We start from the raw sequence: 55,331 nt of genomic DNA on the forward strand, positions 1-55,331 counted from the left end.
CGAGTGCGAGGCGGACGGGGGCTGGTGGTTCCACCTCCGCCGCTGCGCCCGGTGCGGGCACATCGGCTGCTGCGACTCCTCGCCCGGCTCGAAGCTGCACACGACCGGGTGGCCGGTGGCGGCCGCGTGCGCGCGGGCGTGCCGGCTCGGCGAGGAGTCGCAGCAGCCGATGTGCCCGCACCGGGCGCAGCGGCGGAGGTGGAACCACCAGCCCCCGTCCGCCTCGCACTCGACGCAGCCGGTGCCGCTGGGCGGGACCTCGGGGTCGATGGCAGGTGCTGTCATGGCCGGCCTCCGCGACGGACGGGCTGATCCCGGGACGCCGGCAACGCTACGGACGCCGCCCCGGCGCGCCAAGAGACGCGACGGGGCTGTGCCGTGGGGCCCCGGCGGGCCAGCGTCCTGACCGCAGTGCGGGAGCAGGACGACGGGCCGCCCCCGGGCGTGCGCGGGCCGGCGCCCGGCGCGGTCGCGGGCGGTCGCCGACGGGAGTCGCCATGGGCAAGCCGGTCCTCCTCAGCGTCGACGACGACCCCGGGGTCTCCCGGGCCGTCGCGCGCGATCTCCGGCGGCAGTACGGCGAGCAGTTCCGCGTGCTGCGCGCGTCGTCGGGGCAGGAGGCGGTGGAGGCGCTGCGCGAGCTCAAGCTGCGCGGCGACGCCGTCGCGGTGCTCCTGGCCGACTACCGGATGCCGGGGATGAACGGCATCGAGTTCCTCGAGCAGGCCATGGACCTGTTCCCGCGGGCCCGCCGCGCGCTGCTGACCGCCTACGCCGACACCGACGCCGCCATCCAGGCGATCAACCTGGTCGACGTGGACGCCTACCTGCTCAAGCCGTGGGACCCGCCCGAGGAGAAGCTCTACCCGGTCGTCGACCAGATGGTCCAGGCCTGGCGGGCCGGCCCGGACGTGGTCGCCGACGGCGTGCGGCTGGTGGGCCACCGGTGGTCGGCACCGTCGTTCCGCGCGCGGGACCTGCTCGCCCGCAACGCCGTCCCCTACCGCTGGTACAGCGCCGAGGAGCCCGAGGGGCAGCGCCTGCTCGAGGCCGCCGGCGCCGGTCCGGACGACGTCCCCGTGATCGTGACGCCCGACGGCGTCGTGCTGAAGGCGCCGACCGAGACCGAGCTCGCCGCCGTCGTCGGGCTGAGCACCGCACCCGAGGCCGACTTCTACGACCTGGTCGTCGTGGGCGGCGGGCCGGCCGGGCTCGGCGCCGCCGTCTACGGGGCCTCCGAGGGGCTGCGGACGGTGCTCGTCGAGCGGGAGGCGACCGGGGGCCAGGCCGGGCAGAGCAGCCGGATCGAGAACTACCTCGGCTTCCCGAACGGCGTCTCGGGCAGCCAGCTGGCCGACCGGGCCCGGCGCCAGGCGCGCAAGTTCGGCGCGGAGCTGCTGCTCACCCGCGACTGCGTGGCGCTGGAGGCGCACGGGCCCAAGCGCGTCGTGCGGTTCGACGACGGCAGCTCCGTCGCCGCCCACGCCGTCGTCCTGGCCACCGGCGTCTCCTACCGGAGCCTGGGGGTCCCGGGCGTCGACGCCCTCACCGGCCGGGGCGTCTACTACGGCTCCGCCATGACCGAGGCGGCGGCCTGCGCCGGGACCGAGGTGTTCATCGTCGGGGGCGCGAACTCGGCGGGCCAGGCGGCCGTCTTCTTCGCGCGGTACGCGAGCTCGGTGCACCTGCTGGTCCGGGGGCCGGCGCTGGAGGCGTCGATGTCGCACTACCTGGTCGAGCAGCTCGCCGCGATCGGCAACGTGCGCGTGCACACCTGCACGACGGTCGCCGAGGTGCACGGCGACGGCCACCTCGAGCAGGTCACGTTGCAGGACGCGCGGACCGGGGAGCGGACCACCCACGACGCCGGCCACCTGTTCGTCTTCATCGGCGGGGAACCGCGCACCCACTGGCTGGACGGGATCGTCGTCCGCGACGAGCGGGGCTTCATCCCCACCGGGCCGGGGCTGCTCGACGACGGGCGCCGCCCACACGGCTGGACCCTCGACCGGGACCCGTGGCTGCTCGAGTCCAGCCTGCCGGGGGTCTTCGTCGCGGGTGACGTGCGGGCGGAGTCGGTGAAGCGGGTGGCCTCCGCGGTCGGGGAGGGCGCGATGGCGGTCACCCTCGTGCACCGCTACCTGGGGGAGCGGTGACCGCGACCGGGCGCCGGCTGGCGCCCGGGGAGCTGCGCGAGCTGTTCCTCTTCGAGGACCTCGACGACGAGCAGCTGGCGTGGGTGGCCGCGAACGGCGACGTCGTGGAGCGCGCGGCCGGCACCGACGTCTCGGTCGAGGGGGAGCCGGCGGAGTGCTTCTTCGTCCTGCTCGAGGGGACGATGACGATGGTGCGCCTGGTCGGCGGCAGCGAGGTGGAGACGGTCCGGACCTCGCACCGCGGGGTCTACTCGGGCGCCGTCCAGTTCTACTTCGGCGACCGGCTGGAGCAGCGGTACCCCGCGACCGTCCGCGCGGTCACCGACACGCGGTTCCTGGCGCTGCCGGCCGGTCCGTTCGCCGAGGTGTTCCGCCGCTGGTACCCGATGGCGGTGCACCTGCTGGAGGGCATCTTCGTGGGGCAGCGGAACTCCGCCGAGCTGGTCGGGCAGCGCGAACGGCTGCTGGCGCTGGGCAAGCTGACCGCCGGGCTCACCCACGAGCTGAACAACCCGGCGGCGGCCGCGGCCCGGGCGAGCGACGCCCTGCGCGACCGGTTCGCCGGGATGCGGCAGAAGCTGGCGCTGCTCTCCGAGGGCAGGATCGACGGCGCGGTGCTGCGGGCGCTGACCGCGTTGCAGGAGGAGTTCGTGGTGCGGGTCGGCGGCGCGCGCGAGCTCTCGACGCTGGCGCGCGCCGACCTCGAGGAGCGCCTCGGCGAGTGGCTCGAGGAGCGCGAGGTGAGCCGGCCGTGGGAGCTGGCCGGCGTCTTCGTCGCGGAGGGGATGACGCCGGAGGACCTCGACCGCGTCGCGGAGGCCGTCGCGCCGTCCTTCCTGGAGCCGGCCCTGCGCTGGCTGGCGTACACGGTGGAGACCGAGGCGCTGCTCCTGGAGATCGCGGACAGCACCAGCCGCATCTCCGCGCTGGTCGACGCCGCCAAGCAGTACTCGCAGATGGACCGCACGCCCCACCGGCCGACCGACCTGCACGCCGGGCTGGACGCCACGCTGGTGATGCTCGGCGGCAAGATCCCGCCGGGTGTCACCGTGGTGAAGGACTACGACCGGGGTCTGCCCGAGGTGCCCGCCTACGCCGGCGAGCTCAACCAGGTCTGGACCAACCTGGTCGTCAACGCCCTCGACGCGATGGCCGGGGAGGGCACGCTGACCGTCCGGACGGCGCGCGAGGGCGAGCGCGCGCTGGTCGAGATCGCCGACACGGGCCCCGGCATCCCGCCCGAGCTGCGGTCGCGGGTGTTCGAGCCGTTCTTCACGACCAAGCCGGTCGGCCAGGGCACCGGGCTCGGCCTGGACGTGTCGTGGCGCGTCGTCGTCGAGCGGCACCGGGGCGACCTGCGGGTGACGTCGTCGCCCGGGGACACCCGGTTCCGGGTGCTGCTGCCGCTCACCGAGCCGGCGGGCTGACCCGGCGGGCGCCGCGCTGGGACAGTGGGGGCGTGTTCGACGTCGACTGGATGGGGCTGCTGACCCGGGAGGTGCTGCGCGAGCGCGGTGCCGCGCTGATCGCCGAGACCTGCGCGTGGGCCGTGGGGCTCTCGGACCGCCCGCACCACCGGCGGCGCGCCGGCCGGGTGGTGCCCAGCGGGCTGACCGTGGGGGAGCGGGCCGCCACCGGCCAGCGGCTGGCCAGCGAGGAGGACGGACGCGTCGACCTCGGTGATGCCGCGCCGGGCAGCTTCCAGGACGCGCTGGACATGATCGGCGCCGACGGCCGGCTGGTCGCCGAGCGGTTCGACGACGAGGTGCTGGTGCCGTTCGTCGTGGAGACCTGCCGGCTGGCGGGGGAGCGTGCCCGCGAGACGCGCCGGGGCGCGTGGGCGGAGCTCGCCGACGACCTGGGCGAGGACCCCGACGACGTGGAGGGCGTGGTGCGCGCCGCTGACTGGGCGGCCCCGCTGCGCATCGACGCCGAGCACCTGGTGCTGGCCGCGCTGCGCGACGTGCCGCTGATCGAGGTGGAGGCCGAGGGGCTGCCGCTCTCGCTGGTGCGCGCTGCCGAGGCGGCCACCCGCGCCGCCGTCGTCCCGGAGCCGGCGCCGGTGCCCGACGAGACGCTGGCCGGCGCGCTGTTCCTGGCCCGCGCCGCCCTGGACGGCTCCGGCTGCACGGTGCCGGTGCCACCGGAGGAGGCCGACCTGCTGCTGGCCGCCTTCGGCGACACCGGGCTGGAGCCCGAGGAGGTGCCGTCGGTGCTGGCGCACCTGCCGGTGGAAGAGGCGACGATCACCCGGATCGAGGCCGCGCTGGAGCGCTAGCGGCGGCCGCGGCCGGCCGGGCGATGCCCCCCGGCGGGGGACCAGGTCGCCGGATGCCCGGCAGCAGGGGCGATGCTCCGGTCTGCCAACCGCGCGTGCCGCCGCCGGACCCGGGGTACCGACGGCGGCATGGCGAAGAACAACGACCAGGACGCGCAGCGGTCAGCCGTGCGCGAGGCCAAGAAGCAGGGCGTCGCCCCGAGCGCCGCCGGCGTCACGACCGGGGCCTCCAAGCAGATCGAGACCCACACCCACGGCGACGACCGGCACGAGCACTCCAGCGCGCAGGGCAAGAGCAAGACCTGAGCCGGGGGTGGCTCAGACCTCCTCGATCGGGAAGGTCCGGGTCGGGGAGACGAACTCGTCCTGCGCGGCGACCAGCAGGATCTCGCGGGAGCCGGCGTCCTCGGTGCGCTGGAGCAGGCCGAACACCGACGCCGCGGCGCGACCGAGCGCCTCGGCCGCCGAGCGGGTCTCCAGCCAGTGCGCGAGGAAGAGCGCGGCGATCGCGTCGCCGGCCCCGTTGACCGACACGCCCAGCCGCGGGGTGCGCACCCGCCAGTGCCGCCCGCCCTCGGAGGCGAGCAGGTCCACGGCGTCGTCGGGGGTGTCCTCGGCGACCAGGGACGTGGTGAGGACGACCCGCGGACCCAGCGCCTGGACCGCCGCGACGGCGTCCTCGACCGAGCCGAGCGAGCGGGTGGTGGTGCCCGAGAGCAGGTCCAGCTCGTAGTGGTTGGGCGTCACCAGGTCGGCGGCCGGGACGGCGACCTCGCGCATGAACTCCTCGATGCCGGGGCGCACGAACACGCCCCGGCCGACGTCGCCGATGACCGGGTCGCAGCAGTAGACGGCGGCCGGGTTGGCCGCGCGCACCCGCGCCACCGTGCCGACGACGGCGTGCCCGATGTCGGCCGACCCGAGGTATCCCGACAGCACGGCATCGCAGCTGCCCAGCACACCGCGGTCGGCGACGCCCTGCACGATCTCCTCGATCGACTGGCCGTCGTACACCCGGCCGGTCCACCGGCCGTAGCCGGTGTGGTTGGAGAACTGGACGGTGTGCACCGGCCAGACCTCGATGCCGAGGCGCTGCAGCGGGAAGACGGCGGAGCTGTTCCCGACGTGGCCGTAGGTGACGTGGGACTGGACGGAGAGGACGGCGGTCACGACAGGCACCCTGGCACACGCCCTCCCCGTCGCGACCTCACCGGGTCGGCGGCTTCCTCCCCAGCGGGGAGCGTCCTCCCTCACCTCCCACGCCGCGGGAGGACGCGCCGTGATCAGGAAACCCGGGCTCAGGCGGTGGCGCCGGTGGTCCGCCCGGGGGCGAGCTCCACGTGCGGGCGGGACTGCCACAGCGCCCACTCCGCGCTGATGTCGCCGGCGGTGCGCAGCAGGTGGGGCAGGTGCTCGCCGACCAGCCGCTCGGTGGAGGTCTCCGCGGCGTGCACGGTGACGTTCATGGCGGCGCGGACGACGCCGTCGCCGTCCCGGACCGGCACCGCCACCGAGCGCACGCCCGGGGCCAGCTCCTCGTCGGCGAGCGCCCACCCGCGGGCGCGCACCTCGGTGAGCTCGGTCCGCAGCTGCTCGGGGGAGCGGCCGATCACCGGCGGCAGCCCGGCGCGGCTGGGCTGGGCGAGCACCCCGGCCAGCTCGTCCGGCGGGAGCGCGGCGAGGAGGACCTTCCCCTGCGAGGTCTGGGCCGCCGGGAAGCGGGTGCCGATGTCGACCCGGAGCGCGATCAGCTTGGGCACCGCGACCCGGGCGACGTACACGATGTCGGAGCCGTCGAGCTGGGCCATCGAGGACGACTCGCCGGTGCGCCCGACGAGCGCCTCCAGGTGCGGGCGGGCGATGTCCCAGAGCCCGAGGGCGCCCACGTAGGCCATGCCGAGGGTGAGCACCTTCGGGGTGAGCGCGAACGCGCCGGCCGACGACCGCACGAAGCCCAGCTCCTCGAGGGTGAGCAGCAGCCGCCGGGCGGTGGGGCGCGCCAGCCCCGCGGCGGCCGCCACCTCCGACAGCGTCATCACCGGGTGGTCGCGGTCGAAGCAGGCGAGGACGTCGAGGCCCCGTGCCAGCGCCTCGACGAAGTCGGGCCCGCTGCCGCGACCTGCCATGTCCGTCGTCCTCTCGTCGGTGCCGCGGTGCCGCGGTGGCGCGGCGGTCCCGCACACCCCCGCCGGAAGTGTGCGGGACCGCCCGGCGGGCCTACTGGTGCCGGGTCGACTGCTCGCCGGCCCGCTCGGTGGCCAGGTGCTCCTCGAACACCTGCTCCCGGGCGGCGTGCGTGCCGTGCGACTTGTAGTCGGTGTACTGGTAGGGGTTGTCCAGCACCTCGGTGTCGGGCAGGTCGGGGTACATGCCGCCGGCCCACGCCTCCTCGCCCATCGCGCCGCGGAGGTGCTCCACGGTCGCGTCCACCTCGCGGCGGACGGCGGCCAGGTCGACGTCGACCAGGCGGTGGGCGTGCTTCACGACCCGGCCGTCGACCAGCACCGTGTGCACGTCGCCGCGCTGCGCCTGGAAGGCGACGTGGCCGAAGGGGTTCAGCAGCGGGAAGGAGACCGGCGAGGCGTCGTTCTTGATCAGGACGACGTCGGCCTTCTTCCCCGGCTGCAGGGTGCCCAGGTCGTCGCGGCCGAGCGCCAGCGCCCCGCCGCGGGTGGCCCACTGGACGACGTCCTGGGCGCGCAGCTGGAGGTGGGTGACCGTCTCGCCCTTCAGGTGCGCCTCGAAGTGCTCGCGGGAGCGGTCGGCGCCCAGCGTGGTGCGCATCGCGGAGAACAGGTCGCCGCTCCACCACACGCTGGTGTCCATCGACAGCGAGACCGGGATGCCGTGCGAGCGCACCTGCCAGGTGGGCGGGTAGCCCTGCCCGGCGCTCTGCTCGGACTCCGTGGACACCGAGATCGACCCGCCGGTGGCGGCGATGCGGTGGTAGGAGTCGGGGGTGAGGGTGGCGGCGTGGACGTAGACCGTCTCGGGGGTCATGAAGCCGTGCTCGTGCATGAGGCGGATGCCGTCGTCGTTCGTGGCGCCCCACACGCCGGCGTGCGTGGTGACCGGCAGGCCCAGGTCGCGGGCCACCTCGAAGGCCGCCTTCTCCGGGAAGGAGGGGTCGCCCGTGACGTCGAAGGCCAGCTGCAGGCCGAGCTTGTCGTCGGCGGCGTCGCGGTGCCGCTCGAGGAAGGCGCGCACGCCCGCATCGGCGGTCCACTCCCACGGCGCGGCCTGGATGTTGCCGTAGGCCAGGACGAACCGGCCCGGCACCGAGCGCAGCGCCTCGACGGCGGCCTCGGCGTGGTCGACCGACTGGAGCCCGTGCGACCAGTCGACGGTCGTGGTGACGCCGGCCTCGAGCGCCTCCAGGGCCGAGAGCCGGTTGCCGGCCGCGACGTCCTCGGGGCGGAACTTCTTCCCGTGCTCGAGGTAGTACCAGACGAAGTACTGGGTCAGCGTCCAGTCGGCGCCGTATCCGCGCATCGCCGTCTGCCACATGTGGCGGTGGGTGTCGATCATCCCGGGCATCACGATGCCGCCCCGGGCGTCGATCTCCTGCGTGCCCTCGGGCACCTCCAGCGCCGGACCCACCGCGGCGATGCGGTCGTCCACGACCAGCACGTCCGCGTCGGGCAGGACGGTGCAGGTCTCGTCCATGGTCAGCACGGTCCCGCCGCGCAGGACCACCGGCCGGCCGGCCGCCGGAGCGGGCTCGGGGTGGGTCATCGTCTCCTCCTGGACGTCGTCGTCACATCGCCGGACCGGTGTCCGCTTGACGGACACCCACTGCGATCTGGGTCACGATGACGCCTGTGCGGGCGGCTGTCAACGGGGGGCGTCGCGCAAGTCCCGCGCCATCGGCCAGCGGTTGACAGCCTCGCGTGCGCGTCGGAGACTGCGGACGCCGATGAGCGGACGACTGTCCGCTCGTGTCGACGACGAGGAGTGTGCATCCCGGATGAGCGCTGACGCCGAGGACTCCGGGGGAGCGGTGGCCGGCCCGCTCTCCGGCCTGCTGGTGGCGGACTTCTCCCGCATCCTGGCCGGGCCCTACTCGACGATGCTGCTCGCCGACCTCGGCGCCGAGGTGGTCAAGGTGGAGGGCCCGAACGGGGACGACACCCGCACCTGGCAGCCGCCGGTGCGCGACGGCGTCTCGACGTACTACATGGGCGCCAACCGGAACAAGCGCTCGGTCGCCCTCGACCTGAAGGACCCCGCCGACCGGTCGGCCGCGCAGGAGCTGGCCCGCCGCGCGGACGTGCTGGTCGAGAACTTCAAGCCCGGCGGCCTGGCCCGCTTCGGCCTGGACTACGACGCCGTCGCGCGCACCAACCCCGGCGTCGTCTACGCCTCGATCAGCGGCTTCGGCAGCGCGCCCGAGGGGGCGTCGCTCCCGGGCTACGACCTCATCGTGCAGGCGATCTCGGGGTTCATGAGCCTCACCGGCGACCCCGACGGCTCGCCCTACCGCGGCGGGGTCGCGCTCTTCGACGTCATGGCCGGCCTGCACGCCACCATCGGCGTGCTCTCGGCGCTGAACCACCGGCACGCCACCGGGCGGGGGCAGCACATCGAGGTCAACCTGCTCTCCTCGGCGCTCTCGGGGCTGGTCAACCAGACCAGCGCCTACGTCGCCGGCGGCGTGGTGCCCTTCCGCATGGGCAACAGCCACCCCAGCCTCTTCCCCTACGAGCCGCTGCCCTGCGCCGACGGCGACCTGATCGTCACCGCCGGGAACAACGGCCAGTTCCGCAAGCTCGTCGAGGTGCTCGGCGTGCCCGAGCTCGCCGACGACCCGCGGTTCAGCCGCAACGAGGACCGCACCGCCAACCGCGACGAGCTGCGCCCGCTGCTGGTCGAGCGGCTGCGCACCCGCAGCAAGCAGGAGTGGTTCCGCGACATCATCGGCGCCGGCGTGCCGTGCGGGCCGATCAACACGATCGACCAGGGCGTCGCCTTCGCCCAGGAGGTCGGCCTGGACCCCGTCGTGGAGGTGGGGGAGGGCGCCGCCGCGGTGCCGACCGTGCGGAACCCGATCACCTTCTCCGAGACGCCGCCGGCCTACCGGCTGCCACCGCCGGGCCTGGACGAGCACGGCGCGGAGATCCGCCGCTGGCTCGGCGCACCCGAGGAGGGCACCCGGTGACCGCCGAGAACCCGCAGCCTCCCCGGTACCCGACGGCGCTCGGCGCCTCCAGCCTGGAGTCGATCACCCTGCTGGGCACGGACCTCGCCCGCGACGTGATGGGCACCGTGGGCTTCGGGGAGCTGGCCTTCTGGCTGGCCACCCAGCGGCGGCCCACGGCAGGGGAGACCCGCGTGTTCGAGGCGGTCCTGGCCGCGCTCGCCGACCACGGGTTCACCCCCACCGCGATCGTCACCCGGCTCACCTACCTCTCGGCGCCGGACTCGATCCAGGGCGCCCTGGCGGCCGGTCTGCTCGGCGGCGGGTCCCGCTTCCTCGGCGTCACGGAGGACTGCGGCCGCTTCCTGCACGACGTGCTCACCCGGGTGGAGGGCGGCCTCCCCACCGACGACGCCGGCTGGGACGCGCTCGCCCTGGAGACGGTGACGGCGCAGCGGGCGGCCGGTCGGTTCGTCCCGGGGCTCGGCCACCACGTGCACAAGCAGGGCGACCCGCGCACCCCGCGGCTGTTCGAGATCGCCGCCCAGGAAGGCCTGGTGGGCCCCCACCTGCAGCTGTTCGCCGCCATCGGCCGCACCCACGAGCAGGTGCTGGGCAAGCGGCTCCCGCTCAACGGCGCCGGTGTGTGCGGCGCGGCCCTGGCCGACCTCGGGCTGCCGATGGAGCTGCTGCGCGGCTTCGCCCTGCTGGCCCGCACCGCCGGGCTGATCGGCCAGCTGGCCGAGGAGCTGCGGCACCCGGTGGCCAACGACGTCTTCCTCTCGGTCGACCTCAACAACCAGCCGGTCGAGCCCGATCCGTTCGTCCCCGCGCCGCTGCCCGGCGCCGGGTCCCAGGGCTGAGGGGCCGGCCGTGCGCGCCGCCGTCCTGCACACGCCGGGGGAGACCCCGGAGCTGCGCGAGCACCCCGACCCCGGGCCCGCCAGCGACCGCACCGTCGTGCGGGTGACCGCGGCGCCCCTCGTGCCGCTCGACCTCCTGTGCGCCTCGGGCACCTCCTACTTCGGGCGCCCCGCGGTGCCCTACGTGCCCGGGGTGCAGGGCGTGGGCGTGGTCGAGAGCGGGCCCGGCCACGCGCCGGGCACGCGGGTCTGGTTCAGCACCACCGCCGGCATGGCCCCCGGCGACGGCAGTCTCGCGGAGCGGTGCGCGGTGCCGGCCGAGGACGCCGTCCCCGTGGCCGCCGACGTCGACGACGCCGCGCTGGCCGCGCTCGGGCTCTCCGCCGTCGCCGCGTGGATGTCGCTGACCTGGCGCGGTGGTCTGCAGCGCGGCGAGCACGTGCTCGTGCTCGGCGCCGGCGGCGCGGTCGGGCAGTCGGCGGTGGGCGCGGCGCGGCTGCTGGGCGCCGGCCGCGTCGTGGCAGCGGCCCGCTCGGCCGCGGCCCGGGAGCGGGCGCTGGCCGCGGGCGCCGACGCGGTCGTGGCCCTGGACGCCGACGTGGAGACGCTCGCGGAGCGGTTCGCCGAGGCGGCCGGCGGCCGGCTGGACCTCGTCGTCGACCCCGTCTTCGGCGCGGCCGCGACGGCCGCGGCGCGGGCGCTCTCCGCCGGCGGGCGGCTGGTCAACCTGGGCGGCGCCTCCGGGGACACCGCGGAGTTCTCCTCCGCGGTGCTGCGCGGCAAGGCGGCGGCGGTGCTCGGGTACACGAACAACGCGCTGACTCCCGCGCAGCGGGCCGAGGCCGTCGGCTCGATCGCCCGCGAGGCGGCGGCCGGCCGGCTGGCGGTCGCCCACGAGCGGGTGCCGCTGGCCGACGTCGCCGGCGCCTGGCGGCGGCAGGCCACCGGTGACCCCGGCGTCCGGCTGGTCCTGACGCCCTGAACGAGCAGGCCCCGCGCGGGAACCGCGAGGGGAGGAGGTGCGCGGCCGGCAGCGGCCGCGCCGGACGGCAGGAGGACCGTCGTGGACCTGGTGACCGAGGAGAACATCACCGACCTCGCGGTGGAGCGCTGGGCCACCGCCCGCGACCCGCGGCTGGCGGAGGTCATGACCGCGCTCGTGCGGCACCTGCACGACTTCGCCCGCGAGGTGCGGCTGACCGAGGACGAGTGGATGGCCGCCGTCCAGTGGCTGACCGCCACCGGGAAGATCAGCACCGAGAAGCGCGAGGAGTTCATCCTCGCCTCCGACGTGGTGGGCCTGTCGATGCTCGTCGTCCAGATGAACCACCGGCTCGACCCGAAGGCGACCCCGGCCACGGTGCTGGGCCCCTTCCACATCGAGGGCTCCCCGGAGCTCGGGTACGGCGACGACATGTCCGACGGGCTGCCCGGCACCCCGCTGTACCTGCACGGCCGGGTCACCGACCTCGACGGCGCCCCGGTGGCCGGCGCCGTGCTCGACGTCTGGCAGTCGGACTCCGAGGGCCTCTACGAGTCCCAGCTCGCCGAGGTGGACGAGGCGCGGCTGCGGGCCAAGTACACGACCGACGACGACGGCCGGTACTGCCTGCGCACGATCGCCCCGCTGGGCTACTCGATCCCGATGGACGGACCGGTCGGCGACCTGGTGGCGCGCACGGAGATCAGTCACTTCCGGCCGGCGCACATCCACTTCCTGATCAACGTGCCCGGCTTCGAGCCGCTGATCACCCACCTGTTCCAGGAGGGCGCGCAGTACCTGGACAGCGACGTCGTCTTCGGGACGAAGCAGGAGCTGGTGACCGCCTTCGAGGAGCGGGAGCCGGGGGCCACGCCCGACGGCGGTTCGATCGACGTGCCGTGGCTGGAGTCGCGCTACGACTTCGTGCTCCAGCGGCGCGCCTGAACGCCCGCGCGGCGGTGCGGTCGGCCGCGCCGCCGCGCGGTGCCCGCCCGGCGGGGACCTCGTCCGCCGTGCGTGCCCGACCGGGTCGTGGGTAGGAGCCGCCCCGACCGGTTGCGCACGACGGAGAGACGAGGAGGCCACCCGTGGCCCTGGACTACCCGACCCTGCCCGGCGACATCGACCACCTGATCGCCGACGACCACGCGATCGTCGAGCGGCAGTTCCAGCACCTGGAGGCCGGCCGCGGCAACCGCCGCGTGCTGGTGGACCAGGTCGCCTTCGAGCTGGCGCTGCACGCGTTCGCCGAGGAGACGGTGCTCTACCCGATCTGGACCGAGATCGGGATGACCGACGAGCACGACGACGCCGAGCACGAGCACCAGGAGATCAAAGAGCTGCTCGTCGTGCTCGGCCGCACCGAGCCGGGCGAGCAGGAGTTCGAGGAGGCGCTCGCCAAGCTCATCGGCGTCGTCCGGCACCACGTGGACGACGAGGAGACCGACGAGCTGCCGGAGTTCCGCCGCAAGGCCGGCCCCGACCGCATGGCGCAGCTGGGCAGGGAGTTCCTGGCCGCCAAGCGGCAGGCGCCGACCCGGCCGCACCCGCACGCCCCGGACGAGGGCATCGCGGAGCGGATCGCGGGCATGCTGGCCAAGCCGCTGGACCACGTCCGCGACCTGCTCTCCGGCAAGCAGAAGGAGATGGCCACCGACGCCTCCGGGCTGCTCGACCCGCAGGCGCAGGCGATCGTCGACGCCCACTCCTCGCTCGGCCCGCTGCCCGTCGAGATCCTCGAGCCCGACCAGGCACGCAAGCAGCCCGGCCCCGACGACGCGGTGAAGAAGGTCATGGCCGACAGGGGCATCGAGGGGCCGGAGCCGGTCGGCTCGGTCGAGGACATCGTGATCCCCGACGCCGCCGGCGGTCAGATGCGCATGCGCGTCTACCAGCCCGCCGACGCGGGCCCCGAACCGCTCCCGGTGGTCTTCTGGATCCACGGCGGCGGCTGGGTGCTGTTCGACATCGACACCTACGACGCCTCCTGCCGCGGGCTCACCGACAAGGCCCGCGCCATGGTCGTCAGCCCCGACTACCGCCGCGCCCCCGAGGCGGTCTTCCCGGCCGCGCACGACGACGTCCTGACCGCCTACCGCTGGGTCGTGCAGCACGCCGCCGAGCTGGGTGGTGACCCGGCGCGCATCGGCATCGGCGGCGAGTCGGTCGGGGGGACCATGGCCGCGGCGACGGTGCTCCAGCTCGCGCAGGCCGGCGAACCGGTGCCCGCGGCCGCCGTCTGCGTCTACCCGCTCACCACGGGCGAGCAGGTCGGCGAGTCGATGGCGGACGCCGCAGACGGCCGCCCCCTCAACCGTGCACTCCTCTCCTGGATGGCCATGCACGCCTTCGAGGGGAAGCCGGATGCAGCGGCGGATCCACGGGTCGACCTCCTGGGCTGGGGCCGCGAGCAGCTGGCGGTCATGCCGCCGACGCTGGTGGTCACCGGCGAGCGCGACGTGCTGCGCAGCCAGGGGCAGCGGTTCGCGGAGAACCTCCAGGCGGCCGGCGTGCCCACGACGCACCGCTACTACCCCGGCGTCATGCACGAGTTCTTCGGCGCCGCCGCGGTCCTCGACAAGGCCGAGCAGGCGCAGCAGGAGGCGGCGCAGCACTTCGTGCGGGCCTTCGGGGCCGCCCGGCCTCCCGTGGGCGTCGCGCCGTCCGGCCGCACGGTCCGGTGACGATGCCGGCGCGGCGGCCCGGCTGACGGTACGGGCGGGACCGGACCGGGGTAGGGGCCAGGCATGTGGTTCGACTCCTGGTCCGATCTCGGCCGTGTCCTGGCGGTGGGGGCGAGCGCGTACGTCGCGCTCGTCGTCGTCCTCCGCTTCTCCGGCAAGCGGACGCTCGCGAAGCTCAACGCCTTCGACCTGGTCGTCACGGTGGCGCTCGGTTCGACGCTGGCGACGATCCTGCTCAGCGCCGACGTGAGCTGGGTGGAGGGCGTCGTCGCGCTCGCCCTCCTCGCGGCGCTCCAGTTCGTCATCGCGTGGGTCACCGTCCGGTGGCCCGCGTTCCGCGGGGTGGTGACGGCCGAGCCGACGCTGCTGCTCCGCGACGGGGAGCCGGTCGCGGAGGCGCTGCGGGAGCAGCGGGTCAGCATGGAGGAGATCCGGCAGGCCGTGCGCGCGACCGGCTCGGGGGACGTCTCGTCGATCGGCGCGATCGTGCTGGAGTCCGACGGCTCGCTCAGCGTGATCTCGGCCGGGCAGATGGGCGACGGCTCGGGCCTCGACGGGGTCCGCCGCGCCGATCGCTGAGCTCGGGCCCTGCCCGCCGCGCCGCCGGGTACGCGGTCCCCGGCGGCGCGACGGGGCCGTCAGGGGGCGACGACCGCCTTGGTCCAGCCGCTCTCGCGCCGGTCGAAGGTCTCGTAGGCGTCGAGCACCGAGGGCATGTCCTCGACCTGGGTGAGCACGGTCGAGGGGTCGATCGCGCCGGTGCGGACCAGGTCGAGCAGGTGCGGGATGTACCGGCGGTGGTTGCAGTTGCCCATCTTCACCGTAAGGTTCTTGTTCATCGCCGCACCGATCGGATAGCTGGTCATCTCCGGCGGGTAGACGCCGATGATCCCGATCGTCCCGGCCTTGGCCACGGCCTGCACCGCCCACTGCGCCGCCTGGCTCGGGGCGTCCCCGGCGACCCAGTTCGCCCCCTGCGGGTTCTGCTCGGGCGCCACCTGCGCGCGCTCCTGGTCGAAGCTCCCCGCCTGCTGCTCGGCCGTCTCCGCTGCCGGGCCGGACTTCGGCCGCTGCGCGTCCACGCCGACGGCGTCGATGACGCGGTCGACGCCGATCCCGCCGGTGAGCTCCTGGACGACGGCGACCGGGTCCTCGGCGTTGAAGTCGATCGCCTCCGCGCCCCGTCCGCGCGCCTGGTCGAGCCGGCTGGCGATGCCGTCGACGACGAGCACCCGCCCGGCACCCTGCTGGAAGGCGCTCGTGACCGCGAACTGGCCGACCGGACCGGCGCCGAGCACCAGCACGGTGTCGCCGGACCCCACCTCGGCCAGCCGCGCGCCGAACCAGGCCGTCGGGTAGATGTCCGACAGCAGGATCGCCTGGTCGTCGGTCACCTCCGGCGGCAGCCAGACCGGGCCCACGTGGGCGAACGGGATGCGGGCGTACTGGGCCTGCAGCCCGTCGACCGGGCCGGTGGTCTGCGGTCCGCCGAAGAAGCAGGTGCCGGCCGACGGGCCGTTCGGGTTCGCGTTGTCGCACTGCGCGTAGTAGCCGGCGCGGCAGTAGGAGCAGACGCCGCAGCCGACGGTGGACGGGATGACGACCCGGTCCCCGGCGCGCAGGTTGCGCACGCCCGGGCCGGTCTCGCGCACCACGCCCACCGCCTCGTGGCCGAGGATGGTGCCCTCGACCATGCCCGACATGGTGCCGCGCACGAAGTGCAGGTCGGTGCCGCAGATGCCGCTCGCGGTGATCTCCACGATCGCGTCGGTCGGGTCCTGGACGGTCGGGTCGGGGACGTCGTCCAACCGGATGTCCCCGACGCCGTGCCACACGACAGCCTTCACGTCCGTTCTCCTCTCAGGCGTTCCGGCCGGGCCGCAGCAGGACCTTGGTCCAGCCGTCGTCCCGCTGGTCGAAGTGCTGGTAGCCCTCCACGGCCTGGTCCAGGCCGAGCTCGTGGGAGGTGATGAGGCCGGGCGTGGCCCGGCCGGCCACGATCAGATCGCGCAGCTGGCGGTTGTACCGCTTGACCGGCGCCTGCCCGGTGCCCATCGACTGCCCCTTGGTGAAGAAGGTCCCGAACTGCCACGGGATCCGCCCCTGCTGGGCCAGCTCGCCGTTCGCCCCCGGGTCGGCCGGCATGTAGACGCCGACGACGCCGATCCCGCCGGCCGAGCGCACCACCTGGGCCAGGTTGTCCAGCACCAGCTCGGGGTGCTCCTCGCCGGAGGGGTCGTGCGCCTGGTAGCCGACGGCCTCCACGCCCCGGTCGACGCCGCGCCCGCCGGTGGCGTCCATCAGCTGCTCGACCGGGTCGTGCGCGCTGAAGTCGACCGGCGTGGCACCGAACCTCTCGGCCAGCGCGAGCCGGTCGGTCTCCTTGTCGACGACGAAGACCTGCGAGGCGCCGCGGATCATGGCGCTGTGCGCGGCCATGAGGCCGACGGGCCCACCGCCGAAGACCGCGACCCGGTCGCCGGGCTGGAAGCCGGAGAGCTCCACGCCGTGCCAGCCGGTCGGGAAGATGTCCGAGAGCATCGTGAAGTCGTTCTCGTGCTCCTCGCCGGCGGGCAGGTGGAGCAGGTTGAAGTCGGCCCAGGGCACCCGCAGGTACTCGGCCTGGCCGCCGTCGTAGGGCCCCATGTTCGCGTAGCCGTAGGCGGCGCCGTCCACTCCTTCGGTCGGGTTCGCGCGCAGGCAGAACGACGTCCACCCCTGGGTGCAGGTCCGGCACGTGCCGCAGGCGATGTTGAAGGGCACCGACACGCGGTCGCCGACCTGGACGCGGTCGACCCCCTCGCCGACGGCCTCGACGACGCCCATGTTCTCGTGACCGAGGACCTTGCCCTCCTCGACGGGTGTGCGGCCCTCGTACATGTGCAGGTCGGACCCGCAGATGTTCGTGGTGGTGATGCGGATGATCGCGTCGGTCGGGGACTGGATCGTCGGGTCGGGGACCTCTTCGACGGTGACCTGCTTCGGGCCCCGGTAGACGACGGCCTTCATGGACTGGTCCTTCCGCTGGGGGACGGCGGCGGTGCCGCCGGGAACGGGCACCGACCCCGGCAGGGATTGGCTTCCCCGGGGGTCATGCGCCGCTCCGGCACTACCCGGTCCGGCTGCCGGTACTCGGTCGTCCTCGATCCGATCGCGGTCCGCACTTCCGGGCGGACCCGGCTCGGTTTGCCGCGACCGCGGCGCGGCGGGAGGCTGCGCCCAGGGAGCACCGACCGGAGGGGGCGGCGATGACGGCGCGGCAACCGAAGGAGATGGCCCAGGCGGCCACCGCGATGGGCGCCAAGAAGGTCGACCGCAGCTGGGACCGGGTGCTGGTCAGCGCCTTCCTGGCCGGGGCCTACATCGCCTTCGGCGGCCTCGTGGCGATCACCGTCTCCTCGGGGCTGGACCCGGAGACGTGGGGGACGCTGCCGACGCTCTTCACCGGGGCGACGTTCACGCTCGGCCTCGTGCTGGTGCTCATCGCCGGCTCGGACCTCGCCACCGGCAACATGCTGCTGGTCCCGCTGGGCGCCATGCACGGCAGGCTCGGCCTGGGCGACGTCGCCCGCAACCTCACCCTCGTCCTGCTGGGCAACCTGGTGGGGGCGCTGTTCGTGGCCTACTTCCTCGCCGTCCAGACCGGGGTGATCGGCGACGCGGACGCGGCGGGCAGCGCGGCGCTCACCTACGAGCGGCTGGCCTCCATCGCCGAGGGGAAGGCGCTGGGGGAGTCGCCGTGGCAGACCTTCCTGCGGGCGGTCGGCTGCAACTGGCTGGTCTGCCTGGCGGTGTGGATGTCGCTGGCGGCGACGTCGGTGTCGGGCAAGATCCTGGCGATCTTCTTCCCGATCATGGCCTTCGTGGCGATGGGCTTCGACCACGTCGTCGCCAACATGTTCTTCCTGCCGGCCGCGATCTTCGCCGGGGTCCCCGACATCGGTTGGGACGACACCCTGCTCAACTGGCTGCTGGCCGGGGCCGGGAACCTGGTCGGCGCCGTCGTCTTCGTGGCCACCTCCTACTGGTACCTGTTCCTGCGGGACGAGGCCGGGCCGTCGGCGCCCGAGGCCGCGGCCGAGCCGGCCGAACGGGGCTGACCGACCGCGCGTCACGGGATCGTCATGCGGCCGCCGCGTACGACGGTGGACGGCGGGGGTAGGGGCCGGTCCGGCGAGAGCTCCCGGGTGCGTCCGCACCCGGGCCGACCACCGGAGAGGGGATCGACGTGACCGTCGCCGCCCAGATGCTCGACACCTACCCGAAGGACCTCGGCGGGGTGGACCGGCAGAAGCTCCTGGAGTGCATCGAGGCCTGCTTCGAGTGCGCGCAGGCCTGCACCGCGTGCGCCGACGCCTGCCTCAGCGAGGACACCGTCGCGGAGCTGACGAAGTGCATCCGCACGAACACCGACTGCGCGGACATCTGCGACACCACCGGCCGGGTCCTGTCCCGGCACACCGGCTACGACGCCAACCTCACCCGCGCCGTCCTGGAGGCCTGCGCCGCGGCGTGCAAGGCGTGCGGTGACGAGTGCGGCGAGCACGCCGGGATGCACGAGCACTGCCGGGTCTGCGCCGAGGCCTGCCGGCGCTGCGAGGCCGCCTGCCGGGACCTGATCAGCAGCCTGGGCTGACCGGGATGGCGCCGACCGGTGCCCTGGACGGCGGCGCGCGATGACCGTCGACGTGCTGCTGGCGGCGGCGGGCGCCCTCGCGCTCGTCGCCGCGGCCTGGTCGACGGCCATCCGCCGGCTGCCGGTCAGCGAGCCGCTGATCGCCCTCGGGCTGGGCGTGCTGCTCGGACCGGCCGTCCTGGACCTGGTGCGCCTGCCCGACCTGCTCGCCGACCACGCCTGGTTGCACACCGCCGCGCGGCTGCTGCTGGCCGTGTCGGTGATGTCGATCGCACTGCGCTACCCCTTCCACGTCGCCCGCTCCCGCCTGCGGCCGGTCGCCCTGCTCCTGGTGGTCGTCATGCCGGTGATGGCGCTGGTCAGCACGGGTCTGGCCGCGGCGGTGCTGGGTGCCGGTCTCGGCGTGGCGGCGCTGCTGGGTGCGGCGCTGGCGCCCACCGACCCGGTCCTCGCCTCGAACGTCGCCACCGGTGAGCCCGCCGAGCAGGACATCCCCGGCCGGGACCGCCAGCTCCTCTCCCTGGAGTCCGGGGCCAACGACGGCCTGGCCCTCCCGCTCGTGCTGGTCGCCGTGGCGGTCGCCGGCCCGCTGACCGTGGGCGAGGCGCTGCTCGAGTCGCTCTGGCAGGTGGTCGGTGCGGTGCTGATCGGGGTCCTGCTCGGCTGGCTGGGCGGCCGCGCCCTGCGCGCCGGGGCCGACCACGGGTCCGCCGACCCCGGCCCCGAGCTGGTGTTCACCGTGGTCCTGGCCTTCGCCGTGCTGGGCCTGGCCGGCCTGGCCCACGTCGACGGGATCCTCGCCGTGTTCGTCTGCGGGCTGGCCTTCAACGCGGTCAGCACCGGGCGGGAGCGGACGGCGGACGTGCGCATCGACGAGGCGGTGAACCGGTTCGTCGTCCTGCCGCTGTTCCTCGCCTTCGGCGCGCTGCTGCCGTGGGCGGAGTGGCGGGCACTGGGGTGGAGCGGCGTCGCCTTCGCCGTCGCGGTGCTCCTCCTGCGCCGGCCCCCGGTCGTCTACCTGCTCCGCCGCCCGCTGGGCCTGGGGCGGCCGGACGCCGTCCACCTGGGCTGGTTCGGACCGATCGGGATCTCGGCGCTGTTCTACCTCACGCTGGAGTCCGAGCGCCTGCAGGTCGACCCGGTCGTCCTCGTGGCGGGCTCGCTGGTGGTCGCCGCCAGCACGGTGGTCCACGGGCTGACCGCGACCCCGGGCCGGGTGGTGTTCCGGGAGGTGACCGCCGGCCGCGCCGACGGCGGCTCCTGACCCGGGACGCGGGGCGGTGCATGACGAGACCGTGTCACCAGGCGCACCGGTCGGCGCGCACGGTTTCGCGAGGTCGGTCCGGGGAAGGGGTGGCCGCAACCACGCCGGTGAGCAGCCGCCGGCGCCTCCGCCGCGGGACGTGGCCGCCACGTCGCCACCGGCAGGGCCCGCCCGCGCGGCATCCCAGCACGACCCCGACCTCCCGGAGGACGCACGTGACGCGCATCGACCGGATCGCCGAGCCCTGGGGCACCCGCACCCCGTACGGGCCCGGCGAGCAGTGGCCCACCCGGGTGGACAGCCACCTCGCCGACGGGCTCACCGAGGCCGACGTCGACCGCTGGGTGCAGTCGGCGACGATCCTGCACTCCAACGGGGACGGCCTGGACATCGCCGTGAAGGACGACCGGATCGTCGGCGTCCGCGGCCGCGCCGTCGACCGGGTGAACCACGGCCGGCTGGGGCCCAAGGACCTCTTCGGCTGGCAGGCCAACAACTCGCCCGACCGGCTCACCGAACCGCTCATCCGGCGCGACGGCGAGCTGGTCGAGACCGACTGGGACACCGCGATGGACGCGGTCGCCGGCCGGTGCAGGGAGCTGCTGGCCGAGCAGGGGCCCAGCGCGATCAGCTTCTACACCACCGGGCAGCTGTTCCTGGAGGAGTACTACACCCTGGGGCTCATCGCCCACGGTGGTATCGGCACCAACCACGTCGACGGCAACACCCGGCTGTGCACCGCGACGGCCGCGGCAGCGCTCAAGGAGTCCTTCGCCTGCGACGGGCAGCCGGGCTCCTACACCGACATCGACCACGCCGACGTCATCGCGCTGTACGGCCACAACATGGCCGAGACCCAGACGGTGCTCTGGACCCGCATCCTGGACCGGTTGGCCGGCCCCAACCCGCCGAAGGTCGTCTGCATCGACCCGCGGGAGACCCCCGTGGCCCGGCACGCCACCGTGCACCTCGCCCCGCGGCCGGGCACGAACGTCATGCTGGCCAACGCGCTGCTGCACGAAGTCATCGGCAACGGCTGGGTCGACGCCGGCTACGTGGAGCAGCACGCGGTCGGTTTCGAGGAGCTGGCCGAGCGGGTCCGGGACTACCCGCCCGAGCTCGCCGCCGAGGTCTGCGACGTCCCGGTCGAGCGGATCCGGGAGGCCGCCCGCGTCATCGGCACCGCCGAGCGGCTCGTGTCCTCGGTGCTGCAGGGCTTCTACCAGGCCAACCAGGCGACGGCGGCGGCCGTGCAGGTCAACAACATCCACATCGTCCGCGGCATGCTCGGCAAGCCCGGCTGCGGGATCCTGCAGATGAACGGCCAGCCCACCGCGCAGAACACCCGCGAGTGCGGCGCCGACGGCGACCTGCCGGCCTTCCGCAACTGGTCCAACGACGAGCACATCGCCGACCTCGCCCGGGTGTGGAACGTCGACCCGATGGACATCCCGCACTACTCGCCGCCGACGCACGCCATGCAGATGTTCCGGTACGCCGAGGAGGGCTCCATCCGGTTCATGTGGGTGCAGGCGACCAACCCCGCCGTCTCCCTCCCCGAGCTCGGCCGGATCCGCGAGGTCCTCGCCCAGGAGCGGCTCTTCCTCGTGGTGCAGGACATCTTCCTGTCCGAGACCGCCCAGCTCGCCGACGTCGTGCTGCCCGCCGCCACCTGGGGCGAGAAGACCGGCACCTTCACCAACGTCGACCGGACGGTGCACCTGTCGGAGAAGGCGGTCGAGCCGCCGGGGCACGCCAGGCCCGATCTCGACATCTTCCTCGACTTCGCCCACCGCCTGGGCCTGAAGGACAAGGACGGCGCACCGCTGGTCAAGTGGTCGACGCCCGAGGAGGCGTTCGAGGGGTGGAAGGAGTGCACCCGCGGCCGGCCCTGCGACTACACCGGTCTCTCCTACGACAAGCTCCGCGGGGGCAGCGGCATCCAGTGGCCGTGCAACGACGAGCACCCGGACGGGACGGAGCGCATCTACGTCGACGGGCAGTTCTGGTCCGATCCGAGCTACTGCGAGAGCTACGGCCGCGACCTCGTCACCGGGGCGCCGCTGTCCCCGGTCGAGTACAAGGCGATGAACCCGTCGGGCAAGGCGGTCCTGAAGGCCGCCGAGTACGTGCCGCCGCACGAGGTGATCAGCGAGGACCACCCCTTCCAGCTGATGACCGGGCGCACCCTCTACCACTTCCACACCCGGACCAAGACCGGGCGGGCGCCGCAGCTGCAGGGGGCGGCGCCGGAGGTGTGGGCCGAGATGGCGGCGAGCGACGCGGCCGACCGCGGCCTCACCGAGGGCGACGTGCTCGAGATCAGCACCCCCCGCGGGAGGGTCGAGGCGAAGCTGCGGATCAGCGGGATCCGCCCCGGGGTGGTCTTCCTGCCGTTCCACTACGGCTACTGGGACGCACCCGGCGGCCACGAGCCGGGCGGGAAGCGTGGCCGCGCGGCGAACGAGCTGACCATCACCGACTGGGATCCGTGCTCCAAGCAGCCGATCTTCAAGACCGCGGCCGCGGCCGTGAAGCGCCTGGAGAAGGCCGACGGTCCGTCCCCGGCGCCGACCACCACCGGCTCGCGGCCGGTGACCGACGGCGTCCCACCCACCACCGGCGGCGACGCCGCCCTGTGCACCGAGGAGCTGGCGACCGTGGCCGGAGGCGACCGGTGAAACTGCACCTGGCGATCGAGGAGCTGCACCGCTCGGAGAACCACCTCGCCGGCGCGCTGCTGGCGATGTCGGACCGGCACAAGGCCGACCACGAGGTCTTCCACGTGGCCCGCGACATCGCCCGCTGGTCGCAGGACCACGTCCGGGCGCTGGCCCGGATCGGCGGTGACTTCGGGCTCGACCTGGAACCGGAGCCGAAGGGCGACCCGACCGTGCTGGAGAAGGCGCGGCAGAAGGCATCGGACCTGCTGGGGCGCAGCAGCACCCCCGGGATGCTGCTGCTGGCCGACCTGCGGCACATCTACCGCGAGGCCTCGGGCACCTCCCTGGACTGGGAGCTGCTCGCCCAGGGGGCGCAGGGGGCGCGGAAGAAGGAGCTGCTCGAGCTCGCCGAGCGCTGCCACCCCGACACCCTGCGCCAGGTCCGCTGGGCCAACGCCAAGCTCAAGGAGTCCGCGACCCAGGTGCTGGTCAGTTGAGCACCGACGGCGCGACGTCCCCGGCCGGCACGCGGATCGTGCTGCGCCCGCTGGCCACCCCCCTCCCGCTCGGTTTCCTGGCCCTGGCGCTGGCCACGACGATGTTCAGCGCGGTGCAGCTGGGCTGGATCCCGCCGGACGAGGGGCGGGTGGCGGGCTACACCGCGCTCGTCGCCACCGTGCCGCTGCAGCTGCTGGCCTCGGTCCTCGGCTTCCTCACCAGGGACCCGGTGGCGGCCACCGGCATGGGGTTGCTCAGCGGCACCTGGGCGATCGCCGGCGTCACCACGCTGACCACCCCGCCGGGCTCGACCAGTGACGGCCTGGGCGTGCTGCTGGCGGTGGCGGGGCTGGCCATGCTGGTGCCCGCCGCCGCGGCCGCGGGCAGCAAGATCGTGCCGGCCGCGGTGATGGCGCTGGCCGGCACCCGCTTCGTCGTGACCGGCATCCACGAGGTCAGCGGGTCCGACGCCTGGGAGACGGTCGCGGGCTGGGTCGGGCTCGCCCTGGCGGTCCTCGCCGCCTACGCGGCGCTGGCCCTGGAGCTGGAGGGGGCGCAGGAGAAGACCGTCCTCCCGCTGGGCCGCCACGGCCCCGGCCGCGCCGCGATGTCCGGGGAGGGGCCGCTCGCCCCGCAGCGGCTGATCGAGGAGGCCGGGGTCCGCCCGCAGCTGTGAGGACCTTCCGGCGTCCAGCGGCGGTCAGCCGGCCTCCCCGGCCGGCGATCGGGGGCTGAGCCGCCGGGCGGGCGACCACCGGCCGGCCAGGGCCTCCTCGACCGCCGCACGCCAGGCGTCGGTCTCGCGGCTGCCGATCGACGTGCTCTCCAGCGCCTGGTCCACGGTCCGGTCGAGCAGGGCGCGCAGCGAGGAGTCGAAGCCCTCGCCGCGCACCCGCCACGCCAGCTCGTGGAGCAGCCCGGCGATCCGGCGCAGCACCGCCGGCTGCCCCGAGGCGTACTGCAGCGGCTCCTCCAGGCCCAGGGAGAGCAGCTCCTCGGCGGTCCACCGCGGCACGAGCAGCCGCACCACGCCGTCCTCGTCCCGCCAGGCGCGCAGGCTGCTGCGGCGGGGGAGGAGGTCACCGAGCAGCGCCGACACGTGCGAGAGCGCGTGGACGGCGGTCGTCGGGTCGTTGATCCCCGGCGACAGCGCCCGGCCGGCGATGTCGACGATCTTGCGGAGGCTGTAGGCCGGGTCCTGCTCGGGGCTGCGCTCGTAGGAGAGCGTGACGCCCTCGTTCACCGCGTCGCGGAGCGCCCCGGGGTCGCCGTCGACGCCGCCCTCGCGCCGCCAGGCCTCGGCCAGCGGCGTGCCGGCGACGACGGCGTCGCCCGTGCGGGGGGAGAGGGCGAGGACCACACCCGCGTCGCGGGCCGCTCGCACCAGGCGCTGGGCGTCGACGCGGACGACGAAGCCGCTGCGGGTCGCCAAGAGCTGGGTGGCCCGGCCCTCCGGCCGGACGGGGGTGTCCTCCGGCTCCTCCTCGTCCCGGACGGCCAGGGTCGCCTCGGCGTGGACGTCGCGCAGCATCGTCTCCACCCGCAGCGAGCGGGCCAGGTGGCCGAGGAAGACCACGAGGGCCACGACGCTGCCGAGGGCGAACAGGAACGCCAGCGTGATCGAGACCCGCGGCACGAAGGAGTCGTCACCCGCCGCAGCCTCCGCGGTCCGCACCGTCCGCAGCACCGTGAGCGCGTAGACGAAGGTGCCGGTGAGCTGCGCCAGCGTGTACTGGACCACGCGGTCGGTGGCGAAGGTCTGCAGCAGCCGGGGGGAGTACTGGCTGCTGCCCAGCTGCAGCGCGACGACCGTGAGCGAGAAGATGACGCCGGTCACGGAGATCAGCGAGCCCGCGATCGCCGACAGCAGGTCGCGGGCCGCGGCCGGGCCGCCCCCGAACACGAAGCCCAACGGCGATCCCGGGCCACCGGTGCCGAGGAGCCGGTCCACGACCGGCATCCCGATACCGAGCGCGACGGCGAGCACGAGCGTCAGCAGCGGGATCGGCCACAGGGCGCTGCGCATCGACCGCCACAGGCGGCGGACGGGGTGGATCTCGTGCACGGGCTCAGTCCTCGCTCGACGGGCCGGGGCCCGGGGTCGGGGTGGTGCCGGGCGGCGCCACCGACTGGAACTGGTCACGGCCGACGGGCCCGTCGGAGAGCCCGACGTCGGTGGGCACCTCCAGCGGCCTCCCGTCGAGCAGGAAGCGCACCCGGGCGGTGCCGGGCAGCTCGGTCAGCGTCCAGACGACCTGGGCGACGGCGAGCAGCTGGTTGCCGCCGGTGATGCCGGCGAACTCCTCGGTGACGTTCACCGCGGTGATGCCGCCGGGCAGGCCCTCGTCCGCGACGATCGACTGCGGGGCCACGGCGGTGCGCAGGCCGCCGATCACCTCCGCCCGCGTGGGGCCGGTCGCGAGCAGGGTGACGGCGTTCTCCGGGGTGGCGGCCCGCGTCGCCCGGGGGGCCGGCGCCAGGTCGGCCCCGCGCACGAAGTAGACGACGACCTCGGGCCCGGCGTCGTCGGCCTGCGGCGTGGCGGTGCCCGGCGGGGCGGTGGGCACGGCGATGCGCTCCGGCTGCGGCTGCGGGTCCACGCCGCACCCGGTGAGCACCGCGAGGACGCACAGTGCGACGGCCAGCGCCCTCACGGCCCGGCCTCCACGGGCAGGGAGACGACGAACCGGGCGCCGCCGTCCGGGCCGTCCTCGACGTGCACCGTGCCGCCCATCAGCCGGACGTGCCGGGCGACGAGGGCCAGGCCCAGCCCGGAACCCTCGGTGCTGGTGCGGACGCTCCCCGCGCCCCGGGCGAACCGCTCGAAGACCCGGTCGCGCTCGGCCGCGGCCACCCCCGGGCCGGCGTCGTCGACGGTCACCAGTGCGCGGTCGCCGGCGCGCGTCACCGCGATCCCGGTGACGCCGCCGCCGTGCTTGTCGGCGTTGTCCAGGAGGTTGCCGAGCACCCGCTCCAGGCGGCGCTTGTCGGCGCACACCGGCACCCCCTCCGCGTCGGGGTGCACGGTCAGCAGGGCCGCGGTGGCGCCGTCCAGCCGGTGCCGGGCGGCGACCTCCCGGGTGAACGCGGACAGCTGCACGGGTTCCAGGGCGACGTCGGCGCTGCCGGCGTCGGCCCGGGAGATCTCCAGCAGGTCGGCGACCAGGCGCTCGAACCGCTCCACCTCGGAGCGGAGGAGCCCCAGCGCCTCTGCCTGCTCGGCGTCGCCCGGGTCGGCGGTGGCCTCGACCAGGTCCAGGGCGCCCATCATCGTGGTCAGCGGGCTGCGCAGCTCGTGGCTGACGTCGGCGGCGAAGCGGGCGTCGCTGCGCACCCGCTGCTCGAGCGCCTCGGCCGTCTGGTTGAACGACGCCGCGATGGGGGCGAGCGACGGGTCCCCACGCGGGTCGATGCGGGTGTCCAGCGCGCCGCCGGCCACGGCGGCCGCCGCGGCGGAGATCCGGTCGAGCGGGCGCAGGGTGGGGCCGGTGAGCCACCAGCCGACCACCACCGCCAGCGGCACCGAGCCGAGCACCGCGACCGCGAGCACCGTGGCGAGCACGCGGTAGGTCCGGTCGAGCTCGCCCAGCGGGAACACCTCGATGTAGGCCGAGCCCAGCTCGGCCAGCGGCACGGCGACGGCCATCACCGTCTCGGCGTCGAGCTCGATCCGCTGCCGGACCGGCGTGCCGGCCACGGCCTGCTCGCGCAGCTCCTCGGGCAGGTCGTCGCGGCCGACCAGCAGCGACGTGGTGGTCCAGGCGCCGTCGTCGACGAGCAGCGACGTCGACCCCGTCTCCCGTGGCAGCTGGGCGAGGACCTGGGCGACGTCGAGGCCCTCGGTCGCCAGCGAGCGCTGCACCTGGGCGGCGTTGTCGGAGGTCTGCACCAGGGTCACCCGCTCGCGCTGGACGAGGAGGAACTGCGAGACCGCCACCCACACGGCGACCGCCAGCACCGTCGACAGCAGCAGGGTGACGGCGGCGAACGCCGCGGTGGCCCGCGCCCGCAGGGTGGCCAGCCGGTAGGGCGGGCGCCGAACCGGCGGGGAGCCCGCGGCGGGGGCGGCGGCCCCGCCGGCCGGCGCGGTCACCCAGGAACCCGGTAACCCATGCCCCGGACGGTCGTCACCAGGGTCGGGTTCGACGGGTCGGGCTCGATCTTCTTCCGCAGCCGGCGGATGTGGACGTCGACGAGCCGGGAGTCGCCGAAGTAGTCGTAGCCCCACACCCGCTCGAGCAGCTCCTCGCGGCTGAGCACCCGGCCGGGGTCGGTGGCGAGCTCGCAGAGCAGCCGGAACTCGGTGCGCGTCAGGTTCAGCAGCTCGCCGTCGCGCGTGACGGTGCCCTCGGTGGGCGAGACCTCCAGGTCGCCGACGGTGAGGTGCACGCGCGGCTCGGGTGCACGGGTCCGGCGGGCCAGCGCCCGGATGCGGGCGGAGAGCTCCTTGACGACGAAGGGCTTGGAGACGTAGTCGTCGGCCCCGGCCTCGAGACCGGCCACCACGTCGTGGCTGTCCGACCGGGCGGTGAGCATGATGACGGGGACGTTCGACGCGCGCCGGATCTCCCGGCAGACCTCGAAGCCGTCCTTCCCGGGCAGCATCAGGTCGAGCAGGACCACGTCGAACGACGTCTCGGCGAGGGCGGCCAGGCCCTCCTCGCCGGTGGCCGCCTCGGTGACCTGCAACCCCTCCCGCTGCAGGGTCAGCTGCAGCATGCGCCGGATCCGAGGGTCGTCCTCGATGATCAGCACGGACCGAGACATGCCGGTCAGTCTGCCCAGCCCGCCGGGAACTACTCACCGGGACCCCCGGCGGGGTGAGCGCCGCGGCGGCGTGCCGGGGCGCCCGGCTCACCCGTCCGCGCGGAGCTCGACGAGGACCAGCTGCGGCGGGGCGTTGATCCGGATCGGCACCGTGCTGAAACCCAGCCCGCAGGAGACGAACATGCGGTTGCCCTCGGCGCCGTAGGTCTCCGGCGCCCAGCCGTCGGCGACGATCGCCTCCTCCGCGGTGAGGCCGAGGTAGGACCAGCGCGGGGTGCCGGGGAGGGCCACCTGGCCGCAGTGGGTGTGCCCGGCGAGCGTGATCGGCGCCGTGCCCGCCGGGAGTTCGGGGAAGACCGTGGGGTTGTGCATGAGCACGACGCGCGGGGCCTCCTCCGGCACCTCGGCGAGGGCGGCGTCCACGTCCACCTCGCCCGGCCACGCCGCCCCGATGCCCACCACGTGCAGCGCCTCGGCGCCGGCCCCGGTTCCGGGCACCGCGGCGGCCTCGTTGCGCAGCACGGTGATCCCGGCCTCCTCGAACGCCGTGGCCAGCTCCTCGGCCGCCCCGGCCCCGTAGTCGTGGTTGCCGAGCACGGCGTAGGTGGGGATGCCCGAGTCGACCAGGGGCTGGAGGAGGTCCATGACCGTCGCCACCTGCTCGGGGATGCCGGGATCCTCGCTGTAGACGTAGTCACCGCCGAGGAGGGCGATGTCGGGCGCGGCCTCGACCAGCTCTTCCACGGCCCGGGACACCATGCCCTCGTTGGACCACCACATCCCGACCTGGAAGTCGGAGACCATCCCGACCTCGGTGCCCCCGGCCGAGCCGGCCAGCTGCGGGAGCGGCACCTCCAGGCGCTCGCGGTCGAGGATCAGGCGTGGCTCCACCAGGACGCCGTACACGATCAGCAGCACGACGAGCACACCGAGAGCGGCAGCGGTGCGCGTGAGCCAGGTCATGGTGGGCGTCCTCCCGTCGGCGGGCGTGGCGCAGCGGGTGGGGGATGCGGGAGCCACCCCGCCCGCCGCGGCTGCGGCACCCGTCATGCCCCGGGCTGCCGGGGGCATGCGGCGCGCGACCGGTTCGCCACGGCGTCGTCACAGGGCGGGTGCCCACCGCCGCCGGCCCGGGTCGTCCGGCGCCCGGAGCGCGGCCGATCGCGTGACGCGCCGCAGTGCCGGCGCCGTCGTCCTTTGCGATGCGGTGACGAACCCGCCGGCGTGCAGATGTGCCGGGGCGCGCCTGGGCAGCACCCCGGTGGACGGACCACCGCCGCGACCTCCGAGCCGCCGAGAGGACACCGACATGCCGACGAGCCGGACCAGCCCCGTCACCCCCGCACCGGCCCCGGCGGAGGGGTGAGCGCGGTGACGCGATCGGGGCGGCCCCTCCGCCGACGGGTCCCCGTCGTCCTGCTGGCCGCGCTGCTCCCCGGCGCCGCGCTCGCGGGCTGCGGTGAGGACGACGAGCCCGCCGCCGGCGCGGTGGACGTCGACGTCCGGCCGCCCGAGGACCTCGCCGATCCGTACACCGGTGCCTACACCGCGGAGTTCCGCGAGGACCTGGACACCTACGCCGGGCTGGAGGTCAGCCTGGTCGGGGAGGTGGGCCGGATCGTCTCGCCCGTCGCCTTCACGCTCACCGGCGAGGACGTCGAGCCGATCCTCGTCGTCACGGAGCGCGAGATGCCCGACCTCCGGCCGGGGCAGGTCGTCGCCCTCGGCGCGGAGCCCACCGAGGAGTTCGACCTGGCCGCGCTGGAGCGGGAGCTCGGCACGGACCTCCCGGACGAGCCCTACGCGGAGTGGGACGGGGATGCCTACCTGGACGCCGCCACGGTGGAGGTGCGTCCCTGAGCCGGGGACCGGTGGCGCCCCCGCGACGGCAGGGGCGCCGGTCCGGTCAGCGGCGGGCGCCGAGCGCCGCGATCTCGTGCGCGGACTCGAGGGTCGGCGCGGTCGCCAGCGCCCGGGCGAGGGCGCGCTCCTCGCGCAGGTGCGCGCGGACGGCGTGCCGGCGGGCGAGGACGGTGCGGAGGCGGGTCATGGCGTGTCCTTCCGGAGCAGCGGTGGTGGTGCGAGCGCTGCAGGGGGCCGGGCGGGCCGGCCGGAGACCGTCCGCCTCCTGGGTTCGCAGCATGAACTCTGCTCCACCGAGCGAGGTTCGGCAAGCGAACCCAGCATGGTTATCCTCACACCCGTGAGCGACGCCACGTTCGACCGGTCCCGCTGCTCCGTCGCCGGCACGCTCGCCGTGGTCGGGGAGAAGTGGAGCCTGCTCGTCCTCCGCGAGGCGTTCCTCGGCGTCCGGCGGTTCGCCGACCTGCAGCAGGCGCTCGGCGCCCCGAAGGCGGTGCTCACCGACCGGCTGGCCACGCTGGTCCGCGAGGGGGTGCTCAGCCGGGAGCCCTACCGCGCGGAGGGGGAGCGGCAGCGCCACGAGTACCGGCTCACCGAGAAGGGGCGCGACCTCTACCCGACGCTCGTCGCCCTCATGGCCTGGGGCGACCGCTGGCTCGCCGACGGCCCGCCGCCGCTCGTGCTCGAGCACCGCGACTGCGGCGCCGCGGTGCGGGTGGCCCTGGTGTGCGACGACGGCCACGAGGTGGGCGGGCCGCGGGAGGTCCGCGCCCGGGCCGCGGGAGCGGGCGCGGAACGGGCCTGAGCTGTCGAGGCCGATGAGTTCCCGCCGGCGCGCTCGTCCTACCCGCGAGCCCGGCGGACGGCGCCGGGCCACCCCGAGCCGAGGAGCTCCCCGTGCGCATGATCTTCCTGAACCTGCCGGTGGCCGACCGCGACCGCGCCGACGCCTTCTACGGGGCGCTGGGCTTCCGGCGCAACCACCAGTTCTCCGACGACCGGACGGTCTCCTACCAGATCGAGGAGAACATCGCCGTCATGCTGCTGACCCGCGACCGGTTCGCCGACTTCGTCGCGGGCGAGGTCGGCGACCCGGCGCAGGCGACCACGGTGCTGGCCTGCCTGTCGGCGGACAGCCGCGAGGAGGTCGACCGGATGGTGTCCACCGCGATCGCCGCCGGCGGGAAGCCCTGGCTCCCCGCGCAGGACCACGGCGCCATGTACGGGGCGAGCTTCGCCGACCCGGACGGCAACGTCTGGGAGGTCATGTGGATGGACCCGGCGGTGATCGCCGGCTGAGCCCCTCCGGCGGGGCCGTCGGCTGGCGGCGGCGCCCACTCTCCGGAAGCCTGTCGTCACCGGCCGCTCCCGGCGGCCGGCGGGGGAGGGCCGCCGCGGCGGTCCGCCACGAGGCGGAGGGGGAGCTGTGATCGATCCGCAGGCAGCCGGTGAGCCGGGGAGCGTGCGCCACGGGGCGGTCGGCCCGCTGACCCGCACCACGGGCCGCCAGGTGCTCGTCCTCGCCGACGACGACGGTGCGGTGGACTGGGCGCGAGCGGGGCTGCGGGACGTGGCCGACTCGAGGGACTTCGCCGACGGGCTCGTCCCCCCGGAGGTCCTGCGGGAGTCCGCCGCGATCGTCTTCGCCGCGCTCGGCATCGCCGTCGTGGCCGCGGAGCCGGCCCAGGTCGGCGTGCTGGCGGCCGGGGACGGGGGCCGGCCGGTGCTCTCGGTCTCCCCGGAGCTGGTGCACCACGTGCTGGACGAGGGCGCCGCGAGCTACGCCCGCGGGTACCGCGACGGCGTCGCGGACCTCACCGGCCGCCTCCTGGCCGCCCCGGGCGAGGAGCCCCCCGGGCCGGCGCGCCTCGAGGACACCCGGCAGGCGACGTGGGGGGTGCGGGCCGTCGGCGCCGACACCTCCTCCCGGTCCGGGCGCGGCATCCGGGTCGCCGTGCTGGACACGGGGTTCGACCTCGCCCACCCCGACTTCGCCGGGCGGGCGGTCACGGCGCGGTCCTTCGTGGCCGGCGAGGGACCGCAGGACGGGCACGGCCACGGCACCCACTGCATCGGCACCGCCTGCGGCCCCCGCACCCCGCCGTCGGGGCCGCGGTACGGCGTCGCCCACGAGGCGGAGATTTTCGCGGGGAAGGTGCTCGGCGACGACGGCAGCGGCACCGACGCCGGCATCCTCGCCGGGATGAACTGGGCGGTGACCAACCGGTGCCCGGTGATCTCCATGTCGCTGGGCGCGGACGTGCCGGAGGCCCACCCGCCGTACTCGGCGGCCGGTCGCCGGGCGCTCGCCCAGGGATCGCTGGTCGTGGCCGCGGCCGGCAACAACGCCGACCGGCGGGCGGGCTTGTGGGGCTTCGTCGGCGCCCCCGCCAACAGCCCGGAGATCCTGGCGGTCGGGGCGCTGGACCAGGCGCTCGCCCCGGCGTGGTTCTCCGCCCGCAGCCTGCCCGGCCGCGGCGGGCAGGTCGACGTCGCCGCCCCGGGGGCGGACGTCTGCTCGGCGTGGCCGATGCCCGCCCGGTACAACACCATCAGCGGCACCAGCATGGCGACGCCGCACGTCGCCGGGGTCGCCGCGCTGTGGGCCGAGGCCACCGGGCGGCGGGGGCTGGAGCTGTGGGCCACGCTGGTCCAGGAGGGCGAGCGGCTGCTCCAGCCGTCGGTCGACGCCGGCAGCGGGCTGGTGCTGGCGCCGCGGTGAGGCGTTCCCGGTTCCGCCGGTTCCTCGTATCGTCGGGGGCATGACCCGGGTCAGCGTGACCGTGGACGACCGGCACCTGAGTGCGCTCGACGGCGTGGTGCAGGGGCTGCGCGCCCGCGGGATGCAGGTGGAGCAGGTCCTCGACGGGCTCGGCATCATCACCGGCTCGGTGCCGGCGGGCACCCTCGGCGCGCTGAGCGCGGTCACCGGCGTGGCCTCGGTCGACGAGCAGCGGGTGCACCGCCTGCCGCCGCCGGGGGCGCCGGTCCAGTAGACCGGGTCTCACACCTCCGCGGGCACGGCGCGGACCGGGTGCCCCACCCGGAGCGGGCCGGTGTGGGGGAGCGGGCGGCGTCCGGCGGCGGCCGGTCCCGGCGCGGGCCCGGCCGGGCGCAGGTGGAGCATCTGGTCCAGCCCGACGAGCAGGATCAGCCGGTGCAGGCAGGGGCTCGGGCGCTCCACCACCAGGGTGCACCCGTGCCGTCGCGCCAGGTGGTGCGCGGTCACCAGGGCGCGCAACCCCGCCGCGTCGCAGAAGACGACCTCGGCGGCGTCGACCGACCAGGGCCGGTGCACGCCGTCCGCGAGCGCGGCGAGCCCGTCGAGCAGCAGGTGGACGTGCTCGCGGTCCAGTTCCCCGGCGACCGCCACCGTGGCGCCCACCAGGTCGACGTCCAGGCGGAAGGGGACCGGCGCGAGGTCGAGCGGGACCTCGGGAAGGTCTGGGTGCGGTGACATGGCAGGTACCCCCTGGCATGTGCCCCGGAGGCAGCTCCGGGTAGCACGGGAGCGCGCCTCGCGGCGTGCGTGGGCCGGAGCTTCGACCTCGGGATTCACCCTAGCGGGTGAAGCGAGACGGCGCAGCCCTGGAACACGGGGTGTCGTGCCACCGTCCCCCTGCCCACCCGGCCTGCGGCGCGCCGGCACCCGCCGCTCCTCCGGTCGGCGACGGGTGCCGGGGCGCCCCGTGGTGGGATGGGGCCGATGAGCGAGAACGCGAACCGGCTGCGTGAGGTCCGCCCCGAAGACACCTTCGACGTCGAGGCCGTGCACGCGTGGCTGGCGCCGCGCGTCCCGGCGCTGGAGGGTCGGCCCGCGCCCCGGGTGCGGCAGTTCTCCGGCGGGGCCAGCAACCTCACCTACCTCCTCGACTACGGCGACCCCCGGCTGGTGCTCCGCCGGCCCCCGCACGGGCACAAGGCGGCCTCGGCGCACGACATGGGACGGGAGGTGCGGGTGCAGCAGCGGTTGCGGCCGCACCTCGACGTGGTCGCGGAGATCCACGGCTTCTGCGAGGACCACGCGGTCATCGGCAGCGACTTCTACGTCATGGAGCAGCTGGTCGGCACCGTGCTCGGCCGGAAGCTGCCCGAGGGCGTGCAGCTCTCCCCGGAGCAGGCGCGGGCGCTCGGCGAGACCGCCTACGACACCCTCGCCGACCTCCACGCGATCGACGTCGACGCCGCCGGGCTGGCCGACCTCGGGAAGGGTCCCGGGTACGTCCGCCGGCAGGTGGAGGGCTGGTCCCGGCGCTTCCGCGACGCGCGCACCGACGACGTCCCGCCCGCCGAGGAGCTGATGGCCTGGCTGGCCGCCCACCAGCCCGAGGACGTGCGGGCGAGCCTGCTGCACGGCGACTGGAAGCTCGACAACCTGGTCCTCGACCTGTCCGGCACCCCCCGGATCACCGGCGTCCTGGACTGGGAGATGGCCACGGTCGGCGACCCGCTGATGGACCTGGGCGCGTCGCTGGCCTACTGGGTGACCGCCGACGACGACGACGAGGAGTTCGGGCTGGTCTCCACCCAGCCGAGCACGCTGCCCGGGATGCCCACCCGCGAGCAGGTCGTGGCGCGCTACCTGGAGCGGACGGGGCTGAGCACCGGCAACTGGACCTTCTACGAGGTGTTCGGGCTGTTCCGGCTGGCGGTGATCATCCAGCAGATCTGGGCGCGGTACCGCTCCGGGCACACCACCAACCCGCGGTTCGCCCACTTCGGCATCGCCGCCGCCGTCCTGCTGCAGCGCGCGGAACGGCTGGCCGGATGCCGCTGATCTGCCTCGTCCGGCACGGTCAGGCCTCCTTCGGTGCCGACGACTACGACGTCCTGAGCGAGCTGGGCCGCGAGCAGTCCCGCTGCGCGGGTGAGGAGCTGCGGCGCCGCGGGCTGCGTGACCCCAAGGTGGTCTCCGGCACGCTGCGCCGGCAGCGCGACACCGCGGCGCTGCTCGCGGAGGCGGCCGGCTACCCGCCGGCCGGGGAGCCCGACCCCCGGCTGGACGAGTACGACCACCTCGACCTGCTGAAGCGCTACCCCGCCGACGACGGCGAGCCCGTGGGGGGCTCCGGCTCCCGGCAGGTGCAGCGGCTCCTCGACGGCGCGCTCCGCTCGTGGATCGCGGCCGGCGACGCCGACGGCTGGCCGACCTTCTCGGCGGGGGCGGCCGCGGCCGTCGCCGACCTCGCCGCCGGCCTCGAGCGCGGCCGGGACGCCGTCGTCGTCAGCTCCGGCGGGGTGATCGCCGCGGTGGTGGCCGGGCTGCTCGGCGCCGGGGCCGACGGCGTCGTGGCGCTGAACCGGGCCGCGGTGAACGTCGGGGTGACCTCCGTGCTGGCGGGCGCCTCCGGGCTGTCGCTGCTGGCCTTCAACGACCACGCGCACGTCACCGGCGACCGGCGGCACCTGCTCACCTACCGATGACCCCTCCGTCCGCGAAGCCGCTGCCCGACGTCGTCGGGCCCGGCCTGGACGTCCTGTTCTGCGGCATCAACCCCTCGCTGCTGTCGGCGGAGACCGGCCACCACTTCGCGCGCCCCGGCAACCGCTTCTGGCCGGCGATCCACCTCGCCGGGTTCACCCCGCGGCTGCTGCGCCCGGAGGAGGACCTTGAGCTGCTGCGGTACGGGCTCGGGGTGACCAACGTGGTCGACCGGCCCACCCGCACGGCGGCGGAGCTCGCGCCCGAGGAGCTGCGGGCCGGCGCGGAGGCGCTGGAGCGGCTCGTCGCGAGCGTGCGGCCCCGGGTGCTCGCGGTGCTCGGCATCACCGCCTGGCGGCAGGGGTTCGCGCGGCCGAAGGCGGTCGCCGGGCGCCAGCCCGAGCGGGTGGGTGGCGCGGTCACCTGGGTGGTCCCGAACCCCAGCGGGCTCAACGCGCACGTCCAGCTCCCGGACCTGGCCCGCATCTACGGGCAGCTGCGCCCGGGAAGCGGTGACGCCGCCGGCTGACCGGCCGGACCAGCCGACGACGTCCCAGGGCCGGATGGCCCGGCGCGGCACCAGGCCCGGGGTGACCGAGGGGTCCTCACACCCGGGTGCTCCGGAGGCGCGGTGGGGGGCCCGGGGACGAGAATGCCGGGGTGCCCCGCCTGCTCGTCGTCCACCACACGCCCTCGCCGGCCCTGCAGGCCGTGCTGGAGGCGGTGCGGGATGGCGTCGGCCTCGTCGACGACGTCGAGCCGGTCCTGCGCCCCGCGCTGTCCGCGGGGGCCGCGGACCTGCTGGCCGCCGACGGTGTCGTCCTGGGGACCCCGGCCAACATCGGCTACATGTCCGGGGCGCTCAAGCACTTCTTCGACACGGTCTACTACCCCTGCCTGGAGGCGACCGCCGGCCTGCCGTTCGGGGTGTACGTGCACGGCAACGACGACACGGCCGGCGCGCTGCGCAGCATCGAGCGCATCACCGGGGCCCTGCGCTGGAAGCAGGTGGCGGCGCCGCTCAGCCTGACCGGGGCGCCCGGTGCTGCGGAACTCGAGGCCTGCCGGGAGCTCGCGGCCACCGTCGCGGTCAGCCTCTGACGGGCTCCCCGGAGCGGGGCAGGACGCGGCAGACCACCAGTGCGACGTCGTCGGAGAAGTCCGGCGCCACCCGCTCCAGCAGCGTCTCGGCGACCGCGTCGACCGGCAGGCCCGGCAGGTCGCCCGCCGCCGCGGCCAGCCGGTGCAGCCCGTCGTCGAGCGTCGAGCCGCGGCGCTCCACCAGGCCGTCGGTGTAGAGGACCAGGGTCGCGCCCGGGGTCAGGGGGCGCTCGTGCGCCGACCTGGGCGCGTCCGGGGTCACGCCCAGCAGCAGGTCCGGCCGCCGCTCGAGCAGCTCCACGGCGCCGTCGGGCTCGACGAGCAGCGGCGGCGGGTGCCCGGCGTTGGACCACCGCAGCACCCGGCCCTCCCCGTGCCCGGCCGGCTCGATGCGGGCCAGCAGCGCCGAGGCGAGCGTGGTGATCCCGAACCCGGCCATGGCGCGGTCGAGCGCCACGAGCACCTGCGCGGGATCGGGGCCGAGGGCGTGCGCGATGCCGCGCAGGACGTTCCGCAGCTGCCCCATGAGCGCGGCCGCCGTGCGGTCGTGGCCGGTGACGTCGCCGACGACCAGGGTGGTGACGCCGTCGGGTGCGTCGAAGGCGTCGTACCAGTCGCCGCCCACCCGGGTCTCCTGCGCGGCCGGCCGGTAGCGCACGGAGATGCCCAGCCCCTCGGGCCGTGGCGGGTCCGTGAGCATCGAGCGCTGCAGCGCCTCGGCGAGGCTCCGGGTGGCCTGCGCCTGCCGGCGCTCCTGCTCCAGCCGGGCGACCCGGTCGAGGGCCTGACCGCACTGGGCGGCGAAGGCCTGCAGCACCCGGACGTCGTCGTCCTCCAGCGGCTGCGGGAGGCACCAGCCGACGGTCAGCGACCCGAGCACCCGGTCGCCGGCGCGCAGGGGCAGGGCCGCCCAGGCGCGCAGGCCCGGGGCCGGCGGCGGCTCGGTGGAGCAACGGGCGTCGGGCACCAGCACGGTGCGGCCGGCGGCCGCGACGGCCGGCGCGGAGGGCGAGTCGGCGGGCAACCGCCGGGGGGCCGGCCCGGATCCGGCGGGGGCGTCCACCACCGCGAGCTCCGTCGACCCGGGCCGGTGCTGCGCGACGGCCAGGAAATCGGCCGACACGCCCGGGCCGCCGCGGTCGGCCAGCAGGTGCAGCAGCTCGGCCCGGGTCTCCGCGGCCGCGAGAGCGGAGACGGTGCGGGCCAGGCCGGCCAGGGAGCGTGCGGTCCGCCGCTCGCGCTCGCGGAGCGCCCTGAGCTCGGCGTTGCTCTGCTCCAGCTCCCGGGTGCGGGCCAGCAGGTCCGAGGCGATCCGCGTGGCCCGGTCGTCGAGCCGGCCCTCCGCCCGGGCGGCCTCCACGCCGGCGCGTGCGCGGATGTAGTCGGTGACGTCGTCGGCCCGGTGCAGCAGGAGCACCACCTCGCCGTCGTCGTCGAGGACCGGCACGTTCCGCGGGCTCCAGAACCGCTCCTCGTAGCTGCCGTCGGGCAGGCGGATGTCGTACTGCTGGATCGCCATCGTGTGCGGCCGCCGGGTGTCGCGGGCCCGCTCCAGCGACGCGCGCAGGTTGCCCGGCCCGTCGCCCTCCGGGTGCTCGGGGTTCAGCGGGAAGACGTCGAAGAGGTGCCGGCCGACCGTCCCCTCGAGCGTGGTGGCCGTCGCGTCCAGCCGTGCCTGGTTGGCGTGCACGATGACGAGGTCCGGCGTGAGCAGCAGGAACGGCGTGGGGGCGGCGTCGAACACGCGGCGGTAGTCCGGCTCGGGCAGCTCGCCGATGACCCTGCTCCTCTCCGCTCGCCGTCCTCCGGTTCCGGTCCCGGCCATCCTCCCTGATCGCGACGCCCCGGTCCTCCCCGCACGGGGCCGCCGGCTCTGGCTACCGTGCCCGCGTGGGTGAGATGAGGGACCGGATGCTGGCCGGGCTGCCGTACCGTCCCGACGACCCGGACCTCGCCGCGGACTCCCGGCGGGCCGCCGCGCTGGTGTCCCGCTACAACGCCGAGGCCGACCCGCACCGCCGGCACGCGCTGCTCGCCGAGCTCCTCGGCGCGGTCGGCGGCGGGACGACGATCCGGTCGGACTTCCGCTGCGACTACGGCTACCGCATCCGCGTCGGGGCCCACTGCTTCGTCAACTGGGGCGCGGTCTTCCTCGACGTCGGCCCCATCACGCTCGGGGACCACGTCCAGCTCGGCCCCTACGTCCAGCTGCTCACCGCGGTCCACCCGCTCGACCCCGCCGAGCGGCGGGCCGGCTGGCAGCACGCGGCGCCGGTGACCATCGGCGACAACGCCTGGCTCGGCGGCGGGGTCGTCGTGCTGCCCGGTGTCACCGTGGGCGCCGACACGGTGGTGGGCGCCGGCGCGGTCGTCACCGCGGACCTCCCGCCGGGGGTGGTCGCCGTCGGGAACCCGGCCCGGGTGGTCCGCACCCTGGTCTAGCTAGGCGGCGGGGGCCGCCGACCCGGTGACGGGCGCCGGTCGGCCGAGCGCCGCGTCCAGCCATGCACCGGTGCGCCGGGACCAGGTGCGCTCGGCGGCCCACTCCCGGCGCCGTGCCCCGTGGGCGGCGGGTTCCTCCGCGGCCGCGCGCACGGCGGCGGCCATCTCGTCGGGGCCGGAGACGAGCGCGGTGTGCGGCGGGAGCTCCGCGGCGAGCTCCAGGTGCCCGGCGGTGGCGACCAGCGGCAGCCCCCGCGTCGCGTAGTCGTAGCTCTTCATCGACGACTGGCCGAGCGCCCGGCCGGGGACGTCGGGGAGCAGCCCCACCGTCGCGGCGTCGAGCACGGCGGCCAGCCGCTCGCGCGGCAGCAGCCCGTGGTAGCGGAGCCGGCCGCCTGATCCCGCCACCAGGGCGCGGAAGCGCTCCGCCGCGGCCCGTGCCCGGTCGGGGAAGACCAGCTGCCCGTGCACGGCGAACGTCCAGTCCGGCAGCGCGCGCAGCAGGCCGTGCAGCAGGTCGACGTCGAACCGCTCGGCGACGCTGCCGACGTAGACGGCGTGCCGCTCGGCGCGTTCGGCCACCCGGGGCGCGGCGAGCAGGCCGGCGTCGGCGCCGTTGGGCACCACCACCGGCCGGCGGCCGGGGAAGAGCTCGCCCAGCAGCGGGTTGACGACGACGACCTCGTCGGCCTCCGCGGCGATCCGGCGGAGCTGGTCGGGCAGCCGCCGGGCGTGGGGGAGCAGCCGGGCCCAGTCGTCGGTGCAGTCGAACACCACGCGCCCGCGGACGGCGCCCGCGGCGCGCCACTCCCACGGCAGCATGAAGGCGGTGACGTCGGCGTCCCAGCCCGAGCGCCGCAGCACGGTGCCCAGGAGGGCGGCGTCGAGCCGTTCGGCCAGGCGTCCGCGCGCGCCGGGCAGCACCGTGGAGCGCTCGGAGACGCGGACGCCCGGAGCCGCGGGCGCGAACCGGGCCCGCGTCAGGTGGCCCCACCAGTTGACCGGTTCGCTGCGCAGGCGGCGCCAGTCGGCCGGGGCCTGCAGGAAGCTGACCGGCCGTCCCAACCGGACCAGCTCGCGGGCGATCATCTGCTCGCGCCGGATGGCCGGGTGCCACGGGTCCTTGGCGACGAAACCCACCCCGCGGGGGCCGACCCCCTCGTCGGTCGTGCTCAGCGCGGGGCCCCGTCCGTCGTCACGGCGCCACCCTAGGAGGGGACGGCGCGGTCCGCCGCGCAGACTGTCCGCGGAGCGCGGCCGCGGCGGCCGCCCCGAGCAGGGGAGGGCGTGCGCGTGGTGCCGGACCGCTTCCGCCGGGCCGTGGTGCGGCGGCTGCCGCTGGCGGCGAAGCGCGCTGTCCTCTACGCCGAGGCGCACGGCCGGCGGCCGCCCCTGCGCCGTCCCCGCACCTTCACCGAGAAGCTGAACTGGCGGATCGTGCACGACCGGCGACCGCTCATCGGGCAGCTGGGCGACAAGCTGGCGATGAAGGACTACGCCGCGCGCACCTGCCCAGGGCTCGCGGTCCCGCGGGTGTTCTGGGCGGGCACCGACCTCGGTGAGCTCGCCGGCTCGGCGCTGCCCGAACGCTGGGTGCTCAAGCCGAACCACGGCACGATGCGGGTGCACCGCGGCGCCGGGCGACCGGACGTGCCGGCGCTGCGGCGGCTGACCGAGGGCTGGCTGGACGAGCCGTTGTGGCCCGAGCGCGGCGAGTGGGTCTACAGCCGGGCCCGCCGGCTGCTGCTGGCCGAGGAGTTCCTCGGCCGGCCGGGGGAGGTGCTCGCCGACCACAAGTTCCTGGTCTTCGGTGGCCGGGTGCGGCTGGTGCAGGTCGACACCGGCCGGCTCACCGGGAGCCACTCCCGGCGGCTCTACACGCGCGACTGGGTGCCGGTGACGGCGCACGAACCGCACGTGGTCACCGGTCCCGTGACGGCGCCCCCGGCCGCGCTGCCGGCCATGCTGGCCACCGCCGAGGCGCTGGGTGCGGCCTTCGACTTCATCCGGGTCGACCTCTACGACGTCGACGGCGAGGTCTGGTTCGGCGAGCTCACGCCCTACCCCGGCGGCGGGCTGGACCCGTTCGACCCCGAGCTGGACCGGTGGCTCGGCGGCTGGTGGACGCTGCCCGCCCGCGCCGGGGTGCGCGACCGCTAGCTCACCAGCGCAGCGGGTGGGTGGAGCGGGAGTGCGCCGTGCGGCAGGCCCGGCAGTTGCCCCACGAGACGATGGCCAGCGGGGTCGTCGGGCCGCCGCACTCGGGGCACTCGACGGTCTGGGCGGGTTCGGCTCGCGCCTCGGCGAGGGCGCGGGTCCGCTCCTCGTGGATCCGCTCGTCGCCCCGGCAGGGGCAACCGAGGTGGGCTTCCTCGCAGCGTCCGGCGTGCGTGGCGATGGCGCGGTCCCCTCGGTCGGGTGGCCGGTGCGGCGGGAGTGCCGGACCGGAACGCGGAAGGGGCCACGGCGCAACGCGCCGTGGCCCCCTCCTCACGCGTCGATCAGAGCGCGCGGACGTTCTCCGCCTGCGGGCCCTTCTGGCCCTGCGTGACGTCGAACTCGACCTGCTGCCCCTCGTCGAGGGACTTGTAACCGGAGCCGGTGATGGCGGAGTAGTGGCAGAAGACGTCGGCGCCGCCGCCGTCCTGGGCGATGAACCCGAAGCCCTTCTCCGCGTTGAACCACTTCACAGTGCCCTGAGCCATGTCGTTCTTCTTCCGTGCTGGGAGGTGACCGCACAGGTACGTACCGGGTGCGGGGCCGCCGCACCGACCGGCAGGACCGAGAGGGAACGTCAGGCAGAGACGACTGCGGACGTCCAAGAACGAAAGCAGAGGCGCAACAGCGACCACCGAGGACTGTACAGCCACATGGGCACACCGTGGGAAGACCTGGTCGTCGGGCTCCCCCCGTGGGGTGCGACCCGGCCGGCGGGTGCGGTCGGCGCGTGCGCGAGCATCGTCGCCATGGAGTCCCCGAGCACCCGCGAGCCGGGCTGGGTGCACGACGCCCTGTGGTGGCACGTCTACCCGTTGGGTTTCGTCGGCGCCGAGCCGGCCTCCGCCCCGGGGCAGCCGGTCCGGCACCGGCTGCGGCAGCTGCTGCCGTGGCTGGACCACGCGGTCGAGCTCGGCGCCTCGGGGCTCGCCCTCGGCCCGGTCTTCGCGTCGGAGACGCACGGCTACGACACCACCGACCACCTGCGCATCGATCCCCGGCTCGGCGACGACGCCGACTTCGACGCCCTGGTCGCCGCGTGCCGCGCCCGGGGCCTGCGCCTGCTGCTCGACGGCGTCTTCAACCACGTGGGCCGCGGTCACCCGGCGTTCCAGCGGGTGCTGGCGGAGGGCCCCGCCGCCGCCACGGCGGGCTGGTTCCGGCTGCGCTGGCCCGGCGGGACCGAGGCGTGGCGGCCCGGGACGGAGCCCGCCTACGACGACTTCGAGGGCCACTCGGCCCTGGTGGCCCTGGACCACCGGTCCCCGGACGTCGTCGACCACGTCAGCGGGGTGATGGTGCACTGGCTCGACCGGGGCGCCGACGGGTGGCGGCTGGACGCCGCGTACGCCGTGCCCACCGCGTTCTGGGCGCAGGTGGCGGGGCGGGTGCGCGCCCGCCACCCCGGCGCCTACCTGATGGGCGAGGTCATCCACGGCGACCAGCGGCGCTTCGTCGCGGAGTCGGGGCTGGACGCGGTCACCCAGTACGAGCTGTGGAAGGCCATCTGGAGCTCGCTCAACGACCGCAACTTCTTCGAGCTCGACGCGGCCCTGACCCGGCACGACGACGTGCTGGGCCGGTTCGTGCCCTACACCTTCGTCGGCAACCACGACGTGACGCGCATCGCCAGCCGGCTGGGCGACGAGCGGCACCTCGCGCACGCCCTGGTGGTCCTGCTGACCACCGGCGGCACCCCGTCCGTCTACGCCGGTGACGAGCACGCCTTCCGCGGCGTCAAGGAGGACCGGGCCGGAGGGGACGACGCCGTCCGCCCGGCCTTCCCGGCCGCTCCGGGGGAGCTCTCCCCGCTGGGCCTGCCCGTGTACCACCTGCACCAGCAGCTCATCGGCCTGCGCCGCCGGCACCGCTGGCTGCACACCGCCCGCACGACGACGCTGCACCTGGCCAACGAGCAGGTCGTCTACGAGGCCCGCGAGGGTGCCGGGCGGCTCGTCTTGGCGCTGTCGGTCTCCGACGGCCCGTCGGAGCTCCCCGCTCCCGGAGCGGTCGGTGTGCTGGCCGGCCGGGCCGACGTCCTCGCGCCCGGGTCACCCGGCGCCCGGGCGCGGCTCCCCGGGCACGGGTGGGCCGTGCTGGCCGGCTGAGGGCGGCCGGCTCAGCGGCTGGCCGCGAGGTCCTTCACCGCCTTGGCCACGTACATGGCCGACAGGGCGAGGAACAGGGCCCCGATGGCGGCCCGCACCTGGTCGTCGGTGACCGGGGCGCGCTGGGACACCGGCCCGGCGACGGCGTCGGCCACGCGTGCGCGCCAGCCCTTGAGGCCGGCCTTCCCGAAGGTGATCGCATCCATGGTCGGCGTCCCTACCCCGCCGGCGCCGGGATAGGCGGGGAGGACGTGCATCGGGCGGGCGGGCGCCGGGCACCGGAGGAGGCATGGATGTCCCGGTCGGCACCACCCGCACGGTCGACGTCGGCGATCGTCGGCTGAACGTCTGGGAGGCCGGTGGGACCGGCCCGGTCGTGCTGCTGGTGCACGGCATCCCGACCAACCACCTGCTCTGGCACGACGTCGTCCCGGCGGTCGCCGGTGACGCGCGGGTGCTGGCCGTCGACATGCTCGGCTACGGCGACTCCGACGCCCCCGGCGACCACCCGGTCGACCTCGCCGCCCAGGCGGCGCTGCTGCTGCGGCTGCTGGACGGGCTGGAGGTGGACCGGGCGGTGGTCGTCGGCCACGACCTCGGCGGAGGCGTGGCGCAGATCCTGGCCACCACCAGCACCGGCCGCGTCGCCGGGCTCGGCGTCGTGGACGGGGTCTGCTACGACGGCTGGCCGGTGCCCGTGGTGCGGGCGCTCAAGGCCACGTGGCCGGCGCTGCCGCTCCTCCCACCCCCGGTGCTGGCGAACGTCCTGCGGCCGGCGCTGCGCACCCTGTTCGCCCACCGGGAGCGGGCGGAGCCGTTCCTCGACCGCTTCGTCGAGCCGTGGTCCCGCCCGGGCGGCCCCGGCCGGCTCGCCCGCCACCTGCGCTCGCTGGACTCGGTGTACACGCAGACCGTCGCGCCGTTCCTGCCCCGGCTGGCGGTGCCGGCCGAGGTGGTGTGGGGTCGGCAGGACCACCAGATGAAGCCCCGGTACGGGCAGCGGCTGGCCGACGACCTCCCGGGCGCCCGCCTCACCTGGGTCGACGACGCCAGCCACTTCGTGCCCGCGGACCGGCCCGACGTCGTCGCCGAGGCGGTGCTGCGCCTCGTGGAACGGGCCTGACCGAGGTGTCCCCGCCCGGCCCCTCGGGTAGCGGGCGGGGATGACGACACCGCTGGTCAGACCACGAGGACGCAAGATGATCGCCGGCGTGTGCGCCGGCCTCGCCCAGCGCTTCGGCGTCTCCACGGGGCTGGTGCGGATCGGCTTCGTGCTGTTCGGGCTCTTCGGCGTGGGCGAGATCGCCTACATCGCGCTCTGGATCATGATCCCGAAGGAGCGCTGAGCACCTCCCGCCCGGGGCTGTGATTGGCTGTCGGCCCACCCGCCGGTCCCCGAGGAAGTGCGATGTCGATCCTCTCCAGCCTCGCCGAGGCGCTGGTCAGCGCGCGCATCGAGGTCGTCGACCTCACCGCGCCCCTGTCGGCGGAGACGCCGGTCATCCAGCTGCCCGAGCAGTTCGCCCAGACGGCGCGCTTCGAGCTGGAGGAGCTGAGCCGGTACGACGACCGCGGCCCGGCCTGGTACTGGAACAACTTCCGCACCGGCGAGCACACGGGCACGCACTTCGACGCACCCAACCACTGGGTCACCGGCCGGGACGGCGACGACGTCGCCTCCGTGCCGGCGGCGCGGCTGATCGCCCCGGCCGTCGTCCTCGACTTCTCCGAGCAGGCCGCCGCCGACCCCGACTTCCTGCTCGAGGTCGAGCACGTGCGCGCGTGGGAGGCCGAGCACGGGCCGCTGCCCGAGGGTGGCTGGCTGCTGTTCCGCACCGGCTGGGACGCCCGCTCAACCTCCCAGCAGGAGTTCCTCAACGCCGACGAGACCGGCCCGCACACCCCGGGTCTGTCGGCCGAGTGCGCGCGCTGGCTGGCCGAGGAGTCGCCGGTGCTGGGGCTCGGCGTGGAGACGGTCGGCACCGACGCCGGCGCGGCCCACTCCTTCGACCCGCCGTTCCCCTGCCACGCGGCGCTGATGGGCAGCGGCAAGTACGGGCTGACCCAGCTGCAGAACCTCGCCCTCCTGCCGCCCACCGGCGCGCTGCTGGTGGCCGCCCCGCTGCCCATCGTCTCGGGCTCCGGGTCGCCGTCCCGCGTGCTGGCGCTGGTCGAGCGGGGATGAGCGGCGCGACCGGGCGCACCGTCGCGCAGGCGGTCGGGGAGACCCTCGTCGCGCGCGGGGTCGAGGCGGTGTTCGGCGTCGTCGGCTCGGGCAACTTCGTGGCGACCAACGCGATGGTCGCCGCCGGCGCCCGGTACGTCGCCGCCCGCCACGAGGGCGGGGCGGCCACGATGGCCGACGCGCACGCGCGGGTCACCGGCCGCCCGGCGGTGCTCAGCCTGCACCAGGGCTGCGGGCTGACCAACGCGCTCACCGGCATCACCGAGGCGGCCAAGAGCCGCACCCCGCTGGTGGTGCTCACGGCGGAGGCGACGTCGCCGCGGTCGAACTTCTTCGTCGACCAGCCGGCGCTGGCCGCGGCGGTCGGCGCGATCTCCCTGCGCGCGACCTCCGCGGACGACGCGGTGGCGGTGGCTGCGGCCGCCGTCGACACCGCGCGGCTGGAGCGTCGCACGGTCGTGCTCAACCTGCCGCTGGACGTGCAGGCCCTCCCGGCCGGGGACGACGTGCCCCCGCCGGTGCCCACGGCCCCGCGGGTCCACCCCGACGAGGCGGCGGTCGCGCGCCTGGCCGGCGCGCTGCGGGGCGCCCGGCGGCCGGTGTTCGTGGCCGGCCGCGGCGCGCGGGCGGCCCGCGTCGCGCTGGAGGGGCTGGCCGAGCGCTGCGGCGCCCTGCTGGCCACCTCGGCGGTGGCCAAGGGGCTGTTCCGCGGCAGCGAGTGGGACCTCGACGTCTCCGGCGGGTTCGCCACCCCGCTGGCCGCCGAGCTCGTCTCGGGGGCCGACCTGATCGTGGGCTGGGGCTGCCAGCTCAACATGTGGACGATGCGCCACGGCCGGCTGATCGCCGCGGACGCCGTCGTGGTGCAGGTCGACGACGAGGAGCCGGCGATCGGCGCCCAGCGCGAGGTGGCGTTCGGCGTCGTCGGCGACGTGGGTGCCACCGCCGAGGCGGTCACCGCGGTGCTGGGCGCCGAGGCCGCGGGCGGCTACCGCACGCCCGAGGTGCGGGCGGCGATCGCCGCCCGCGGGCGCTGGCGGGACGAGCCGTTCCCCGACGGGGACGGCGACCGGATCGACCCGCGCGCGCTCACCGCGGCCCTGGACGACCTGCTGCCCGCCGAGCGCGTGGTCGCCGTCGACTCGGGCAACTTCATGGGCTACCCGAGCATGTTCCTCGACGTCCCCGACGAGCAGGGGTTCTGCTTCACCCAGGCGTTCCAGTCGGTCGGGCTGGGCCTGGCGACGGCGATCGGTGCGGCGCTGGCCCGCCCCGACCGGCTGCCGGTGGCCGCGCTCGGCGACGGCGGGGCGCTCATGGGCGCCGCGGAGCTCGAGACGGTGGTCCGGCTCGGCCTGCCGATGGTCGTGGTGGTCTACGACGACGCCGGCTACGGCGCCGAGGTGCACCACTTCGGCCCGGACGGCCACCCGCTCGACACCGTCCGGTTCCCCGAGACCGACTTCGCCGCCGTCGCGCGCGGGCACGGGTACGACGCGGTCACCGTCCGGGGGCCCGACGACCTCGACGGCGTCGCCGCCTGGCTGGCCGGGCCCCGGACCGCGCCGCTGCTGGTCGACGCCAAGGTCACCCGCGAGCAGCCGTCCTGGTGGCTCGAGGAGGCGTTCCGCGGCCACTGACCGGCCTGCCGGGCGACCGGGAGGGCGGCTACCAGGCGGTCGTCGCCTGGAGCACCGCCTCGGTGAGGGCGCGGGTGCGCAGGCCGGTCACCTGCTGGTACTCGGGGTCGGCGACCATGCGGCTGAATGCCTCGCGCGAGGGGTAGCGGACCAGCAGCACCGCGTCCCAGTCCTGCCCGGACTCGGCCACCAGCGGGGTGGAGCCGCTGCCGGCGTAGAGCACCTCGCCGCCGTAGCGGGGCAGGAACGTGGTGGACAGGGCGTCGGCGTACTGCGCGTAGAGCTCCCGACCACCCTCGGCGAACCGGAGCAGGTTGAGCATCACGACGGGGCCGCCGGGGTCCTCCTGGAGGTAGCGCTTCAGGTCCGCACCGCGTGGATCGATCGCCATGCCGGCACGCTACCGGTCCCGGTCCTCGGGGCGGGCGGCGTACCTGCAGGTCGGCGCACCGGTCCGGTCGCGGTCAGCGCCAGCCCTGCTCGTGCAGCGGGGTGACGGTCACCTCGTTGAGCACCAGCTCACCCGGTGCCTGCACCAGCCACGCCACCAGCTCTGCGACCCGCTCGGGCGGGAGCGCGTCGCGGGGGTCGGGCGCGTCCCCGACGCCGGCCGGCCGGCGCGCCGAGGGATCCCAGACCCCCCACGACGTCGCCATCGCACCCGGGTACAGGACGCAGGCGCGGATGCCGTGCGCGCGGCCCTCGGCGGCGAGCGCCTGGGTGAAGCCGGTGAGCGCGAACTTCGACGAGCAGTAGGCCGCGGCGTCGGCCCAGCCGCGGCGGCCGGCGACCGAGGACACGGTGACGATCGTGCCGCCCCCCGCCCGGCGCATCGCCGGGAACACCGCCCGGCTCAGCAGGAAGGGGGCCCGGAGGTTCACCGCGAGGACCCGGTCCCAGTCCTCCACCGTGGTCGACGCGACCGGCCCGGGCGCATCCGTGGCCGCCGCGTTGACCAGGACGTCGGCCCGCCCCCAGCGGGTCAGGACCTCCTCGGCGGCGGCCCGGGTCGCCGCCGCGTCGGCGAGGTCGACCGCGCAGGTCAGCGCCGTACCACCGGCACGCTCGACCTCCGCGGCGACGGCCCCGAGGTCCTCGGCGCCCCGGGCGAGGAGGGCGACGCGGTGGCCGTCGGCGGCCAGCCGGAGCGCCACTGCCCGGCCCAGCCCGCTGCTGGCCCCGGTCACCACGGCCACGCGGTCGGTACCGGTGCCGCTCATGCGCCCTCCCGTCCGGCCGCGGCCCACCGCGGCACCAGGGGTCCCTACCCGCGGTCCGTTCCCGCAGTCCCCGGAGAGCGGGGGTGCGCACCGCCCCGTGGGGTAGGGGGTGCAGATGCGCACCGATGCAGAGGCACGGCAGGCGAGCATCCGGCTCCGGGACGGCCGGACGCTCGCCTGGGCCGAGCACGGCGACCCCGACGGGTGGCCGGTGCTGGGGTGCCACGGCTCGCCGAGCTCCCGGTTGGAGCGGCACGTCGAGGACCCGGCGGACTACCGGCGGTGGGGGGTGCGGTTCATCGTGCCCGACCGCCCCGGCTTCGGGCGCTCGGACCCGCACCCCGGCCGCCGGGTCGCGGACTGGCCCGACGACGTCGCCCAGCTGCTGGACCACCTCGGCGTCGAGCGGTGCGCGGCGCTGAGCCTCTCCGGGGGTGCCGCCTACGCGCTGGCCTGCGCGCACGCCCTCGGCGACCGGGTGACGACCGTGGGCATCCTCGGCGGCGCGCCCCCGCCGGACGTCCCGTGGCCGTGGCCCCGCTGGATCCCCGGGCAGCTCCGCGCCGCGGTGCACCGCCCGGGCCGGCTGGCGGCGGTGCTGCGGCCGGTGTTCGCGCCGATCGGGCTGCGGCCGGCGATGATCCCGCGCTACCTGCAGCTGCGCCTCAACGCCGCCGACCGCCGGGTGATCGGGCGCCCCGCCGTCCGGCGGGTCCTGGCCGACACCTTCACCGAGGGGCTGCGCAACGGCAGCGGGGTGCTCGCCGAGGACCGCGCCCTGCTGTTCCGGCCGTGGGGCTTCCCGCTGGCGGAGATCGGCCAGCAGGTGCACGTCTGGCACGGCACGCAGGACTGGCAGGTGCCCGTCGTGCTCGGGCAGGTGCTGAGCGCGATGCTGCCCCGGTGCTCAGCGCGCTGGCTGCCCGGGGAGGGGCACTTCCTCGTCTTCGACCACGCCGAGGAGGTGTACGCGGCGCTCCGGCCCTGAGCCGCGTCAGGCCAGCTGGGCGGCCACCAGCGGTTCCAGCGTGGCGCGCGGGTGCCGCTGCTGCAGGATGCGCAGGGCCCACTTGTCGGGGAACAGCGCCAGCAGCTCCCCGCTGGGCCGCTGCACCACCTCGACCCCGCCGGACGAGGCGATCAGCGGCAGCGACTCCTCGTCGGTGCGCATCGCCAGGCTGTAGGGCAGCCGGTCCAGCGCGACCGGGGCGTTGAACTCGTGCTCCATGCGGTGGGTGGCCACCTCGAACTGCATGGGGCCCACGACGGCCAGCACGGGGGAGCCGTCGCCGCGGCGCTCGGAGCGGAGCACCTGCACCACGCCCTCGGAGTCCAGCTGCTCGATCCCCTTGCGGAACTGCTTGTGCTTGGCGGTGTCACGGCTGCGGACGACGGCGAAGTGCTCGGGCGCGAACGTGGTCAGCGGCGGGAAGGCGACCGGCCGCTCGGTGAACAGCGTGTCGCCGACGCCGAGGGCCGAGGCGTTGACCAGGCCGACGACGTCGCCGGGGTAGGCGACGTCGACGCTCTCCCGCTCGCGGCCGAACACCTGCTGGGCGTACTTCGTGGCGAACGGGCGGCTGGTGCGGCCGTGGGTGACCACCATGCCCCGCTCGAACACCCCCGAGCAGATGCGGATGTAGGCGAGCCGGTCGCGGTGAGCGGCGTCCATCCCCGACTGCACCTTGAACACGAAGGCGCTGAACGGCTGGTCCAGGCCGCGCACCGCGCCGTCGGCGTCCGGGCGTCCCGTGGGGGCGGGGGCGAGGTCGACCAGCGTGTCCAGCAGCGCCCCGACGCCGAAGTTGGAGACGGCGGAGGCGAACAGCACCGGCGTGGTGACCCCGCCGAGGAAGGACTCCTGGTCGTGCTCGGCGCCGGTGGCCTCGAGCAGCTCGGCCTCCTCGACCGCCTGTGCCCAGACCTCGCCCTCCCGGGCGGTGGCCTCGGCCGCCGTCAGCTGTTCCTCCGGGGCGATGGTCGCGCCGCCGGCGGTGCGGGTGAAGCGGCGGAAGGTGCCGTCGCGGCGGTCCAGGACGCCGCGGAAGTCGCCCGCGATGCCCACCGGCCAGGTCAGCGGGGTGGGGGTCAGGCCGGTGCGCTCGGCGATCTCGTCCATCAGCTCCAGGGCGTCCTTGCCCGGCCGGTCCCACTTGTTGACCACGGTGACGATCGGGATGCCCCGGTGCTTGCAGACGGCGAACAGCTTCATCGTCTGGGTCTCCAGGCCCTTCGCGGCGTCGACCAGCATCACGGCGGCGTCGACGGCGGTGAGCACCCGGTAGGTGTCCTCGGAGAAGTCGGCGTGGCCGGGGGTGTCGAGCAGGTTGACCACCGCGTCCCGGTACTCGAACTGCAGCGCCGCGGAGGTGATGGAGATGCCGCGGGCGCGCTCCATGTCCATCCAGTCCGACACGGTGCCCCGCCGGCCGGCCTTGCCGTGCACCGCGCCGGCCTGCCCGATGACGCGGGCGTGCAGGGCCAGGGCCTCGGTGAGTGTGGACTTGCCGGCGTCGGGGTGGCTGATCACGGCGAAGGTGCGCCGCCGCGCGGCCTCGGCGACCGCTGCCCGGCCGGTGCGGTCGACGTCGGCGGCGGGTGGGGCGGCACTCACGGTGGTTCTCCTCGGGGTCCGTGGGCGCGCAGGTCCTTCAGACGGCGGCCCGGGGGTGCTCCGGGACACCGGGCGGGCGAGCTACCAACGGGCCGGCCGGCGGCGTCCGAGCACGCTCAACGCTACAGGCGTCAGCCGACGTAGCCGCTGCGCATGTCGCCGACGACCAGCGGCCGGTCGAGGGTGGAGGGCTCCAGCCGCTGCCGCGGCCGGTCGCCCGGGAAGACGCCGGCTGCCGCCAGCACGTCCGGGTCGAGGAACCGGGTGGGCGGGGCCTCCGGGGAGAGGACGAGGTCCGGCGGCTGCTGCCCCTGCTCGGCCAGGGCGAACCCCCAGTCGCCGAAGCTCGGCACGTGCACGTGGTACGGCGTCGCCGCCAGCCCGGCCGCCTCCAGGGTGGAGACGGTCCGCCAGTACGCGTCCGGCGTCGAGTACGGGCTGCCGGCCTGCACGGTGACCAGCCCGCCCGGCGCCAGGGCGGCCGAGACCAGGCCGTAGAACTCGGTGGAGTACAGCCGCCCGAGCACCGGGGTGTCGGGGTCGGGCATGTCCACGACCACGGCGTCGAAGCCGGTCGCGGCCGGGGAGCGCAGCCAGCGGAACGCGTCGTCCACGACCACCCGCACGCGCGGGTCGTCGAGCGCGCCGGCGTTGAGCGCGGCCAGCCGGGTGCGGGCCAGGCGGACGACCTCGGGGTCGAGCTCCACCTGGACCACCTCGCGCACCGAGGGGTGGCGCAGCACCTCCCGCGCGGCGAGCCCGTCACCGCCGCCCAGGACCAGCACCCGGGCGGGGTCGCGGGCCAGCACGGGGTGCACCAGCGACTCGGTGTACCGGTGCTCGTCGCGGCTGGAGAACTGCAGGTCGCCGTCCAGGTAGAGCCGGAGGTCGCCGGAGCGCTCGGTCAGCACCACCTCCTGGTACGCGGAGCGCTCGGCGTGCACGACCGGGTCGGCGTACAGCCGCTGCCGCGCGGTCGTCTCGATGTCCCGGGCCTGCAGCAGGAGCGCGCCGAGCAGCAGGGCCGCGGCGAGCAGCGCACCGGTGGCCGCGCGCCGCGCCCGGCGCGTCATCTGCCGCCGGAGCAGCAGGCCGCACACCACCGCGGCGGCGAGCAGGTTGACCAGGCCGGTGATCGCCGCGCCGCGCACCTGGCCGGTCAGCGGCAGCAGCAGGAAGGGCCAGGCCAGCCCGCCGAGCAGCGCACCGGCGTAGTCCGCGGCGTTGAGGTCGGCGAGCACCTTGCCGCTGCCCTCGGCGTCGATGCCCTCGCGGCCGGTCTGCAGCAGCGTCATCAGCAGCGGCACCTCGGCGCCGACCAGGATCCCCAGGACGGCGGTCGCGGCGAGCAGCACGGCGGTGCTCGTGCCGTAGAAGGAGAACGACACGTACAGCGTGACGGCGCTGAGCCCCCCGGCGACGCCGAGCAGGATCTCGACCGCGACGAAGGTGGTCGCGGCGTGCGGCAGGAACGGCTTGACCAGCAGCGCGCCGGCGCCCAGCGCGGCGACGAAGCCGGCGACGATGAGCGAGGTCTGGGTGATGCCCCCGCCGACGAGGCTGGCCGACAGGGTCAGCAGCACCAGCTCGTAGACCAGCCCGCAGGCCGCGCAGACGGCGACGGCGGCCAGCAGCAGCGGCCGCGAGCGCACGGCGCCACCGCCCCGGGTGCGCGCCGGGCCGGCCACCCGCTCCGCCGACGTCGTCACGGCGTCACGACAGCGCGGCGGCGTTCACCGCGCCGATGGCCACCAGGCTGATGCCGACGGCCCAGGCCGAGCCGCGCATCCGGGGCTCGTTCACCAGGGCGCGCACGTCGGTCGGGATGACCGCGTCGAGCAACCGCAGGGCGACGGCCTGCAGCACCACCCCGACCATCCCGTAGACGGCGGCGTCGACGAGGCCCTGGCCGAGGCTGTCGGCGCTGGTCATGATCGCGGTGACGACGATGATCGCCAGGGCGATGTGGTTGGCACCCAGCAGGATCGCCGCGTTCGGGTTGTGGTCGGTGTAGACCTGGGTGCGCAGGTTCCCGGGCGTGAGCAGGTCCAGCGCGAGGAAGCCGAGCGCGAGCACGCCGACGCCGATGCCGAACCAGAGCAGCGTCGCCAGGACGCCGTCGAGCAGCGCCCCGCCCTCGACCGTGCCGAACTCGAGGGCCTGCCAGGTCGTGGTCACGTCGGGAACTCTCCTGAGGTCGGGGTGGGGGAGCAGCGGATCACTTGCCGTCGCCCGGGCCGCCGCCGCCACCGGTGCCGGCGGGTGAGCCGGGGCGGAAGCCGGGGCCGAGTAAGGCGAAGAAGCCGCTGCGGTAGCGGCCGTCGAGGTCCTCCACCCGCACGGTGCTGCCGCCGGCGGCCGCGCTCACCACGACGATGTCGTCGTCGTAGCGGAGGTACTCGTTGCCGCCGTCGGCCTGCCGCTCGGCGGGCCGCACCGCGTCGGCGATCGCCGCGGTCGTGGTGCCCACCGGGTCGGGCGAGGCGTAGACCCAGGTGTCGTCCACGGTGCTGGTCCGCTCGTAGGTGTCGTCGAGGAAGTCGCGCACCCGCGTGCCGCTGCCGCACCCGGCGAGCAGGACGGCGGCGAGCAGGAGCGCCGCCAGCCGGCGGGCCGGGCTCACGGCACCCACCTCGTGCGCGTCGTGACCAGCTCGCCGGAGTCGCCGGCCGGGTAGAGGTGCCAGGTCTGCCAGGCCCAGCCGCCGTCCAGCGGCTGCGCGGTCAGGGCGGTCAGCGCGTCGGCCGCGCCGGGGAAGGCGCCGCACAGCCACGCCGGGTCGTCGGCGGCCCGGGCGCGCAACCGCGCCGCCGTCGCGTCGAGCTCCGCGCGCGTCGCGGTGGTGGTGGCCGCGGTGAACGCGTAGCCGCCCGAGCGCTGCTCCGCCGGGAGCGGGCGGCCCCCCGCGGCGACGGCGTCGCACGACACCTCCTCGGTGAGCCGGTGACCGCGGACCTCGGCGGCGACCACGTGCGAGGCGCCCAGCACGCCGAGGACCACCGAGGCGCCCGCCGCACCGGGCAGCCGCAGCTGCGCCAGCGGGGTGGGGGCCGGCCCGTCGAGCAGCAGCCCCAGGGCACCGGCGGAGACGTCGCGGGGGGCGATGTCCAGCTGGTGCAGGCTCATGTCCCGGGCGTCCGGTGGTAGACGGTCAGCTCGCCACGGCTGACGGCCCGGCCCGTGGAGACCTCCCACGACTGGGTCGGCGCCCAGCGCTCGAAGGCGATCAGCCCGGTCCGGTCCGCCGTCGCGTAGTCGGCGTAGTCCACGGTGCCGCTGGGCGGGGTGCCGGTCGTGCCCTCGGCGGTGTACGAGGCGCGGCCCCGCTCGACCTGCCGGTGCACGCGGTCGTCCAGGACCACGTCGCCGTCGGGGGTCAGGTTCGTGCCCTCGCGACGCATCCACAGCGTCATCTCGAGGTCGCCCTCGTCGTCCTCCACGGTGAGCCAGCGGCGGCCGGTCGACCCGTCGAGCAGGTGCTCGCGCCAGGTCATCCCGCCCTCCTCCAGCACGATCGTGCCGCGGACGACGTGGTCGATGCCGGCGTAGGTGATCACGTCGCCGACGCCGATGGCGTGCGGGTCGTAGACGTCGGGCTCGTCGGCCAGCGGGTCGACCCGGGCGCGCGGCGCCGCGGCGCGCGCCAGGTTGCGCCGGCGCAGCACGAGCACGACCACGGCGAGCACCGCGAGGGCCACGAGGACGACGACCAGCAGGACGAGCAGCACATCGGGCATCGCGGGGCCTCCCGGCGGGGTGCGTTCGGGGGAGAACCTATCGCGCCGGAAGATCGTCCCGGGACCGCGCTGCCCCGGCCCGGTGCGGCCCGCGGCAGCGGGGCTCAGCCGCCGGTGGCGCGCGCGCCCGCGGGCTCGGTCCGGTCGGCGTCGTCCGCCGGCTCCTCCGCCGGACCGGCGGCGCTGTTGCCGTGGAACGCCGTCTGCGGGGCGGCGGGACCGCCGGGGCGCCGCCCGGTCCGGTCGGCGGCGAGCGCCTCGGGGGCCAGCGCCGGGTCGACCCGGCCCCACTCGGTCTCGACGTCGGTGAGCAGGGCCTCCAGGTAGGCGCGCAGCTGCGCCCGGCACGCCTGGGCGAACGCCTTCAGGAACGCCACCTGCTCCTCCAGCTCGGCGGCGGTGCGCTGCCCGGCGGCGTCGCCGTCCCCGCCGGTCGGCACGCTGAGGCGCGCGGCGGCCTCCTGCGCCGCCTGCATGATCGCACCGGCGTTCTCGCGCGCCAGCCGCAGCTGCTCCTCGTACTGGTCGCGGGCCTCGGCCGTCATCTGCCGGCTGAAGTCCTCGGCCTCGGCGACGTACTCGTCGGCGGTCTGCTGGGCGCTGGCGAGGATCTTCACCGCCTGCTCGCTGGGCGGCTCGGGCACCGTGGCGCCCGACAGGCGCTGCTCCAGCTCGGTGACCCGGTGCCGCAGCTCGTCGCGCTCGCCCACGAGGCTGCCCACCTCCGCGGCCACCATGTCGCGGAAGCGGTCGACCTCGGCCTGGTCGTAGCCGGGGTGCAGCATCGAACCGGAGGTGAACCGGGCGCCGCGGATCTGCTCCGGCGTCAGCCGCCGGGCGGCCCCTCCGTTCCC

The 55,331-nt window shown here is 75.5% G+C and carries 59 protein-coding genes (1 of these 59 running past the window's edge); 33 read left to right on the forward strand and 26 right to left on the reverse strand.

What is annotated here, in order from left to right:
- Positions 1–285 (reverse strand): UBP-type zinc finger domain-containing protein (locus tag E9565_RS06915; protein WP_236834402.1); only part of this gene is annotated, 285 nt, incomplete at its 3' end.
- A gap of 212 nt (positions 286–497) precedes the next feature.
- Between E9565_RS06915 and E9565_RS06920 the strand changes: the two genes are divergently transcribed.
- The 4 genes from E9565_RS06920 (at position 498) to E9565_RS06935 (ending at position 4,740) form a co-directional block, all read left to right on the forward strand.
- A complete protein-coding gene (locus E9565_RS06920; protein ID WP_236834403.1) occupies positions 498–2,156 on the forward strand; it encodes an FAD-dependent oxidoreductase in 1,659 nt (552 codons plus the stop codon).
- Positions 2,153–3,583, forward strand: coding sequence for an ATP-binding protein (locus E9565_RS06925; RefSeq protein WP_236826063.1), 1,431 nt, complete (start codon positions 2,153–2,155; stop codon positions 3,581–3,583). The genes E9565_RS06920 and E9565_RS06925 overlap by 4 nt, the downstream gene beginning before the upstream one ends.
- A gap of 32 nt (positions 3,584–3,615) precedes the next feature.
- Positions 3,616–4,434 carry a hypothetical protein gene (locus E9565_RS06930; RefSeq protein WP_236834404.1) on the forward strand — a complete coding sequence of 273 codons (819 nt, stop codon included), beginning with the start codon at positions 3,616–3,618 and terminating at the stop codon, positions 4,432–4,434.
- A 129-nt stretch (positions 4,435–4,563) separates the two neighbouring features.
- Entirely contained in the window at positions 4,564–4,740 is a 177-nt protein-coding gene (locus E9565_RS06935; protein ID WP_236834405.1) for a hypothetical protein, read from the forward strand.
- A 12-nt stretch (positions 4,741–4,752) separates the two neighbouring features.
- Here the strand turns inward: E9565_RS06935 and pdxY are convergent, their stop codons facing one another.
- From pdxY to E9565_RS06950, 3 genes are all read right to left on the reverse strand, one after another.
- On the reverse strand, positions 4,753–5,604 hold the full coding sequence (pdxY, locus tag E9565_RS06940; RefSeq protein WP_236826066.1) for a pyridoxal kinase PdxY: 852 nt from the start codon (positions 5,602–5,604) through the stop codon (positions 4,753–4,755).
- Between the two features lie 128 nt (positions 5,605–5,732).
- On the reverse strand, positions 5,733–6,560 hold the full coding sequence (locus E9565_RS06945) for an IclR family transcriptional regulator C-terminal domain-containing protein (protein ID WP_236826067.1): 828 nt from the start codon (positions 6,558–6,560) through the stop codon (positions 5,733–5,735).
- 91 nt (positions 6,561–6,651) lie between these two features.
- The gene (locus E9565_RS06950; RefSeq protein ID WP_236826068.1) at positions 6,652–8,169 is read right to left on the reverse strand and encodes an amidohydrolase family protein; all 1,518 of its coding nucleotides are present in this window, start codon (positions 8,167–8,169) and stop codon (positions 6,652–6,654) included.
- A gap of 232 nt (positions 8,170–8,401) precedes the next feature.
- Between E9565_RS06950 and E9565_RS06955 the strand changes: the two genes are divergently transcribed.
- The 6 genes from E9565_RS06955 to E9565_RS06980 all read left to right on the forward strand — a co-directional run bounded on the left by E9565_RS06955 (position 8,402) and on the right by E9565_RS06980 (position 14,679).
- Positions 8,402–9,592 (forward strand): CaiB/BaiF CoA-transferase family protein, encoded by a 1,191-nt coding sequence (locus E9565_RS06955; RefSeq protein ID WP_236826069.1) that lies wholly within the window; start codon positions 8,402–8,404, stop codon positions 9,590–9,592.
- Positions 9,589–10,434: a citryl-CoA lyase gene (locus E9565_RS06960; RefSeq protein ID WP_236826070.1), complete on the forward strand. Its 846-nt coding sequence runs from the start codon at positions 9,589–9,591 to the stop codon at positions 10,432–10,434. The genes E9565_RS06955 and E9565_RS06960 overlap by 4 nt, the downstream gene beginning before the upstream one ends.
- A gap of 10 nt (positions 10,435–10,444) precedes the next feature.
- The gene (locus tag E9565_RS06965; protein WP_236826071.1) at positions 10,445–11,416 is read left to right on the forward strand and encodes a zinc-binding alcohol dehydrogenase family protein; all 972 of its coding nucleotides are present in this window, start codon (positions 10,445–10,447) and stop codon (positions 11,414–11,416) included.
- Positions 11,417–11,497: 81 nt separating this feature from the next.
- The gene (locus tag E9565_RS06970) at positions 11,498–12,361 is read left to right on the forward strand and encodes a dioxygenase (protein WP_236834406.1); all 864 of its coding nucleotides are present in this window, start codon (positions 11,498–11,500) and stop codon (positions 12,359–12,361) included.
- 143 nt (positions 12,362–12,504) lie between these two features.
- Positions 12,505–14,100 (forward strand): alpha/beta hydrolase fold domain-containing protein, encoded by a 1,596-nt coding sequence (locus E9565_RS06975; RefSeq protein WP_236826073.1) that lies wholly within the window; start codon positions 12,505–12,507, stop codon positions 14,098–14,100.
- A gap of 63 nt (positions 14,101–14,163) precedes the next feature.
- Positions 14,164–14,679, forward strand: coding sequence for a DUF421 domain-containing protein (locus E9565_RS06980; protein WP_236826074.1), 516 nt, complete (start codon positions 14,164–14,166; stop codon positions 14,677–14,679).
- A 59-nt stretch (positions 14,680–14,738) separates the two neighbouring features.
- Here E9565_RS06980 and E9565_RS06985 read toward each other — a convergent pair whose 3' ends face one another.
- Together E9565_RS06985 and E9565_RS06990 are read right to left on the reverse strand one after the other, a co-directional pair.
- The gene (locus tag E9565_RS06985; RefSeq protein WP_236834407.1) at positions 14,739–15,947 is read right to left on the reverse strand and encodes an alcohol dehydrogenase catalytic domain-containing protein; all 1,209 of its coding nucleotides are present in this window, start codon (positions 15,945–15,947) and stop codon (positions 14,739–14,741) included.
- 13 nt (positions 15,948–15,960) lie between these two features.
- On the reverse strand, positions 15,961–17,109 hold the full coding sequence (locus E9565_RS06990; protein WP_236834408.1) for a glutathione-independent formaldehyde dehydrogenase: 1,149 nt from the start codon (positions 17,107–17,109) through the stop codon (positions 15,961–15,963).
- 239 nt (positions 17,110–17,348) lie between these two features.
- Between E9565_RS06990 and E9565_RS06995 the strand changes: the two genes are divergently transcribed.
- The 6 genes from E9565_RS06995 (at position 17,349) to E9565_RS07020 (ending at position 23,837) form a co-directional block, all read left to right on the forward strand.
- A complete protein-coding gene (locus E9565_RS06995) occupies positions 17,349–18,200 on the forward strand; it encodes a formate/nitrite transporter family protein (protein WP_236826077.1) in 852 nt (283 codons plus the stop codon).
- A 128-nt stretch (positions 18,201–18,328) separates the two neighbouring features.
- Positions 18,329–18,736 carry a four-helix bundle copper-binding protein gene (locus tag E9565_RS07000; protein WP_236834409.1) on the forward strand — a complete coding sequence of 136 codons (408 nt, stop codon included), beginning with the start codon at positions 18,329–18,331 and terminating at the stop codon, positions 18,734–18,736.
- A gap of 40 nt (positions 18,737–18,776) precedes the next feature.
- Positions 18,777–20,000 (forward strand): cation:proton antiporter, encoded by a 1,224-nt coding sequence (locus E9565_RS07005; RefSeq protein WP_236826079.1) that lies wholly within the window; start codon positions 18,777–18,779, stop codon positions 19,998–20,000.
- Positions 20,001–20,215: 215 nt separating this feature from the next.
- On the forward strand, positions 20,216–22,681 hold the full coding sequence (locus E9565_RS07010; protein WP_236834410.1) for a molybdopterin oxidoreductase family protein: 2,466 nt from the start codon (positions 20,216–20,218) through the stop codon (positions 22,679–22,681).
- Positions 22,678–23,160, forward strand: a complete 483-nt coding sequence (locus E9565_RS07015) for a hypothetical protein (RefSeq protein ID WP_236834411.1) — start codon at positions 22,678–22,680, stop codon at positions 23,158–23,160. Before E9565_RS07010 ends, E9565_RS07015 begins: the two co-directional genes overlap by 4 nt.
- Positions 23,157–23,837, forward strand: a complete 681-nt coding sequence (locus tag E9565_RS07020; RefSeq protein ID WP_236826082.1) for a GPR1/FUN34/YaaH family transporter — start codon at positions 23,157–23,159, stop codon at positions 23,835–23,837. The genes E9565_RS07015 and E9565_RS07020 overlap by 4 nt, the downstream gene beginning before the upstream one ends.
- Positions 23,838–23,861: 24 nt before the next feature.
- On the opposite strand, the gene E9565_RS07025 is transcribed toward E9565_RS07020, so the two are convergent.
- The 5 genes from E9565_RS07025 to E9565_RS07045 all read right to left on the reverse strand — a co-directional run bounded on the left by E9565_RS07025 (position 23,862) and on the right by E9565_RS07045 (position 28,891).
- Positions 23,862–25,226 carry a DUF2254 domain-containing protein gene (locus tag E9565_RS07025; RefSeq protein WP_236834412.1) on the reverse strand — a complete coding sequence of 455 codons (1,365 nt, stop codon included), beginning with the start codon at positions 25,224–25,226 and terminating at the stop codon, positions 23,862–23,864.
- Positions 25,227–25,230: 4 nt separating this feature from the next.
- Positions 25,231–25,815, reverse strand: a complete 585-nt coding sequence (locus E9565_RS07030; RefSeq protein ID WP_236826084.1) for a GerMN domain-containing protein — start codon at positions 25,813–25,815, stop codon at positions 25,231–25,233.
- A complete protein-coding gene (locus E9565_RS07035) occupies positions 25,812–27,254 on the reverse strand; it encodes a HAMP domain-containing sensor histidine kinase (protein WP_236834413.1) in 1,443 nt (480 codons plus the stop codon). Before E9565_RS07035 ends, E9565_RS07030 begins: the two co-directional genes overlap by 4 nt.
- Positions 27,251–27,928: a response regulator transcription factor gene (locus E9565_RS07040; protein WP_236834414.1), complete on the reverse strand. Its 678-nt coding sequence runs from the start codon at positions 27,926–27,928 to the stop codon at positions 27,251–27,253. The genes E9565_RS07035 and E9565_RS07040 overlap by 4 nt, the downstream gene beginning before the upstream one ends.
- An 87-nt stretch (positions 27,929–28,015) precedes the next feature.
- The gene (locus E9565_RS07045) at positions 28,016–28,891 is read right to left on the reverse strand and encodes a metallophosphoesterase (RefSeq protein ID WP_236834415.1); all 876 of its coding nucleotides are present in this window, start codon (positions 28,889–28,891) and stop codon (positions 28,016–28,018) included.
- Positions 28,892–29,299: 408 nt separating this feature from the next.
- On the opposite strand from E9565_RS07045, the gene E9565_RS07050 reads away from it, so the two are divergent.
- Entirely contained in the window at positions 29,300–29,788 is a 489-nt protein-coding gene (locus E9565_RS07050) for a hypothetical protein (protein WP_236834416.1), read from the forward strand.
- A 46-nt stretch (positions 29,789–29,834) separates the two neighbouring features.
- Here the strand turns inward: E9565_RS07050 and E9565_RS07055 are convergent, their stop codons facing one another.
- Positions 29,835–29,978 (reverse strand): hypothetical protein, encoded by a 144-nt coding sequence (locus tag E9565_RS07055; RefSeq protein WP_236826088.1) that lies wholly within the window; start codon positions 29,976–29,978, stop codon positions 29,835–29,837.
- 153 nt (positions 29,979–30,131) lie between these two features.
- Here E9565_RS07055 and E9565_RS07060 point away from each other — a divergent pair, with 153 nt between their 5' ends.
- From E9565_RS07060 to E9565_RS07075, 4 genes are all read left to right on the forward strand, one after another.
- Positions 30,132–30,596, forward strand: coding sequence for a helix-turn-helix domain-containing protein (locus E9565_RS07060; protein WP_236826089.1), 465 nt, complete (start codon positions 30,132–30,134; stop codon positions 30,594–30,596).
- Positions 30,597–30,694: 98 nt separating this feature from the next.
- Positions 30,695–31,090, forward strand: a complete 396-nt coding sequence (locus E9565_RS07065) for a VOC family protein (protein ID WP_236834434.1) — start codon at positions 30,695–30,697, stop codon at positions 31,088–31,090.
- A 127-nt stretch (positions 31,091–31,217) separates the two neighbouring features.
- Entirely contained in the window at positions 31,218–32,513 is a 1,296-nt protein-coding gene (locus E9565_RS07070) for a S8 family serine peptidase (RefSeq protein ID WP_236834417.1), read from the forward strand.
- A 40-nt stretch (positions 32,514–32,553) separates the two neighbouring features.
- On the forward strand, positions 32,554–32,787 hold the full coding sequence (locus E9565_RS07075) for a hypothetical protein (protein ID WP_236826091.1): 234 nt from the start codon (positions 32,554–32,556) through the stop codon (positions 32,785–32,787).
- An 8-nt stretch (positions 32,788–32,795) separates the two neighbouring features.
- On the opposite strand, the gene E9565_RS07080 is transcribed toward E9565_RS07075, so the two are convergent.
- Positions 32,796–33,251, reverse strand: a complete 456-nt coding sequence (locus tag E9565_RS07080) for an STAS domain-containing protein (RefSeq protein ID WP_236826092.1) — start codon at positions 33,249–33,251, stop codon at positions 32,796–32,798.
- Positions 33,252–33,497: 246 nt separating this feature from the next.
- Here E9565_RS07080 and E9565_RS07085 point away from each other — a divergent pair, with 246 nt between their 5' ends.
- The 4 genes from E9565_RS07085 to E9565_RS07100 all read left to right on the forward strand — a co-directional run bounded on the left by E9565_RS07085 (position 33,498) and on the right by E9565_RS07100 (position 36,314).
- Positions 33,498–34,568, forward strand: coding sequence for a phosphotransferase family protein (locus tag E9565_RS07085; RefSeq protein ID WP_236834418.1), 1,071 nt, complete (start codon positions 33,498–33,500; stop codon positions 34,566–34,568).
- A complete protein-coding gene (locus E9565_RS07090) occupies positions 34,559–35,215 on the forward strand; it encodes a histidine phosphatase family protein (protein ID WP_236834419.1) in 657 nt (218 codons plus the stop codon). Before E9565_RS07085 ends, E9565_RS07090 begins: the two co-directional genes overlap by 10 nt.
- Entirely contained in the window at positions 35,212–35,742 is a 531-nt protein-coding gene (gene mug, locus E9565_RS07095; protein WP_236834420.1) for a G/U mismatch-specific DNA glycosylase, read from the forward strand. Before E9565_RS07090 ends, mug begins: the two co-directional genes overlap by 4 nt.
- Before the next feature lie 131 nt (positions 35,743–35,873).
- Positions 35,874–36,314 (forward strand): NAD(P)H-dependent oxidoreductase, encoded by a 441-nt coding sequence (locus E9565_RS07100; protein WP_236826096.1) that lies wholly within the window; start codon positions 35,874–35,876, stop codon positions 36,312–36,314.
- Here the strand turns inward: E9565_RS07100 and E9565_RS07105 are convergent.
- Positions 36,304–38,139, reverse strand: coding sequence for a SpoIIE family protein phosphatase (locus tag E9565_RS07105; protein WP_236826097.1), 1,836 nt, complete (start codon positions 38,137–38,139; stop codon positions 36,304–36,306). The genes E9565_RS07100 and E9565_RS07105 overlap by 11 nt on opposite strands.
- 74 nt (positions 38,140–38,213) lie before the next feature.
- On the opposite strand from E9565_RS07105, the gene E9565_RS07110 reads away from it, so the two are divergent.
- Complete coding sequence (locus E9565_RS07110) at positions 38,214–38,756, forward strand: sugar O-acetyltransferase (RefSeq protein ID WP_304505893.1); 543 nt, start codon at positions 38,214–38,216, stop codon at positions 38,754–38,756.
- Here the strand turns inward: E9565_RS07110 and E9565_RS22930 are convergent, their stop codons facing one another.
- The gene (locus E9565_RS22930; protein WP_304505892.1) at positions 38,757–39,896 is read right to left on the reverse strand and encodes a hypothetical protein; all 1,140 of its coding nucleotides are present in this window, start codon (positions 39,894–39,896) and stop codon (positions 38,757–38,759) included. It lies immediately after the preceding gene.
- A 147-nt stretch (positions 39,897–40,043) separates the two neighbouring features.
- Here E9565_RS22930 and E9565_RS07120 point away from each other — a divergent pair, with 147 nt between their 5' ends.
- A complete protein-coding gene (locus tag E9565_RS07120; RefSeq protein WP_236826099.1) occupies positions 40,044–40,916 on the forward strand; it encodes an ATP-grasp fold amidoligase family protein in 873 nt (290 codons plus the stop codon).
- A gap of 341 nt (positions 40,917–41,257) precedes the next feature.
- Here E9565_RS07120 and E9565_RS07125 read toward each other — a convergent pair whose 3' ends face one another.
- Entirely contained in the window at positions 41,258–41,461 is a 204-nt protein-coding gene (locus tag E9565_RS07125) for a cold-shock protein (RefSeq protein ID WP_236826100.1), read from the reverse strand.
- A gap of 261 nt (positions 41,462–41,722) precedes the next feature.
- Between E9565_RS07125 and E9565_RS07130 the strand changes: the two genes are divergently transcribed.
- A complete protein-coding gene (locus tag E9565_RS07130; protein ID WP_236834421.1) occupies positions 41,723–43,081 on the forward strand; it encodes an alpha-amylase family protein in 1,359 nt (452 codons plus the stop codon).
- A gap of 11 nt (positions 43,082–43,092) precedes the next feature.
- Here E9565_RS07130 and E9565_RS07135 read toward each other — a convergent pair whose 3' ends face one another.
- Positions 43,093–43,287, reverse strand: coding sequence for a hypothetical protein (locus E9565_RS07135; protein ID WP_236826102.1), 195 nt, complete (start codon positions 43,285–43,287; stop codon positions 43,093–43,095).
- A gap of 83 nt (positions 43,288–43,370) precedes the next feature.
- Between E9565_RS07135 and E9565_RS07140 the strand changes: the two genes are divergently transcribed.
- From E9565_RS07140 to E9565_RS07155, 4 genes are all read left to right on the forward strand, one after another.
- Entirely contained in the window at positions 43,371–44,204 is an 834-nt protein-coding gene (locus E9565_RS07140) for an alpha/beta fold hydrolase (protein WP_236826103.1), read from the forward strand.
- Between the two features lie 40 nt (positions 44,205–44,244).
- Positions 44,245–44,427, forward strand: coding sequence for a PspC domain-containing protein (locus E9565_RS07145; RefSeq protein WP_255715098.1), 183 nt, complete (start codon positions 44,245–44,247; stop codon positions 44,425–44,427).
- Positions 44,428–44,489: 62 nt separating this feature from the next.
- Positions 44,490–45,266, forward strand: a complete 777-nt coding sequence (locus E9565_RS07150; RefSeq protein WP_236834422.1) for a cyclase family protein — start codon at positions 44,490–44,492, stop codon at positions 45,264–45,266.
- The gene (locus E9565_RS07155; protein WP_236834423.1) at positions 45,263–46,906 is read left to right on the forward strand and encodes a thiamine pyrophosphate-binding protein; all 1,644 of its coding nucleotides are present in this window, start codon (positions 45,263–45,265) and stop codon (positions 46,904–46,906) included. Before E9565_RS07150 ends, E9565_RS07155 begins: the two co-directional genes overlap by 4 nt.
- 28 nt (positions 46,907–46,934) lie before the next feature.
- On the opposite strand, the gene E9565_RS07160 is transcribed toward E9565_RS07155, so the two are convergent.
- Together E9565_RS07160 and E9565_RS07165 are read right to left on the reverse strand one after the other, a co-directional pair.
- Entirely contained in the window at positions 46,935–47,297 is a 363-nt protein-coding gene (locus tag E9565_RS07160; protein ID WP_236826107.1) for a DUF1330 domain-containing protein, read from the reverse strand.
- A 73-nt stretch (positions 47,298–47,370) separates the two neighbouring features.
- Entirely contained in the window at positions 47,371–48,126 is a 756-nt protein-coding gene (locus E9565_RS07165) for an SDR family oxidoreductase (protein WP_236834424.1), read from the reverse strand.
- Positions 48,127–48,241: 115 nt separating this feature from the next.
- Here E9565_RS07165 and E9565_RS07170 point away from each other — a divergent pair, with 115 nt between their 5' ends.
- Positions 48,242–49,114 carry an alpha/beta fold hydrolase gene (locus tag E9565_RS07170; RefSeq protein WP_236826109.1) on the forward strand — a complete coding sequence of 291 codons (873 nt, stop codon included), beginning with the start codon at positions 48,242–48,244 and terminating at the stop codon, positions 49,112–49,114.
- A 6-nt stretch (positions 49,115–49,120) separates the two neighbouring features.
- On the opposite strand, the gene E9565_RS07175 is transcribed toward E9565_RS07170, so the two are convergent.
- The 7 genes from E9565_RS07175 to E9565_RS07205 form a co-directional block, all read right to left on the reverse strand.
- On the reverse strand, positions 49,121–50,740 hold the full coding sequence (locus E9565_RS07175; RefSeq protein WP_236834425.1) for a peptide chain release factor 3: 1,620 nt from the start codon (positions 50,738–50,740) through the stop codon (positions 49,121–49,123).
- A 131-nt stretch (positions 50,741–50,871) separates the two neighbouring features.
- Positions 50,872–52,449: a polyamine aminopropyltransferase gene (locus tag E9565_RS07180; RefSeq protein ID WP_236834426.1), complete on the reverse strand. Its 1,578-nt coding sequence runs from the start codon at positions 52,447–52,449 to the stop codon at positions 50,872–50,874.
- A gap of 4 nt (positions 52,450–52,453) precedes the next feature.
- Complete coding sequence (locus E9565_RS07185) at positions 52,454–52,918, reverse strand: DUF350 domain-containing protein (protein ID WP_236834427.1); 465 nt, start codon at positions 52,916–52,918, stop codon at positions 52,454–52,456.
- Between the two features lie 40 nt (positions 52,919–52,958).
- Positions 52,959–53,363, reverse strand: a complete 405-nt coding sequence (locus tag E9565_RS07190) for a DUF4247 domain-containing protein (protein ID WP_236834428.1) — start codon at positions 53,361–53,363, stop codon at positions 52,959–52,961.
- Positions 53,360–53,866, reverse strand: coding sequence for a DUF2617 family protein (locus E9565_RS07195; RefSeq protein ID WP_236834429.1), 507 nt, complete (start codon positions 53,864–53,866; stop codon positions 53,360–53,362). Before E9565_RS07195 ends, E9565_RS07190 begins: the two co-directional genes overlap by 4 nt.
- A complete protein-coding gene (locus E9565_RS07200) occupies positions 53,863–54,477 on the reverse strand; it encodes a DUF4178 domain-containing protein (protein WP_236834430.1) in 615 nt (204 codons plus the stop codon). The genes E9565_RS07195 and E9565_RS07200 overlap by 4 nt, the downstream gene beginning before the upstream one ends.
- Positions 54,478–54,581: 104 nt before the next feature.
- Positions 54,582–55,331: the 3' portion of a DivIVA domain-containing protein gene (locus E9565_RS07205; RefSeq protein WP_236826116.1), read on the reverse strand. The gene runs 21 nt beyond the window's last position; 750 of the gene's 771 nt are visible here — the last part of the coding sequence; its start codon lies beyond the right edge, outside the window; its stop codon occupies positions 54,582–54,584.

Source organism: Blastococcus sp. KM273129 (genome assembly GCF_021698995.1).
In the GTDB taxonomy this organism is placed as follows: Bacteria; Actinomycetota; Actinomycetes; order Mycobacteriales; family Geodermatophilaceae; genus Blastococcus.

Bases quoted from the DNA above. Each gene is read 5' to 3' on its own strand.
- E9565_RS06920 (WP_236834403.1), top strand. From the start codon at position 498: ATGGGCAAGCCGGTCCTCCTCAGCGTCGACGACGACCCCGGGGTCTCC.
- E9565_RS06935 (WP_236834405.1), top strand. From the start codon at position 4,564: ATGGCGAAGAACAACGACCAGGACGCGCAGCGGTCAGCCGTGCGCGAG.
- E9565_RS06945 (WP_236826067.1), bottom strand. From the start codon at position 6,560: ATGGCAGGTCGCGGCAGCGGGCCCGACTTCGTCGAGGCGCTGGCACGG.
- E9565_RS06950 (WP_236826068.1), bottom strand. From the start codon at position 8,169: ATGACCCACCCCGAGCCCGCTCCGGCGGCCGGCCGGCCGGTGGTCCTG.
- E9565_RS06955 (WP_236826069.1), top strand. From the start codon at position 8,402: ATGAGCGCTGACGCCGAGGACTCCGGGGGAGCGGTGGCCGGCCCGCTC.
- E9565_RS06980 (WP_236826074.1), top strand. From the start codon at position 14,164: ATGTGGTTCGACTCCTGGTCCGATCTCGGCCGTGTCCTGGCGGTGGGG.
- E9565_RS06990 (WP_236834408.1), bottom strand. From the start codon at position 17,109: ATGAAGGCCGTCGTCTACCGGGGCCCGAAGCAGGTCACCGTCGAAGAG.
- E9565_RS06995 (WP_236826077.1), top strand. From the start codon at position 17,349: ATGACGGCGCGGCAACCGAAGGAGATGGCCCAGGCGGCCACCGCGATG.
- E9565_RS07005 (WP_236826079.1), top strand. From the start codon at position 18,777: ATGACCGTCGACGTGCTGCTGGCGGCGGCGGGCGCCCTCGCGCTCGTC.
- E9565_RS07040 (WP_236834414.1), bottom strand. From the start codon at position 27,928: ATGTCTCGGTCCGTGCTGATCATCGAGGACGACCCTCGGATCCGGCGC.
- E9565_RS07045 (WP_236834415.1), bottom strand. From the start codon at position 28,891: ATGACCTGGCTCACGCGCACCGCTGCCGCTCTCGGTGTGCTCGTCGTG.
- E9565_RS07055 (WP_236826088.1), bottom strand. From the start codon at position 29,978: ATGACCCGCCTCCGCACCGTCCTCGCCCGCCGGCACGCCGTCCGCGCG.
- E9565_RS07065 (WP_236834434.1), top strand. From the start codon at position 30,695: ATGATCTTCCTGAACCTGCCGGTGGCCGACCGCGACCGCGCCGACGCC.
- E9565_RS07075 (WP_236826091.1), top strand. From the start codon at position 32,554: ATGACCCGGGTCAGCGTGACCGTGGACGACCGGCACCTGAGTGCGCTC.
- E9565_RS07080 (WP_236826092.1), bottom strand. From the start codon at position 33,251: ATGTCACCGCACCCAGACCTTCCCGAGGTCCCGCTCGACCTCGCGCCG.
- E9565_RS07085 (WP_236834418.1), top strand. From the start codon at position 33,498: ATGAGCGAGAACGCGAACCGGCTGCGTGAGGTCCGCCCCGAAGACACC.
- E9565_RS07090 (WP_236834419.1), top strand. From the start codon at position 34,559: ATGCCGCTGATCTGCCTCGTCCGGCACGGTCAGGCCTCCTTCGGTGCC.
- mug (WP_236834420.1), top strand. From the start codon at position 35,212: ATGACCCCTCCGTCCGCGAAGCCGCTGCCCGACGTCGTCGGGCCCGGC.
- E9565_RS07105 (WP_236826097.1), bottom strand. From the start codon at position 38,139: ATGGCCGGGACCGGAACCGGAGGACGGCGAGCGGAGAGGAGCAGGGTC.
- E9565_RS07110 (WP_304505893.1), top strand. From the start codon at position 38,214: ATGAGGGACCGGATGCTGGCCGGGCTGCCGTACCGTCCCGACGACCCG.
- E9565_RS07125 (WP_236826100.1), bottom strand. From the start codon at position 41,461: ATGGCTCAGGGCACTGTGAAGTGGTTCAACGCGGAGAAGGGCTTCGGG.
- E9565_RS07130 (WP_236834421.1), top strand. From the start codon at position 41,723: ATGGAGTCCCCGAGCACCCGCGAGCCGGGCTGGGTGCACGACGCCCTG.
- E9565_RS07135 (WP_236826102.1), bottom strand. From the start codon at position 43,287: ATGGATGCGATCACCTTCGGGAAGGCCGGCCTCAAGGGCTGGCGCGCA.
- E9565_RS07140 (WP_236826103.1), top strand. From the start codon at position 43,371: ATGGATGTCCCGGTCGGCACCACCCGCACGGTCGACGTCGGCGATCGT.
- E9565_RS07145 (WP_255715098.1), top strand. From the start codon at position 44,245: ATGACGACACCGCTGGTCAGACCACGAGGACGCAAGATGATCGCCGGC.
- E9565_RS07150 (WP_236834422.1), top strand. From the start codon at position 44,490: ATGTCGATCCTCTCCAGCCTCGCCGAGGCGCTGGTCAGCGCGCGCATC.
- E9565_RS07155 (WP_236834423.1), top strand. From the start codon at position 45,263: ATGAGCGGCGCGACCGGGCGCACCGTCGCGCAGGCGGTCGGGGAGACC.
- E9565_RS07160 (WP_236826107.1), bottom strand. From the start codon at position 47,297: ATGGCGATCGATCCACGCGGTGCGGACCTGAAGCGCTACCTCCAGGAG.
- E9565_RS07165 (WP_236834424.1), bottom strand. From the start codon at position 48,126: ATGAGCGGCACCGGTACCGACCGCGTGGCCGTGGTGACCGGGGCCAGC.
- E9565_RS07170 (WP_236826109.1), top strand. From the start codon at position 48,242: ATGCGCACCGATGCAGAGGCACGGCAGGCGAGCATCCGGCTCCGGGAC.
- E9565_RS07195 (WP_236834429.1), bottom strand. From the start codon at position 53,866: ATGAGCCTGCACCAGCTGGACATCGCCCCCCGCGACGTCTCCGCCGGT.
- E9565_RS07200 (WP_236834430.1), bottom strand. From the start codon at position 54,477: ATGCCCGATGTGCTGCTCGTCCTGCTGGTCGTCGTCCTCGTGGCCCTC.